Origin of the sequence: Streptomyces sp. NPDC052052 (assembly GCF_040680455.1) — a bacterium.
Classification (GTDB): Bacteria; Actinomycetota; Actinomycetes; order Streptomycetales; family Streptomycetaceae; genus Streptomyces.
The window spans coordinates 1-56,830 of the sequence record NZ_JBFAWU010000036.1 but is presented as its reverse complement, the minus strand read 5'-3'; the positions used below and the strand labels follow the sequence as shown (position 1 = coordinate 56,830).

The 56,830-nt window shown below is 69.1% G+C and carries 46 protein-coding genes, 1 pseudogene and 1 riboswitch; of the genes and pseudogenes, 16 read left to right on the top strand and 31 right to left on the bottom strand.

The features are described 5' to 3' along the window. From AB0L71_RS30910 to AB0L71_RS30885, 6 genes are all read right to left on the bottom strand, one after another. Window positions 1-3,899 (bottom strand): beta-ketoacyl synthase N-terminal-like domain-containing protein (locus tag AB0L71_RS30910; RefSeq protein ID WP_365249402.1); only part of this gene is annotated, 3,899 nt, incomplete at its 3' end. A gap of 329 nt (window positions 3,900-4,228) precedes the next feature. After that, window positions 4,229-4,798, bottom strand: coding sequence for a response regulator transcription factor (locus tag AB0L71_RS30905; RefSeq protein WP_365249399.1), 570 nt, complete (start codon window positions 4,796-4,798; stop codon window positions 4,229-4,231). A 534-nt stretch (window positions 4,799-5,332) separates the two neighbouring features. Continuing rightward, window positions 5,333-6,208 carry a 3-hydroxybutyryl-CoA dehydrogenase gene (locus AB0L71_RS30900; protein WP_365249396.1) on the bottom strand — a complete coding sequence of 292 codons (876 nt, stop codon included), beginning with the start codon at window positions 6,206-6,208 and terminating at the stop codon, window positions 5,333-5,335. Continuing rightward, window positions 6,205-6,450 carry a 3-oxoacyl-[acyl-carrier-protein] synthase III C-terminal domain-containing protein gene (locus AB0L71_RS30895; RefSeq protein WP_365249393.1) on the bottom strand — a complete coding sequence of 82 codons (246 nt, stop codon included), beginning with the start codon at window positions 6,448-6,450 and terminating at the stop codon, window positions 6,205-6,207. Before AB0L71_RS30895 ends, AB0L71_RS30900 begins: the two co-directional genes overlap by 4 nt. A gap of 5 nt (window positions 6,451-6,455) precedes the next feature. Beyond that, window positions 6,456-7,808 (bottom strand): crotonyl-CoA carboxylase/reductase, encoded by a 1,353-nt coding sequence (gene ccrA, locus AB0L71_RS30890; protein WP_365249390.1) that lies wholly within the window; start codon window positions 7,806-7,808, stop codon window positions 6,456-6,458. 230 nt (window positions 7,809-8,038) lie between these two features. Further along, complete coding sequence (locus AB0L71_RS30885) at window positions 8,039-10,912, bottom strand: LuxR family transcriptional regulator (protein WP_365249389.1); 2,874 nt, start codon at window positions 10,910-10,912, stop codon at window positions 8,039-8,041. A gap of 159 nt (window positions 10,913-11,071) precedes the next feature. Here AB0L71_RS30885 and AB0L71_RS30880 point away from each other — a divergent pair, with 159 nt between their 5' ends. Further along, entirely contained in the window at window positions 11,072-13,990 is a 2,919-nt protein-coding gene (locus tag AB0L71_RS30880) for a LuxR family transcriptional regulator (protein WP_365249387.1), read from the top strand. Between the two features lie 63 nt (window positions 13,991-14,053). Here AB0L71_RS30880 and AB0L71_RS30875 read toward each other — a convergent pair whose 3' ends face one another. The 4 genes from AB0L71_RS30875 to AB0L71_RS30860 form a co-directional block, all read right to left on the bottom strand. Beyond that, window positions 14,054-15,079, bottom strand: a complete 1,026-nt coding sequence (locus tag AB0L71_RS30875) for an SMP-30/gluconolactonase/LRE family protein (RefSeq protein ID WP_365249384.1) — start codon at window positions 15,077-15,079, stop codon at window positions 14,054-14,056. 198 nt (window positions 15,080-15,277) lie between these two features. Continuing rightward, on the bottom strand, window positions 15,278-17,482 hold the full coding sequence (locus AB0L71_RS30870; protein ID WP_365249382.1) for an MMPL family transporter: 2,205 nt from the start codon (window positions 17,480-17,482) through the stop codon (window positions 15,278-15,280). Beyond that, complete coding sequence (locus AB0L71_RS30865) at window positions 17,482-18,144, bottom strand: TetR family transcriptional regulator (RefSeq protein WP_365249379.1); 663 nt, start codon at window positions 18,142-18,144, stop codon at window positions 17,482-17,484. Before AB0L71_RS30865 ends, AB0L71_RS30870 begins: the two co-directional genes overlap by 1 nt. A 268-nt stretch (window positions 18,145-18,412) precedes the next feature. Then, window positions 18,413-19,192 (bottom strand): DUF4097 family beta strand repeat-containing protein, encoded by a 780-nt coding sequence (locus tag AB0L71_RS30860; RefSeq protein ID WP_365249376.1) that lies wholly within the window; start codon window positions 19,190-19,192, stop codon window positions 18,413-18,415. 892 nt (window positions 19,193-20,084) lie between these two features. Between AB0L71_RS30860 and AB0L71_RS30855 the strand changes: the two genes are divergently transcribed. Beyond that, entirely contained in the window at window positions 20,085-20,570 is a 486-nt protein-coding gene (locus AB0L71_RS30855) for a Rieske (2Fe-2S) protein (RefSeq protein ID WP_365249410.1), read from the top strand. A gap of 24 nt (window positions 20,571-20,594) precedes the next feature. Here AB0L71_RS30855 and AB0L71_RS30850 read toward each other — a convergent pair whose 3' ends face one another. Next, on the bottom strand, window positions 20,595-21,242 hold the full coding sequence (locus AB0L71_RS30850; protein WP_365249374.1) for a cysteine hydrolase: 648 nt from the start codon (window positions 21,240-21,242) through the stop codon (window positions 20,595-20,597). A 110-nt stretch (window positions 21,243-21,352) separates the two neighbouring features. On the opposite strand from AB0L71_RS30850, the gene AB0L71_RS30845 reads away from it, so the two are divergent. Then, window positions 21,353-21,829, top strand: a complete 477-nt coding sequence (locus AB0L71_RS30845; protein ID WP_365249371.1) for a pyridoxamine 5'-phosphate oxidase family protein — start codon at window positions 21,353-21,355, stop codon at window positions 21,827-21,829. A gap of 17 nt (window positions 21,830-21,846) precedes the next feature. Here the strand turns inward: AB0L71_RS30845 and AB0L71_RS30840 are convergent, their stop codons facing one another. After that, on the bottom strand, window positions 21,847-22,749 hold the full coding sequence (locus tag AB0L71_RS30840; protein ID WP_365249368.1) for a LysR substrate-binding domain-containing protein: 903 nt from the start codon (window positions 22,747-22,749) through the stop codon (window positions 21,847-21,849). A 74-nt stretch (window positions 22,750-22,823) separates the two neighbouring features. Here AB0L71_RS30840 and AB0L71_RS30835 point away from each other — a divergent pair, with 74 nt between their 5' ends. Further along, the gene (locus tag AB0L71_RS30835) at window positions 22,824-23,876 is read left to right on the top strand and encodes a DMT family transporter (protein ID WP_365249365.1); all 1,053 of its coding nucleotides are present in this window, start codon (window positions 22,824-22,826) and stop codon (window positions 23,874-23,876) included. On the opposite strand, the gene AB0L71_RS30830 is transcribed toward AB0L71_RS30835, so the two are convergent. Next, entirely contained in the window at window positions 23,867-25,198 is a 1,332-nt protein-coding gene (locus tag AB0L71_RS30830) for an aminotransferase class I/II-fold pyridoxal phosphate-dependent enzyme (protein ID WP_365249362.1), read from the bottom strand. The two genes, AB0L71_RS30835 and AB0L71_RS30830, sit on opposite strands and share 10 nt — an antisense overlap. A 35-nt stretch (window positions 25,199-25,233) precedes the next feature. On the opposite strand from AB0L71_RS30830, the gene AB0L71_RS30825 reads away from it, so the two are divergent. Next, the gene (locus tag AB0L71_RS30825) at window positions 25,234-25,926 is read left to right on the top strand and encodes a pyridoxamine 5'-phosphate oxidase family protein (RefSeq protein WP_365249359.1); all 693 of its coding nucleotides are present in this window, start codon (window positions 25,234-25,236) and stop codon (window positions 25,924-25,926) included. A gap of 66 nt (window positions 25,927-25,992) precedes the next feature. Here the strand turns inward: AB0L71_RS30825 and AB0L71_RS30820 are convergent, their stop codons facing one another. Then, on the bottom strand, window positions 25,993-26,949 hold the full coding sequence (locus tag AB0L71_RS30820) for an EamA family transporter (protein ID WP_365249356.1): 957 nt from the start codon (window positions 26,947-26,949) through the stop codon (window positions 25,993-25,995). Between the two features lie 349 nt (window positions 26,950-27,298). Next, window positions 27,299-28,327, bottom strand: coding sequence for an EamA family transporter (locus tag AB0L71_RS30815; RefSeq protein WP_365249353.1), 1,029 nt, complete (start codon window positions 28,325-28,327; stop codon window positions 27,299-27,301). A 227-nt stretch (window positions 28,328-28,554) separates the two neighbouring features. On the opposite strand from AB0L71_RS30815, the gene AB0L71_RS30810 reads away from it, so the two are divergent. Continuing rightward, on the top strand, window positions 28,555-28,986 hold the full coding sequence (locus AB0L71_RS30810; protein ID WP_365249350.1) for an SRPBCC family protein: 432 nt from the start codon (window positions 28,555-28,557) through the stop codon (window positions 28,984-28,986). 80 nt (window positions 28,987-29,066) lie between these two features. On the opposite strand, the gene AB0L71_RS30805 is transcribed toward AB0L71_RS30810, so the two are convergent. Together AB0L71_RS30805 and AB0L71_RS30800 are read right to left on the bottom strand one after the other, a co-directional pair. Further along, the gene (locus AB0L71_RS30805; protein WP_365249347.1) at window positions 29,067-29,672 is read right to left on the bottom strand and encodes a PadR family transcriptional regulator; all 606 of its coding nucleotides are present in this window, start codon (window positions 29,670-29,672) and stop codon (window positions 29,067-29,069) included. A 250-nt stretch (window positions 29,673-29,922) separates the two neighbouring features. Further along, window positions 29,923-30,888 carry a WYL domain-containing protein gene (locus tag AB0L71_RS30800; protein ID WP_365249344.1) on the bottom strand — a complete coding sequence of 322 codons (966 nt, stop codon included), beginning with the start codon at window positions 30,886-30,888 and terminating at the stop codon, window positions 29,923-29,925. 92 nt (window positions 30,889-30,980) lie between these two features. Between AB0L71_RS30800 and AB0L71_RS30795 the strand changes: the two genes are divergently transcribed. The 3 genes and pseudogenes from AB0L71_RS30795 to AB0L71_RS30785 all read left to right on the top strand — a co-directional run bounded on the left by AB0L71_RS30795 (window position 30,981) and on the right by AB0L71_RS30785 (window position 32,471). Beyond that, the gene (locus tag AB0L71_RS30795; RefSeq protein ID WP_365249342.1) at window positions 30,981-31,349 is read left to right on the top strand and encodes a VOC family protein; all 369 of its coding nucleotides are present in this window, start codon (window positions 30,981-30,983) and stop codon (window positions 31,347-31,349) included. A gap of 71 nt (window positions 31,350-31,420) precedes the next feature. After that, window positions 31,421-31,528 (top strand): annotated as a pseudogene (locus AB0L71_RS30790) (IS481 family transposase); the annotation flags it as partial. A 508-nt stretch (window positions 31,529-32,036) separates the two neighbouring features. Continuing rightward, window positions 32,037-32,471: a VOC family protein gene (locus AB0L71_RS30785; RefSeq protein WP_365249339.1), complete on the top strand. Its 435-nt coding sequence runs from the start codon at window positions 32,037-32,039 to the stop codon at window positions 32,469-32,471. 324 nt (window positions 32,472-32,795) lie between these two features. On the opposite strand, the gene AB0L71_RS30780 is transcribed toward AB0L71_RS30785, so the two are convergent. Beyond that, window positions 32,796-33,512 carry a TetR/AcrR family transcriptional regulator C-terminal domain-containing protein gene (locus AB0L71_RS30780; protein WP_365249336.1) on the bottom strand — a complete coding sequence of 239 codons (717 nt, stop codon included), beginning with the start codon at window positions 33,510-33,512 and terminating at the stop codon, window positions 32,796-32,798. Window positions 33,513-33,686: 174 nt separating this feature from the next. On the opposite strand from AB0L71_RS30780, the gene AB0L71_RS30775 reads away from it, so the two are divergent. The 3 genes from AB0L71_RS30775 (at window position 33,687) to AB0L71_RS30765 (ending at window position 37,112) form a co-directional block, all read left to right on the top strand. After that, entirely contained in the window at window positions 33,687-35,315 is a 1,629-nt protein-coding gene (locus AB0L71_RS30775; RefSeq protein ID WP_365249333.1) for a CocE/NonD family hydrolase, read from the top strand. 105 nt (window positions 35,316-35,420) lie between these two features. Then, on the top strand, window positions 35,421-36,866 hold the full coding sequence (gene argG / locus AB0L71_RS30770) for an argininosuccinate synthase (RefSeq protein ID WP_365249330.1): 1,446 nt from the start codon (window positions 35,421-35,423) through the stop codon (window positions 36,864-36,866). A gap of 111 nt (window positions 36,867-36,977) precedes the next feature. Beyond that, entirely contained in the window at window positions 36,978-37,112 is a 135-nt protein-coding gene (locus AB0L71_RS30765) for a hypothetical protein (RefSeq protein WP_365249327.1), read from the top strand. A gap of 29 nt (window positions 37,113-37,141) precedes the next feature. On the opposite strand, the gene AB0L71_RS30760 is transcribed toward AB0L71_RS30765, so the two are convergent. Then, window positions 37,142-37,921 (bottom strand): CPBP family intramembrane glutamic endopeptidase, encoded by a 780-nt coding sequence (locus tag AB0L71_RS30760; protein WP_365249407.1) that lies wholly within the window; start codon window positions 37,919-37,921, stop codon window positions 37,142-37,144. 182 nt (window positions 37,922-38,103) lie between these two features. On the opposite strand from AB0L71_RS30760, the gene AB0L71_RS30755 reads away from it, so the two are divergent. Then, window positions 38,104-39,894: a substrate-binding and VWA domain-containing protein gene (locus tag AB0L71_RS30755; protein WP_365249324.1), complete on the top strand. Its 1,791-nt coding sequence runs from the start codon at window positions 38,104-38,106 to the stop codon at window positions 39,892-39,894. A 48-nt stretch (window positions 39,895-39,942) separates the two neighbouring features. Here the strand turns inward: AB0L71_RS30755 and AB0L71_RS30750 are convergent, their stop codons facing one another. After that, the gene (locus AB0L71_RS30750; protein WP_365249321.1) at window positions 39,943-41,448 is read right to left on the bottom strand and encodes a glutamate--cysteine ligase; all 1,506 of its coding nucleotides are present in this window, start codon (window positions 41,446-41,448) and stop codon (window positions 39,943-39,945) included. A gap of 479 nt (window positions 41,449-41,927) precedes the next feature. On the opposite strand from AB0L71_RS30750, the gene AB0L71_RS30745 reads away from it, so the two are divergent. Both AB0L71_RS30745 and AB0L71_RS30740 read left to right on the top strand, forming a co-directional pair. Continuing rightward, complete coding sequence (locus AB0L71_RS30745; protein WP_365249318.1) at window positions 41,928-42,521, top strand: hypothetical protein; 594 nt, start codon at window positions 41,928-41,930, stop codon at window positions 42,519-42,521. Window positions 42,522-42,843: 322 nt separating this feature from the next. Beyond that, on the top strand, window positions 42,844-43,050 hold the full coding sequence (locus AB0L71_RS30740) for a DUF5999 family protein (RefSeq protein WP_365249315.1): 207 nt from the start codon (window positions 42,844-42,846) through the stop codon (window positions 43,048-43,050). An 87-nt stretch (window positions 43,051-43,137) separates the two neighbouring features. Here AB0L71_RS30740 and gcvP read toward each other — a convergent pair whose 3' ends face one another. Next, complete coding sequence (gene gcvP, locus AB0L71_RS30735) at window positions 43,138-46,023, bottom strand: aminomethyl-transferring glycine dehydrogenase (protein ID WP_365249312.1); 2,886 nt, start codon at window positions 46,021-46,023, stop codon at window positions 43,138-43,140. 194 nt (window positions 46,024-46,217) lie between these two features. Continuing rightward, window positions 46,218-46,314, bottom strand: a riboswitch (glycine riboswitch). A gap of 113 nt (window positions 46,315-46,427) precedes the next feature. Between gcvP and AB0L71_RS30730 the strand changes: the two genes are divergently transcribed. Continuing rightward, a complete protein-coding gene (locus AB0L71_RS30730; protein ID WP_365249309.1) occupies window positions 46,428-46,796 on the top strand; it encodes a PRC-barrel domain-containing protein in 369 nt (122 codons plus the stop codon). Here AB0L71_RS30730 and AB0L71_RS30725 read toward each other — a convergent pair. The 10 genes from AB0L71_RS30725 to AB0L71_RS30680 form a co-directional block, all read right to left on the bottom strand. Next, window positions 46,721-48,193, bottom strand: a complete 1,473-nt coding sequence (locus tag AB0L71_RS30725; RefSeq protein ID WP_365249306.1) for a DNA polymerase IV — start codon at window positions 48,191-48,193, stop codon at window positions 46,721-46,723. The two genes, AB0L71_RS30730 and AB0L71_RS30725, sit on opposite strands and share 76 nt — an antisense overlap. Window positions 48,194-48,250: 57 nt before the next feature. Then, on the bottom strand, window positions 48,251-48,868 hold the full coding sequence (locus AB0L71_RS30720) for a MerR family transcriptional regulator (RefSeq protein ID WP_365249303.1): 618 nt from the start codon (window positions 48,866-48,868) through the stop codon (window positions 48,251-48,253). A gap of 170 nt (window positions 48,869-49,038) precedes the next feature. Beyond that, entirely contained in the window at window positions 49,039-49,512 is a 474-nt protein-coding gene (locus tag AB0L71_RS30715; RefSeq protein ID WP_024493232.1) for a bifunctional nuclease family protein, read from the bottom strand. Window positions 49,513-49,565: 53 nt separating this feature from the next. Further along, complete coding sequence (locus AB0L71_RS30710; RefSeq protein ID WP_365249300.1) at window positions 49,566-50,309, bottom strand: MerR family transcriptional regulator; 744 nt, start codon at window positions 50,307-50,309, stop codon at window positions 49,566-49,568. 17 nt (window positions 50,310-50,326) lie between these two features. Further along, a complete protein-coding gene (locus tag AB0L71_RS30705) occupies window positions 50,327-51,112 on the bottom strand; it encodes an FHA domain-containing protein (RefSeq protein WP_365249297.1) in 786 nt (261 codons plus the stop codon). Window positions 51,113-51,302: 190 nt separating this feature from the next. After that, window positions 51,303-52,055: a DUF881 domain-containing protein gene (locus AB0L71_RS30700; RefSeq protein ID WP_365249404.1), complete on the bottom strand. Its 753-nt coding sequence runs from the start codon at window positions 52,053-52,055 to the stop codon at window positions 51,303-51,305. Between the two features lie 41 nt (window positions 52,056-52,096). After that, complete coding sequence (locus AB0L71_RS30695; protein ID WP_003970459.1) at window positions 52,097-52,429, bottom strand: small basic family protein; 333 nt, start codon at window positions 52,427-52,429, stop codon at window positions 52,097-52,099. Beyond that, the gene (locus AB0L71_RS30690) at window positions 52,426-53,349 is read right to left on the bottom strand and encodes a DUF881 domain-containing protein (RefSeq protein ID WP_365249294.1); all 924 of its coding nucleotides are present in this window, start codon (window positions 53,347-53,349) and stop codon (window positions 52,426-52,428) included. The genes AB0L71_RS30695 and AB0L71_RS30690 overlap by 4 nt, the downstream gene beginning before the upstream one ends. 98 nt (window positions 53,350-53,447) lie before the next feature. Next, entirely contained in the window at window positions 53,448-55,943 is a 2,496-nt protein-coding gene (locus AB0L71_RS30685; RefSeq protein ID WP_365249291.1) for a mannose-1-phosphate guanyltransferase, read from the bottom strand. 110 nt (window positions 55,944-56,053) lie between these two features. Then, window positions 56,054-56,662, bottom strand: a complete 609-nt coding sequence (locus AB0L71_RS30680; RefSeq protein ID WP_365249288.1) for a CDP-alcohol phosphatidyltransferase family protein — start codon at window positions 56,660-56,662, stop codon at window positions 56,054-56,056. Window positions 56,663-56,830: the final 168 nt, after the last annotated feature.

The following is a 56,830-nucleotide window of genomic DNA, read 5'->3' as shown; positions in this document are numbered from 1 at the left end:
CCGTTGGGTGCGGTCAGGCCGTTGGAGGCACCGTCCTGGTTGACGGCGCTGCCCCGGACGACGGCCAGGACCCGGTGTCCGTTGCGCCGGGCGTCCGACAGCCGCTCCAGCAGCAGCAGTCCCACGCCCTCGCCCCAGCCCGTGCCGTCGGCGGTGTCCGCGAAGGCCTTGCACCGCCCGTCCGGCGCAAGCCCGCGCTGCCGGCTGAACTCGATGAAGATCCCGGGGGTGGCCATCACGGTGGCACCGCCCGCGAGCGCCATCGAGCACTCGCCCGAACGCAGCGACTGGCACGCCAGATGGATCGCCACCAGCGACGACGAACACGCCGTGTCCACGGTCACCGCGGGCCCTTCGAGCCCCAGGGCGTAGGAGATCCGGCCGGAAGCGACACTGGAGGTGGTGCCGGTCAGGGTGAAGCCGCCACCGGCATCGTCCGGCACCTCGTGCATCCGCGGTCCGTAGTCCTGCGCCATCGCGCCGACGAACACCCCGACCCGGGACCGGCGCAGCGAGCGGGGCTCCATACGCCCCCGCTCGATCGCTTCCCAGGCCACCTCCATCAGGAGTCGCTGCTGGGGGTCCATCGCCTCGGCCTCGCGCGGGGAGATGCCGAAGAAGTCCGCGTCGAAGCCCGCTACGTCGTCCAGGAAGCAGCCCCGGCGGGTGGAGGAGGTGCCGGCGTGTTCCTGGTCCGGGTGAGGGAGCCGGTCCGGTTCCCAGCCGCGGTCCTCCGGGAAGTCGGACAGCCCCTCGCCGCCCGAGGCGATCAGTTCCCAGAGGTCCTCGGGTGTGGTGACCCGGCCCGGGTAGCGGCAGGCCATGGACACGATGGCGATGGGTTCGGCGGTGTCGGGCGTCGGCGTGGTGTCGGGCGCCGCCGCCGGTTCCTCGCTCGGCGCCGGTCCGGCGAGTTCCCCGCGCAGACGGTCGATGACGTGGTCCGGTGTGGGGCAGTCGAAGACCAGACTGGTGGGCAGCCGCAGTCCGGTCGCGGCGCTCAGCCGACGGCCGAACTCGGCACCGGTGACCGAGTCGAAGCCCAGGTCCTTGAAGGTACGGTCCGTTTCGACGTCCTCGGGACGGGTGTGCCCGAGCACGGAGGCGGCCGTGCCCCGTACCAGCCCGGGGAGGGAGGCGATGCGCTCGGCGGCCGGGCTCTCGTCCTCCGGCGGCTCCGCGGGAGGGGGCGCGGCCGCGGTCGCGGAGCCCGGGAAGCCGGCTGCGACATGGGTCGTGTCGAGCCAGTGGCGCCTGCGCTGGAAGGCGTACGTGGGCAGGTCGGCGCGGCGTCCGCCCCGGTCGGCACAGCGGGAGGCCCAGTCGACCGGTGTGCCGTGCGCGTAGGCCTGTGCCGCGGACATGAGCATGCGGTCCCAGCCGCCCTGGTCCCGCTGGAGCGACCCGACCACGGCCCCCGCTCCCTGAAGGGTCTCCTCGATGTCGGACACCAGCACCGGGTGGGGACTGTTCTCGACGAACCGTGTACATCCGCCCGCCGCCAGTGCGCGTGTGGCCTGTTCGAACCTGACCGGGCTGGAGAGGTTCCGGTACCAGTAGTCGGCGTCCAGAGCGTCGGTGGAGTGGCGCTCCCCCGTCACCGTCGAGTAGAAGGGCACGTCGGACGGGCGGGGGGTGATGCCGGCGAGCAGTCCCAGCAGCTCCTCACGTACGGGCTCGACCCGTGGTGTGTGCGAGGCGTAGTCCGCCGCCCGGACCATGCGGGCGCGCACGTCGCGGCCCTGGTAGCGGGAGACCAGTTCCTCCACCGCGGCCCGGGTACCGGCCACGACCGTCCTGCTCGGGCTGTTGATCCCGGCGATGTCGAGGTCCGTGCCGTACTGGGCCAGGTCCTGGCGCACCACATCGGCCGGCAGGGGTATCGACGCCATCGTCCCGCTGCCGGCCAGGGCCCGCACCACGCTGCCGCGTTGCGCCACGACCTTCGCCGCGTCGTCCAGCGACAGCGCCCCGCACACGTAGGCGGCCGCGACCTCGCCCTGCGAGTGCCCCACCACGGCCTCGGGGACGACCCCGAGGGAACGCCACACGGCGGCCAAGGACGCCATCACGGCGAACAGCACGGGCTGGATCACGTCGCTGCGGTCGAGAGCGGGCGAGCCCTGCGCGCCGCGGAGCACGTCCATCAGGGACCAGCCCGTGTGCGGTGCCAGGGCGTCCGCGCACGCCTCCAGTTCGGCCCGGAAGACCGGTGACGACTCCCAGAGGCCCTCGGTCATCCCGGCCCACTGGCCCCCCTGTCCGGGGAAGACGAATGCGGTCGCGCCGTCGCGCGTGCGCCCGGTCGCGGTACGGGCCCCGATGCCACCGCGGGCCAGTTCCCCGAGTTCGGCGAGGAGTTCCGGCCGGTCCTTTCCGAGCAGCACCGCCCGGTGCTCGAACTCCGATCTGGTCGCCGCGAGCGACCAGGCCACGTCCGCCGCCGTGAGGTCCTCGTGGGCGGACACGAAGTCCGCGAGCCGGTCGGCCTGCGCGGTGAGACCCGCCGCCGACCGCGCCGACACCACCCAGGGGAGGAGGCCGTCGCCGGACGCCGTCCGCGGGGCCGCCGGGGCGGGGGCCGCGGACGGCGCCGCGGCCAGCACCAGGTGACAGTTGGTGCCGCCGACGCCGAAGGACGACACGCCCGCGAGGCGCTCGCCGTCGTCCCCGGCCGGCCAGGGTGTGAGGACCCTGGCCATCCTCAGGTTCCAGTCCTCGAAGTGGATCCGTGGGTTGGGCTCCGAGAAGTTCAGACTGGGGGGTATCTCGGCCTCGCTGATCGCCAGGACGGTCTTGAGGAGGCCGACGACGCCCGAGGCGCCCTCCAGGTGCCCGACGTTGGTCTTGGCGGACCCCAGCAGGAGCGGTGCGTCGTCGGCGGTCCGGGGAGCGCCGAGCACGCCGGCGAGCGCGGACGCCTCGATCGGGTCCCCGACCCTGGTTCCGGTGCCGTGCAGTTCGACGTACTGCACCCGGCGCGGATCGACTCCGGCCCGTCGGTAGGCGGACGCCAGCACGGCTTGCTGGGCGTCGGCGTTGGGGGTGGTGAGCGTCGTGCTGGGTCCGTCGTTGTTCACGGCGCCGCCGCGGATCAGGCAGTAGATCCGGTCGCCGTCCTCGACCGCGCGGGACAGGGGCTTGAGGAGGACCATTCCACCGCCCTCGCCGCGCACGAAGCCGTTGGCCCGCGCGTCGAAGGTGTGGCACCGGCCGTCCGGGGACAGGGCGCCCAGCCGAGCCATGGCGAAGGCGCTCTCGGCGACCAGGTTGAGGTTCACTCCCCCGGCCAGGGCAAGGTCGGCCTCACCCTGGCGAAGGCTCTGGCACGCCAGGTGCACGGCCACCAGCGCCGAGGACTGCCCAGAGTCGACCGTGAGGCTGGGCCCCTGGGCGCCGAGCACGTAGGACAGCCGGTTGGCGATGACGCCCCGGTGTACGCCGAGCGCGCTCCGGTGGGCGGCGGTGCCCCGGCTGTGCCGGTCGTGCAGAAGGGCGTAGTCGTCCCAGATGGCGCCCACGAACACCGCGGTCCGTGTCTCGCGGAGAGCCGCGGGGACGTGCCCGGCGTCCTCCAGTGCCTCCCAGCCGAGTTCCAGCACCAGTCGTTGCTGCGGGTCCATCGCGGTCGCCTCACGGGGCGAGATACCGAAGAACCCCGCGTCGAAGCCGTCGACGTCGTCGAGGAACGCGCCCCATCGGGCGTTCTCGGTGCCCCGAGGTGCCCGCGCCGGGTCGAACGGTCCGGTGCCCCATCGGCCCGGAGGGACCTCGGTGACCGCGCTCTCTCCGTTGCGGAGCAGCGTCCAGAACTCCCGCGGACTTCCTGCCCCGGGCAGCCGGCAGGAGAGTCCGACGACGGCAATCGGCTCGTTGTGGGGGACGGGGGTCTGGGGCATCGTGTCTCCAGTCGACTGGTTCGGCTGGTCCCTCCCCCGGGCGCCGGCGCACGGTGCATGGCGGTCCGGAGAAGGTGGGCGGGGTCGGGGCGGAGCCCTCCGGGAGCGTGCGGAATCCCGAATTTCTCAGAACGGATCCGGCCTGCGGTGACCGCTCCATTGCGGCTGCTCTCCGGCGGGCCGGACCGAGATTTCCCTCAGCGAACCATCACCGGCCGGAGCCACACAAACGCGGCGCCCTGCCACTGCCTGTTCGTCCCCCGCTCCTTGCCCATGTGCCCCCGCCCCGGTCCGTGCCGCAGGGCCGAGAGATTCGGCAGCACCGGAACTCATATGACACCCGCCCGTATGGCATAGGACACCAGGTGGGTCCGGTTCTTCAGATTGAGCTGTTTCATGAGCCCGTAAAAGATGTTCTTTATCGTTCGTTCGGAATACGACAGCTCCCGCGAGATCTCGGTGATGCCGTATCCGTCGGCGGCCAGCCGAAGCACATCAATTTCCCTGGAAGAGAAACCGGAGCTGGTGAGCCCACGCGGAGCCAGCACGTCCCGCTGCACCCGGTACACGTGGTCCAGCAGGTCACTTTGCAACGAGGCAGGGAAGTGCGCACCCCCTTCATTCACCAGCCGAATTACCTGCACCAGCTTTGCGCGCGAGAAGTCCGACTGCCACAGCACGGCACGAACCCTGAGGTCAGCGGCTTGCGAGTAGTCAGCATTCCAACTTCGACCAACAATCAGGATGAACCCGCCGACGGGCTTATCCGATTTCCTGAGAAGATCCATCGTCGAGGCGTTCACGGTTTCCGCGAAGACGACGACGACGTCCGCCTGCCCACCCGCACCCCTGGCGAGCGTGAATTGCGATGCCCCTTCTATCGAGCTTGTGAGGCCCATGGAAATTATGGGATCGTCCGCTTGAACCGCCACCCGAATAGCACGCACAGGGTCCCCCCACTGATTGATTGGTTCCCCGACATACGGCGTGAGAGATCATCCTGCTGGACACCACACACCGTCATATTCAACAGCCGTGATCCGTTCCGGACATAGCCGATAATCGCATGCAGCGCACGCGGAACCTGATATTCAGGTCGGCGACCGGCTACTTTTAGGGAAAAGTCACGCGACAGCTCACGAACGGCTCCCGGTCGACAGGAAACGTGACCGTAACATTGACAGCCGAGGGCCGCTCAGGGCCGCGTCCTCTCACGGCCGCAGCCGGAATTGACGCCTTCTTGGCGGCGGACGCATCGAGCGGGTGCCGCGCCGGGGTGCGGTGCACCCTGCGGCATCCGAGCGCGGGCCGCCGGCATCACCGGACCTGCCCGGCCCGTTCATGCCGTACGGGCGACGCCGGTTCCGGCGCCGCCCGTACGGCATGGGTCCTTTGATCCCCGCCGGTTCACGGGGAGGAAGAGATTCCGCGGCTCACGGCACGGGGGACTGCGGGTAGGAGTGGAAACCCTCGCCCGTCTTCCGTCCCAGGAGACCGGCTTCGAGCATGCGGAGCAGCAGGCTCGGCGGGCTGTGCAGGGGTTCCTTGGACTCCTCGTGCAACTCCCGGCTGATGGCCACGACGACGTCCAGACCGATGAGGTCGGCGAGTTCGAGTGGGCCCATGGGGTGGGAGCAGCCGAGTTTCATGCACTGGTCGATCTCCGCGGCGGAGGCCGTGCCGCACTCCAGCATCCTGACCGCCGAGAGCAGATAGGGGATGAGCAGCGCGTTCACGACGAAGCCCGGCCGGTCCTCCGCGTCGATGACCTCTTTGCCCAGGGTGTCCGTGAGAAACGAGCGCGCCCTGCTGAGAGTGGCCTCGCGGGTGCACAGCGACCCGATCAGCTCGACCAGGCGCATCACCGGCACGGGGTGGAACAGGTGCGCCCCCAGCACGCGTCCGGGGTCGCTCGTCACCTGGGCAAGTTTCATGATCGGAAAGGACGAGGTGGTGGTCGCCAGTACTGCCGCGGGGTCGTCCACGACCTCGTCGAGGGTGCGGAAGATCTCCTGCTTGACGGAGAGGCGCTCCACCGCCGCCTCGAGCACGAGGTCCCGGTCCCGCAGCTGTTTGAGGTCGGTGCAGAACTCCACCCGTGCGACCACCGTGTCACGGGCGTCCTCGGTGAGTTTTCCCCTGCGCACCATCCGGTCCAGCGATCGCCGTATCCGCTGCCGTCCCCGGTCGGCCGACGCGGGGCTCGTCACGGTGACGAGCACCTGGAGCCCCGCACGGGCGCAGACCTCGGCGAACCCGGCTCCCACCTGCCCGCAGCCGACGACGCCGACCCGCTCGACGGCGCTCACACCGACCACCGCATCAGGCTGTTCCCGACGGCCATACCGCCGCCGGCACCGGAGAGCAGCACCACGTCTCCTCTGCTGATCCTGCCGGACCGCCCCGCGTCGTCGAGTGCGACCGGTACCGAAGCCCTGCCCGGATTGCCCAACCTGTCCGCGACGAGCGCGGTGTGGGCGAGTGGGGCCAAGTCGTTGGTCCCGACGCGCTCGCCGAGGTACGTCCCCCTGCCCAGGATGCCGATGCCCACGCCGTCTACTCCTCGTCCCCGCCGGGGTGGAAGTCCCTCAGCGCGTTCAGCCGGTCCTCACCGATCCTGGCCCGGGTCCGGGGATCGGCGACGCCGAGTCCGCGCTCCTGTGCCATGCACAGCACGGCTACCTTCCCGACGTGGCGGTTGGTCTGGAGAACCCGGGTCGCCTCGGCCGTCTCCGAGAGCGGGTACACGGCCGACAGTGTGGGGACGACCTGCCCTCGCTCGATGAGCCGGTTGGCCTCCCACTGCTCCTGGAGGTTGGCGATGTGGCTGCCGATCACCCGCTTCAGACGCATCCAGAGGTACCGGTTGTCGAAGGTGTGCTGGTAGCCGGTGCTGGATCCGCACGTCACCACGGTCCCGCCACGCCGTACGACGAACACCGACAGGCCGAACGTCGAACGGCCGACGTGCTCGAAGACGATGTCGGGGTCCGTACCGACCCGGTCCCGGATGATCCGCCCCAGCCGGCGGCCGATGTCGATCGTCTGCCGAGGATCGTCGGCCGCACCGTCGGTGAGCCCGAACTCCCTGCGGTCGATCACCACTTCGCATCCGAGGGCCCGCAGCGCGGCGGCCTTGCGTTCGGAACTGACGACCCCCACCGGGATGCCGCCCCCGTTGCGCACGAACTGGACCGCGTAGCCCCCGAGTCCGCCCGCCGCGCCCCAGATCAGCACCACGTCGCCCTGCTTCATCCGGGCTCCGCGGTCGCCGACGAGCATCCGGTAGGCGGTTCCCGCGCACAGTGGGTTGCTCGCGGCCTCCTCCCAGGTGAGGTGAGCCGGCTTGGGCAGGAGCTGGGTGGCGCGGACCACCGCGTACTCGGCGAGTCCGCCGAAGTTCGTCTCGAAACCCCAGGCGCGCTGTTCCGCGCCCAGCATGCCGTCGGCGTGCGTCGCCGGCTCCTGTTCGTCCACGTAGGCCGGGCTCACCACCACCTGATCGCCCACTCGCCACCGGCGTACGCCGGAGCCGGTGCGTACGACGACCCCTGCGCCGTCGGAGCCCACGACCTGATACGGCAGGTCGTGGCGGGCGGCCCAGCCTCCCTGCCCGGCGAACTGTCTGAGGAACCTGAACGTCGGCACGGGCTCGAACATGGCCGACCAGACCGTGTTGTAGTTGATCGAGCTGGCCATGACGGCCACGAGGACCTCGTCCGGGGCCAGTTCCGGCATCGGGACGAGGCCGACATGCAGTGATTTGCGGACGTCCTTGTCGGTCACGCCGGAGAAGATGTCCTGGTCGTCCTGGCGTACGTAGGCGGCCCGGTATTCCCGGGGGAGCGGAATTCTCTCGATCTCCTCCGGCGGGGCTCCCTGGGACACGGCCTCGGTCAAAGCGCTCACAGCCACCCCTCATTCATGCGTGGTCGCTCGGACTTCTCCGTTCCTCCGGATGGGTCGTCGGTCGTCTCGGAGGAAATCCGGTCACGGAGGAAGGATCACGGTCGGGAACCGGATGTTCGTCAGAGAATCACCGCGCCGAGTGCCGCAGCAACAAGGGCCGGCCACAGGTGCCTGTCCGTACACCGACGCCTGCCCGGATGACGGCGGCCGCTTCCGCACTCCCTTTCCGGTCAGTCCGGCGCGTACCGGCTGAGGCTGCCGTCCAGCCACGCCTTGGCGAGTTCCACCCGGGTACGGCAGCCGGTGCTCTCGAAGATCCTGCCCAGGTAGGCCTCGACGCTCTTCTCGCTGCGCGCGAGGGCTGCCGAGATCTGCCGGTTGGTCCATCCGTCGACGACCATCTCGATCACCTTCAGCTCCAGCCGGTTGAAGGCCGTTCTGTCTCCGCGCCGGCGCGGCAGCGGCAGTCGCAACTCCTGGGCGACATCGACCAGATGCTTGCGGACCCGCCGCGACGACATGCCCTCGCTCCACTTCCACGCCTCGACCAACCACTCCTCCGCACCGGTCGCGCGCAGCAGCCACAGACTCACCGGGTAGGCCGATTCCCGCCCTCCGTACCGGGCGAGAGGGCCGTACGCCTCGAGGGCGCTGTCCACGTCGCCCCGTGCGCGGGCGCGCCCGAACAGTGTCGCCGCGCGGGTCAGCCGCGAGCCGACGCAGGTGTCGAGGTCCTCCAGCGCCTCCAGAGCCACGTGGGCGGCGCGTTCGTCCTGTGCCTGGACCGCGCACCCCAGCACACGGAGCAGCAGCCTCTCCAGCCCCGCGACCCGGCCCTTGGCGCGCAGGGCACGGTAGTCCTGCCATCCCCGCTGCCACGCTTCGACGAGGTCACCGTTGCCCTGGCGAAGCCCGAGGAAGGCCCAGCACGGCAGCGGTCCGCTCTCCGAGCTGTCGGGGACCCGATCCAGCCAGGCGGCCGCCCGTGTCATGTCGCCCTGCCAGCAGCAGATGTCCGAGGCGATGCTGCGGCTGTGGACGTACAGCGGCCCGTCGACGGCTGCGTCCTGGCCCGTCACGAGGGAGCGGGCCAGTCTCAGGGCCACATCCCACGACCCGGTCAGGTACTCCCGGACCAGAACCTGGTAGCTGTGCAGCGGGCTGTCCAGGAAGCGGACACCGTGCTCACCGAGAACCATCTCCCATGAGGTCGCCCAGTCCCCGATGGCCAGTGCGGCCCGTAACGCGTCGGGGTCCGCGGGAGCCGGACCGTCGACCGGCTGCCGCGGCCCGGACAGCACGGCGTCGAGTTCGGTGCGTGTGCCCAGTGCGCCCATCAGCAGCCGGGTCTCCCGCTCGGACGGAACCCGCCCGGTGGCCAGATGTATGACCGGGCCGCTCCCGGCGGCGAGGCCCGGTGCGTCCGGCACCGCGGACGCGAGCGGCACGGCAGGCGGGCCTCCCGGTACCTGCGGTCCGGCACGCAGGCGTGCGGCCAGTTTCAGCAGTGCCGCGGCGGACGGTACGCGCATCGCCGCTCGGGCGGACGGGGTGTCGCAGTCGACGGCGCGGGTCCCCAGCCACTGGTTGTGCAGCGCCGCCAGTGCCCAGGCGGACGCCAGCTCGGCAACGATTCCCCGGGCCTCCACGGCGGGGTCCACGATGCGGGGAAGCAGAATGTCGCCGAGGTCCAGCAGGCCGTCGGCCTCGCCGTGGTGGAGCATGAGCGAGATCGCGGTCCGCAGGATGCCGGGCAGTCTCCCGTCGTCCGGCTGCAGTGTGCGCAGCAGTTCGAGGCAGGCGTGCATCGCACGGCCGGTCTCCTCCGGCGCGCCGCATCGTGCCGCGGTGAGCAGGAGTTCCGTCGACACTCCCGTGGCCAGTTCCGGTCCGGCGGCGAGTGCGTGGTCGGCCAGTCTCGGGGCGAGTCCGCCGGTGCTCCCGTTGGCCCGCTGCCGTGCGTTGAGGACGATCCTGGCATGCAGCCGGGCGATGTCCCTGTCCGTACGGAACGTCAGCAGCTCGGTGCCGATGGCGGGTATGGAGCACTGCAGCCGCTGCCTGTCGTCGACGGCGACCAGGCGCAGGGCGACCAGGGTGTCGAGGACACGTCCCAGGTGCTGCGGGGTACTGCCGAGTTCCCCGGCGAGGTCCAGGAAGTCGTCCACCGTCGTCTCCGCCTGCCTGGTCACCCGGGTGAGCAGCGCCAGTACCTCCCCGGGGAAGCTGTCGTCGACACCGGCCGGCGGGCGCTCGCCCATGGACTCCCAGACCCGCCGCAGTTCGGCGTGGAAACCGGGCAGCGGAACGACGGTGTCCGGGGCGACGGGACATGCGCGCCCATCGACCTCGGCCAGCCGGCCGTGCTCCCGCAGCGCGTCGAGCGCGAGCAGGACGGCGCGTGGGTTGCCGGCCAGCCGCCCGAGGTCACGCCGGAGCACGGACATCAGCTCCGGCCCCGCCGGCAGGCCCAGTCGGCGACCGACGAGCTGGGCGGTCTGCCCCGGGCTGAGCGGCGGCACCGCCAGTACCCGGTCGGCGGCCGCGGCCAGGGCGCTCACCGCGCCCGGCCGCCCGACCGGCATCCATCCGGAGACCACGACGCACGCCCCGTCGGACCTCATTCCGCACAGCAGCGCTCCGAGCGCACCCAGATCCTGGTCGGCGACCAGATGGGCGTTGTCGACCAGGACGACCACGGGGCGCGGAACGGCGGCTTCACGGACGGCTCTCTGCGTCTCCAGCATCAGCGGGAGGTAGTGCTGTCCGTCCCGCGCGGTCTGCGCCTGCTTGCGCCGGACCGCCGTGACCAGGGCCAGGGTGCCGTTGTCGGTCTCCTCCACCAGGGTGTCGCACACCTGGTCCACCACGGCGTCCAGACCGAGATCGCCGTGCGCCGCCGGGCGGAGCCGGATCACCAGCGGCGCGGCTCCCGCGCGCGTCGCCGACCGGAAGGCCGCCTTCACCAGGGTGGTCTTGCCCGCCCCGGGGTCGCCGTGGACGACCAGCAGCCGCCCTTCCGATCCGGCCCTGCCGAGCGCCGTCTCGATCTCCCGGAACTCCTCTTTCCGCCCGACGAGCGTGGCACCTCGCTGGGGCGTCAAAATTGTTACCAATTCACACCTTCGTCAGACCGCGAACTCGGCAACGCGTGCATCCACAACTCTTCGGATCCCGGGCTGGGTGTCAAGCGGGCCGTCTATGATCCGGCTCGAAGACGTGCACGATAAAAGATTTCCCTGCGATTTACCCGAGGATGGTCGATGACCAGGAGATTTTCAGCGAACACAGTGGCTCCCGAAGGGAAACCTTTACCATCCGCCGAGCCCGGCGGTATTGGCCGGAAAAACACCGTCCAGCGCCTGTGGGAAACGGTCACATCCGGCACGGGCCCCGCTATCCAGCTTTTGCACGGGGATGTCGGGGCAGGGCGCACGACCGCACTCCACGCGCTCAGGAAACGTCTGGGGACCGCCGAGATCTCCGTCTACCACGTGACGTGTCTGCCCGGCGACCACCTGACTCCTTTTCTCCTCACTCACCGTCTTGTTCTGGCCCTGACGCGGCCGATGTCCGTCCCGGCTGCCTCCGCCGAGTCCATGGCGGAATCACGTTCGTCTCCGGAGAGGCATCGGCCGCCGGCCGGCCCGTCCGTATCCGGCCCGGACAGTGCCCTCGGACTGCTCGACAAGTCACTGCGTACGCAGGGGCCGGCCGTCGTCCTGGTCGACGACGCGCAGCACGCCGACCCCGAGTCGCTGTCGCTGCTCCGTTCTCTCCTGCCGAAAGTCCCCTCCGCACGACTGGTCATGGGCGTGGCCCCCGTCAGAGGCGGATGGCCGGCCGAGCAGCAGACCGAGCGGGCGGGCCTGACCTCGATGTCCGAGGACGGGGTGGTCGGCGTGGTCGATCTGCCGCCGCTCCCCGCACACGACATAGCCCGTATGCTCGCCGTCCGATTACGCGCCGTGCCCGACGACAGACTGGTGGACGAACTGCACCGGCTCAGCGGCGGGAACCCCGCCGCGGTCGTGGCGGCGACGGAACCGGCCGACGGCCGGGTGATACGGGTTCTCATCGGTCACGCCCACCTGGTCACGGACGCGCCGACCCCGCTGTTGCCGGAAGATGATCGCTTCGTGCGGACCCTTCGGGGACTGGGAGACGTCGTGTGGCGGGTGGCCAAGACCCTGAGCCTCCTGGAGCCGATGGCCGACGACACGGCCAGGCCGGTCGCGACGGCGACCGGGCTGTCCGACAGCGCGGTGAAGGAGGCTCTGCACCGACTGGTGGACCACGGGTTCGTGGCCGGACCGGGCGACCACGACGGGAGCCGTCCGTCCGGCTGGCGCTTCCGCGTCCCCCTGGTGGCCGCCTCGCTACAGGCCCGGCTCGGGCCGTACGAACGCCGTGTGGCGGCAGCCGTCGCGGTACACGCGCTGTGGGAGACGGACGACGGTGAACCGGAGGGCGCACCGGGCGGGACACGGCACGGGGACGCCACGGCGCGACTGGCCTACCTGGCGGACCGCATCGTCGATGCCGGAGCGCTGGTCGACCGGCAGCGGGCCGCGCGGGAGTTGTTCGGCACAGCCGAGCGGCTGCGCACCACTCACCGGATCCGGGCGGCCGGCTGGCTGCGGGCCGCCGTCGATCTGACCGCCGATCCGGCCCAGTGCGCCCCGGCGGTCATCGCCTTCGCGTCGGAGGCGTTGCTGGTGGGAGACCAACCTGCCGCCGAAGAGACCATCGCGGCGCTGGCACGCGCGCACGCACAGGAACTGGACACCGTCACACGGGCCGTACTCGTCGCCGTGGAACTCACCAGGCTGGCCTCGACCGGCGACGTCGACAGATTGTCCGCACGCGGGCAGGTTCTGGCCGCCGACGTGAACCGCGACCTGGCCGTTCCCGCCGCGGTGGCCGCGTCCTTGCTGGGCCGATGGGCCGAGGTGGGGAATCTGGTCGAGCGGAGGGGGCTGGACTCCCACTCCGACCCCTGCATCCGGGCGTTCGGCCGGACGTTCAAGGCGAAGGCCCTGCTGATGCGGGGCGATCCGACGGCCCTCCACCGGATCGTCCGTGCCCCGGACATCGAACTGTCCTCGTCCCTGGGGAACTTCGGGCTCACCGTCCACCAGGCCGAGTCCCTGCTGACGCTGAGCGATCTGAAAGGCGCGGAGTCCTTCCTGCACGCGCGTGGCATCGAGGCGGCCCTCTTGCCGCCGCGAGCCGCCTTTCTGTACCAGTTCCTGAACGGCGCGTGGCACGAGGCGTTGCAGGGCGCCCGTCGGCTGATGATCCATCACCTTCCGACGAGCCACGTACCTCTCGGCGTGCTCGTCCACGCCAAGGCATCGACGATACTGCTCGCCCAGGGCTGGCCCTCCCGTGCGCGGACCGTACTCGACAACGCACGGACGATTCCGGCTCCCATGTCTCACCTGCTGGACTCCGCCGAGGCCGCGATCCACCTGTTCTCCAAAGAACCCGAAGCCGCGCGCGAGACACTGCGGCGCGGGCTGGCCGAGGCTTCGGAGGACGGCTGTGTGCTGGGCACCGGTCCGCTCTGGTCGGCTCTGGCAATCCTCGCGGCCACCCAGGGGCAGGCCGATCAAGCGCTGTCCTGCCTGGACGAACTGCACCGCACCGCCACCAGGGGCGACGTCCACGCCCGTCTGCTGTGGCTGCGTTCCCGCGTCGAGGCCGTACGACTCTGCCCCGTCCTGCGTGCCCGGCTGCCCGACAGCACCTCGGACGCGCACGGCGCCCTCGCCCTCGTGCGCTCGTTGGGCCAGCCGTACGAAACGGCTCTCACCCTGCTGGCGGTCGCCAGGGCCGACCCGTCGGCGCCTTCCAGCGAAGCACTGCTGTGGGAGGCCTACGAACTGTTCGGGCACCTCGATGCGCTGCTGTGGCGACACCGGGTCCGGACGGTTCTACGGGAGGCCGGGCTCCGGCCCCCCGAACGCCGGGGCGCCGCACGGGAGATGGATCTGTTGCTGGCACGGCTGGTCGCCGAAGGGCTCTCGAACCGTCGGCTGGCGGCGGCCCTCTCGGTGAGTGAGACAAGTGTCTCCAGCCGACTCAACCGGCTGTTCCGCAGCACCGGCCTGCGGTCCCGCGTGGAGCTGGCCACCGCCGTCGCCACCGGGGACCCCCTGTTCAACCTCCACGGGTGACGCCGGGGCGCAGCGTCCGCCCTGCGGCCCTGCCGGGCAGGGGCGGTCGCGGCGCCCCTCGTGTCAGGACCCGACCACGGGTTCGGACGTCTCGGAGTTCATCTGCCACCTGATCGCAGCCACCGAGAGCTCCATGTCCCGTGCAGGCCTCGACCGTGCGCCCACGCTCTGGCCGCCGATGCGTGGCGCTCCGGTGACGGCCACCAGCAGGGAGTAGAGGCTGGAGGCGGAGGAGACGAAGAGACGGTTGTTCTTCGGCCCTCCGAAGGTGAAGTTGGAAACCGGTGTGGGGAAGAGAATCCGACCGATCAGGGTGCCGTCGGGGTCGTAGCAGTGCAGCCCGCTGCGCCCCGCGGCCGTCCACAGCCGTCCTTCGTCGTCGAACTTGACGCCGTCGAACTGGGCTTCGGACAAGGGCGATTCGGTGAATGTGCTGCCGTCGGAGAGGGTTCCGTCCTGTCGTACGTCGAAGGCCCGGACCTGCCCCGCCAGAGTGTCGGACACGAAGAGCTGTGTCTCGTCGGGGGAGAAACTCAGACCGTTGGGAGTACCGAAACCGTCGGCCACGATCCGGACCTCGCCGCACTCCGGATCCACCCGGTAGACGTTACTGGCGCCGATCTCGCTCTCGCCGCGCTCTCCTTCGTAGTTGCTGATGATGCCGAAGACCGGATCCGTGAACCAGATCGAACCGTCGGAGCGTACGACCACGTCGTTCGGACCGTTGAAGCGGTGGCCCTTGAACGTGTCGGCCAGGACCGTGATGGAGCCGTCGTGTTCGGTCCGCGTGACACGACGCCTCCCTTGCTCGCAGCTGATCAACCGGCCCTCGCGGTCGAGGGTGTTGGCGTTGATGTATCCGGCCGGAGCACGAAGGACACCGACCGCGCCGGTCGTTTCGTCCCAACGCATCAGACGGTCGTTCGGGATGTCGCTGAAGATGACCTGCCGCCACGCCGGCAGGTAGATCGGCCCCTCCGTCCACCGGGAGCCGTCGAAGAGTAACTCCAGCCTCTTGTCCCCGTTCGCGGGGATCAGGAACCGGTCGTCCAGCACCTCATAAATACTGGATCGCGCTTTGAAGGACATACTTCCCCCGTTCAGAACCACTATCAGGTGGGATATGTACCTCGACAGATTTACCGGACACCCCTTCGACCCCACAAGGCATTCCGGGAAACCTCCACAACCGAAGTTTCCTCACGTGATCACACGCCCCGCCATTCCCCTGTCACCAGGAGAATGACGGGTCCCGTGTCCGGTGGAAACATCCTCGGGGCGGACGACTCAGCGCACGCTTTGCGCCAGTTCCCGATCCTCGTGCGGCTTCGGGGAATCCAGTTCGGCTCCCTCGACATCGAGGTCGGGAAGCAATCGGTCGAGCCAGCGGGGCAGCCACCAGGCGCCCTTGCCCACCAGCGCCAGGAGAGCCGGCACCAGGGCCATCCTGACCAGGAAGGCGTCGACGACGATACCGACGGCAAGACCCAGGGCGATCGGTTTGAGGGTGAGGTCTTCGGCGGTCACGAAGCTCGCGAATACGGAGAACATGATCAGCGCCGCGGCGGTGACTACTCGTGAGGCGTACCGTGACCCCGCGATCACGGATTCACCGTGACGGCCGGTGCGGACGTATTCCTCACGCATCCGCGACACGAGGAAGACCTCGTAGTCCATGGCCAGCCCGAACAGAACCGCCATCAGGACGATCGGCATGAAGCTGAAGACGGGCCCTGTCGTCGGAACACCGAACCGGTCCGCGAGCCAGCCCCATTGGAAGACCGCGACGACCGCGCCGAACGCCGCCCCCACGGAGAGCAGGAATCCGACGGCCGCCTTGACGGGAACCACGATCGAACGGAAGACGAACAACAGCAGCAACAGCGCCAGCCCGACCACGATCGCAGCGAACGGGATCAGTGAATCGCTCAGCCGGTCGGACACGTCGATCGCAGCGGCGGTGGAGCCGGTGACCAGCACCTCGGCCTCCGCCTTCTCCCCCAGCCCCGGGGTGACGGCGCGGATGTCGCGGACCAGTTGCACCGTCTCCTCGGCCCGTGGGCCGGCCTTCGGCACGACGGTCACGATCGCCGTCCTGCCGTCCGTGCCGGCCTGCGGGGAACTGACGGACAGGACCTCGGGCAGATCGAGCCGATCGATCCCGGCCGCCACCTGGCGGGCGGCCGCCTCGGGGTCCGTGCGCTCGGTCCGGACGAGGACGATGAGCCGCCCGTTGCGGCCGGGACCGAAAGCATCGGAGATCAGGTCGTATGCCTTGCGCTGTGTCGACTCGGGGGCCGCCGTGCCGTTGTCGGGCATGGCCAGGGTGAGCTGGGAGGCCGGCAGCGCCATCGCGCCGAGGCCGAGGACGACGGCCACCACTGTCACCAGCGGACGGCGGGTGACGATCCGGGCCCACCGCTCGCCCATGGACCGGCCCGCGGAGTCGGCCGTGTCGCGCTCCCGCCGGGCGGCGCGCGATCCGGGTCTGGGCTTCAGCCGCGTTCCCGCGAACCCGAAGAGGGCGGGAAGCAGGGTGATCGCCACCAGCACCGCCATCAGCACGGTGCCGGCGGCGGCCAGACCCATGACGCTCAGGAACGGGATGCCGACGACGGTCAGTCCCGAGAGCGCGATGATCACGGTCAGACCCGCGAAGACCACGGCGCTGCCCGCGGTGCCGGTGGCCCGTGCCGCCGACTCCTGGGCGTCCATCCCGTTCGCGAGCTGGGTGCGATGCCTGGACAGGATGAGCAGCGCGTAGTCGATGCCGACGGCGAGCCCGACCATCAGGGCCAGGCTCGGCGCCGTGGACGAGACCGTGGCGACGTTCGAGACCAGCAGGAGCCCTACCAGTCCGACGACGAGTCCGACCAGCGCCGACAGCAGCGGCAGCCCCGCCGCCGGCAGTGATCCGAAGGTGATGACGAGGACCAGGACGGCGACGACCAGGCCGATCACCTCGCCGGTCCCGACCTCCAGACCGGCCGTGCTGTAGATGGTGCCGCCGACCTCGGCCCGCAGCCCGCTGGACCGGGCGTCGAAGGCGATCTTCTCCAGCGCTGCGACGCTGGAGTCCTCCAACGCGTCACGCTTGATCGGATAGAGCACCTGCGCGAGTGCGGTGCGCCGGTCGGCGGAGACGGACTGGACCTCGAAGGGGTCGACCGCCGTCTCGACCTGTGGGGCCTTGCCCGCGGCCGCGACCGTCTTCTCGATGACGGTGCGGTGGTCGGGATCGTCGACCGTCGAGCCCTTCGGGGCGACGAAGACGATCTGTGCCGTGACTCCGGTGGAGGACGGAAGCGACTTCTCCAGTACGTCGATGCCCTTCTGGGACTGGGAGCCGGGGATGGTGGCCTCGCTGTCGAGCTGCGAGCCGAACATGACCAGTCCCCCGCCCACCAGTGCGATGAGCAGTAGCCAGCCGGCGAGGAACCGGCCGCGGTGGCGGAAGGCCGCCCGGCCGAGGGAGTAGAGCAGGGTTGCCATCACGTGGTCCTTAAGCTGTCGGTGGGGCCGAGAAGCATCGTGAGCACCGCGGACAGGGCGTCCTCCACGGTGTCGGCATCGATCGCTGCCGGGTCGGCGATGCGTTCGTTCGAGAGGCCGTTGCACAGGCAGTGCAGGATCAGCGCGGCCAGCTCGGGGTTGACGGCCGTCCTGACCCCACTGCGTTCGGCGACCTCGGTGATCGACCGGCTCGCGGCCGCCCGCTGAGCGCGACGCAACTGGGTCAGGATGTCCCGCGTCCTGTCGTCACGGGCGGCGCGCGCGGCGAACTCCAGGCCGAGCTGCCCGCGTTCGGCGTCGTCGACGATCCGCCGGGCGACCGTCCGCGCGGCCAGGCCGATCGCCTCGGCCGGGTCGTCGGCGTCGCGGATCTCCGTCATCACCAGGTTGAACTCGGTGTCCGCGCCCGCCCCGAGGATGGCGCCGAAGAGCTCCGGCTTGCCGGAGAAGTTCGAGTAGACGGCGCCCTTGGTGAATCCGGCGGCGTTGGCGATGTCCTCCAGTCTGCTGTCGTCGTACCCGCGTTCGGCGAACGACTTCGCGGCCGCGGCCAGCAACCGGCGGCGCACCTCGTCACGCGGCACGCGTGGGATCGGTCCGTCGTGACGGCCCTGCGCTTCATCGGCCGTGTTCGAGCGCATCCAGGGTGAGTACTCGTGGTTTCCGATACCCGGAGTACCGTCGTTCGGCGTTGCGTCGCGCCTGGACGGGAACTGCATCATCGGTTCCTTGTCGTGTGAGGGTCGCGCTTCCAGGGTCTTTCGTTCGGATCGGGCCGGATCAGGGAGCGGAGTCCGGTGCCGCGCAATCGCAGGGCGGAGGAGGAGGTCATGGCGGAGCCGTGCGACCGACGAAGGGCAAGGTGCGGCGCCGGGGCATGCGAGCCCGGCGTGATCCGAACGCGAGGCCCTAGCCCGCGGTACGCAGGGTGATCGCGCCGTTCTCGGTCCGCGCCGAGATCGTGCGGTCACTGGACGCGTCCGTGGGCACGTTGGCCTCGACGTCCCCGTTTTCCGTCCTGGTCGTGACCTTGTACGCGGCGTCCGGCACCTCGACCGTCACTCCGCCGTTCTCCGTCCGCACGTCCACGCGGTCGGGCGTGGAGACAAAGGCGAGGTACACCTTCCCGTTGGCGGACCTGGCCTCGACCCGGCCGGAGTCGATGCCGGTGGCCCGGAGTTCCCCGCTTCCGCTGTGCAGCGTGAGGCTGCCGGAGGCGTCGGAGACATGGACCGACCCGTTGTCCGAGCGGATCCGCAGTGCCGTGTCGAAGCCGGTGGCGGTGGTCTCGCCGTTGTCACCCTCGACGGTCAGGGCGAGGTTCTTCGGGACGAGCACCTCGTAGCGGGCGGAACAGCTGCTGATGACGAATCCGCAGTCGGTGCCCAACGTGAGCTTGTCGCCCACGAGGTCCCAGGACGCCTTGGGCTTCCCGAAGACCGACCATCCGGAGAACCACCGCTTCACCTCGACCTCGTCGACGTCGGCGGGCCGCACGTCGAGGTCACCGTTGCTCCGGGAGATGGTGAGCCGGTCACCGCCCACCTCGAAGGTGCGCTGCACCGGGGCGCTCTTGTCGTCGACCGAGCCCCAGAACCCGACGACGGCCCCAGCCCCCACTGCCGCCAGTACGACCAGCACAGCGCCGGCTAAGAGAATGACCGGGATCCTGCTTTTGCGTGTGGACACGATTTCCTCCCGTTCGGGACGTTCTCGACGTGTGGTTCAACAGGTCAATGACGCTACGCAGCGATCGATCCGTCAGCGATCCGGTGCGCCCCCTGAATGATGGGGGGATACCCCCACCCCAGTCCGCGCCATGGCCCCCTGTGAGTACATTCAGGCAGAAATTGACGGAAAACCGGGCCGCACCGGGCGACGTCGGCATCGAGGCACCGGTCACGCGCCGGGCCGTCCGGGGTCCGGTCCGGACGGTGTTCCGGCGTCGGGGGGTCCGGACCCCGACCGCCGCGAACGGCCCGATCGATGACGTCGAAGCTCCTCGGTGTCATGCGGATCAGCCTGGCAGACGCCTCTGACACTCCCGCTCTGTGCGGCCGCCGCGCCAGAGCCCCGTGCGAGGGCGGTACGGCGAACGCGGAGGTCTCGCGCACCGGGTGCGGCTTTTCAGGGCGGGATCCGCGGTCCGGCTGCCCGCCGCCGCCCGCGAGCGCCGTCCCACCGTTCCGGCCGGGCGCCACCCGTGAGGAGGAACAGCCCGTCCGCCATCCGAATGCACTTCCACACATGTGCAGCCGCGGATTGCCGCCCCGGGAGCGGCCGGGCCGGCACACCCGCTCATGCCGGTGCGCGGACCTGCCGATGACCATGGGGCCGTCTCCTTCCTGGTACGGGTCTCCGCCACGCAGTCGGGCGGACCACCCGGCCACAGGGAAGGAGGCGACGATCCATCTGCCGCCGCCGGAGCGGGACTTCCTCGAGAGGCCCCTGGGCTGCCGGACACGGAAGTCCCACTCCGCATCACCCCATGGAAGCCGTGAACACAGAAATCGTGGACATCGAAGTCGTGAACACCGAAGTGAACACCCCGATCGAGAGCAGCATGGAAGGGAAGGCCGGCATGACCGCATCGCAGGAGCACGAGGACGGTCCCGGGCGCCGATCCGTTGTCGCAGCGATCGGAGCCGTATCGGCGGCTGCCGTACTCACCGCGTGCGGCAGTCAGAAGGACTCGGACGGTACGGATGCGATCCGGCCTGCCATGGGCGGCCGGAGCGCGGCCCGGCCGACCGATGGCGGATCGACGGAGGCAGCCGGAGAGTCCCTGGCGAAGACCTCCGACATCCCGGAGGGCGGCGGAACGGTATTCGCCGACCGGGGCGTCGTGGTGACGCAGCCGAAGGCCGGTGAGTTCAAGGCGTTCTCGGCGGACTGCCCCCACCAGGGATGCGCGGTGTCGAGCGTGTCGAACGGAGTCATCAACTGCCCCTGCCACGGGAGCAAGTTCGACGTGGCGACGGGTGAGGTGAAGAGAGGCCCGGCCACCCGTCCGCTGGCCGCCCGGTCGATCAGGGTCAGCGGCGACTCGATCACGCTCGCGCCCTGAGAGCTGTCCTGCCCCGCCCGCCGGTCAGCCCCTGGCCCGCCTGCGGCTCGGCCAGCAGCCGAGCACCTCGTCGGTGGTCGTGACGGTGGCGACGAGCGCGAGTGTGTGACGGATCACCGCGGGGGTGTATTCCGCCGGCACTCCCGCGATGGCGTCTGACGGCACCACTGCCGTGTATCCGAGATTCACCGCGTCGAACACCGCGTTGGGAACGGCGACATTGGCCGAGACCCCGGTGACAACGAGCGTCCGGCAGCCGAGGTTGCGCAGCAGCGCGTCCACGTCCGTACCGGCGATGGGCGAGAGGCCGTGCAGTCTCCGGACGATCAGGTCCTCGTCCGCCACCTCGATGGGCGGGGCGATCCGTACCGCCGTGGTGCCCGAGAGCTGTTGTACGGGTAACCGGCCCGCGGCCCGGAAGAGGCGGGCGTTGCTGTTGGCACCCCGCCCGTCGGGCCGTCGCTCGGCCACCGCGTGGAGCACCTGGACCCCGGCCTCGTGAGCCGCTGCCACCAACCGGGCGATCCGGCGCAGCGCGCCGGACGACCGGGCCTCCTCGGCCAGTTCGGGCAGCGCGCTCGCGGGGCCCACGACTCCTTGCTGGCATTCGACCGTCAGCAGCACGCAGGAGCCAGGATCGAGCTGCTCGGCAAGTTGTTCCTTCGACGGCACGGTTGCCCCCTTCTACGGCGGATCGGCGCGCGAGGGTAACGGCCATTGCATGACGAGGGAAGAGACCCCATGATTTCTGACAGGTAGTCAGTTACGTCGAAGGGGATTCCATGCCCGCCAGTCAGCGACGAGGCCGTCGGATCATGATGACGGACGAGGAACGCGACGCCTATCTCGCCGAGCAGCGCACCTGCCGGGTCGCGACCGTCTCCGCGGACGGCCGCCCACACGTCGGCGCCCTCTGGTTCGCCTGGGACGGCACGTCCCTCTGGCTGTACTCGATCACCCGTAGCCTGCGCTGGTCCCAGCTGCGCGACGACCCGAGGATCGCGGTGGTCGTGGACGACGGGGTGGAGTACACGGACCTGCGCGGCGTCGAGCTCTCCGGCACCGCCGTCCCGGTGGCGGAGGCGCCCCGAACCGGCGAGCCCTGTCCCGAACTCGACCTGCCGGAAAGGCTTTTCGCGGCGAAGTACTTCGGTATGCAGACCATGCCGCACGACGGTCGGCACGCCTGGCTGCGTCTCACCCCGGAGACCATCACCTCCTGGGACTTCCGGAAGATCGCAGAGGTGTCCGCCACCTGAGCCCCTGCCGCCATTCCCTATGCCGCGGCCCGGCCGGCCGCCCGGAGCGCGGCCACCGCCGCCCTGATCGACGGACGCCGGTCCGCGTCCGTGCGCCACACCGCATGGACGTGCCGCAGCATCCTCTGCCGTACGGGGACGAGCCGCACCCCCTCGGGCACCGGCCCCCGGCCCAGCCGGGGCGCCACACAGACACCCATCCCTGCGGCGACCAGGGCGAGTTGGGTGTGGTGCTCACCTGCCAGGTGCGCGATGCACGGTTCGATACCCTTGGAGCGCAGGGTGAACATCAGCCAGTCGTAACAGAATTCTCCCTCGGGCCAGGAGATCCAGTCGTCGTCGGCGAACTCCTCCAGGTCCACCTCCACCCGGTCCGCGAGGCGATGACCGGCCGGCATCGCGACGTCCGGGGCATCGTCCAGAATGCCGACCCTGGCCAGGCCGCCGGGCACCGGCAGTCGCTTGTTGCTCCAGTCCAGCACCACCGCGAGGTCGACGTCGCCCCTGAGCACCGCGCGGATCCCGGCCTCGGGCTCCAGTTCGCTCGTCCGGACCCGCAGCTCGGGGTGGTCCGCGCGCAGCGCGAGAAGGGTCGCGGGGAAGAGTCCTCGCGCCGCGGTCGGAAAGGCGGAGAGCAGGATCTCACCCACCACCTCCCCGCGTTGCGCCTCGATGTCGGACTGGGCCAGCTCGACCTGGGACAGGATGCGGGCCGCGTGGTCGGCGAGCAGTCGACCGGCGTCGGTGAGCCGGACACCTCGGCCGTTCCTGGCGAGGAGCTGCTGGCCCACTTCCCGTTCCAGCTTCGACATCTGCTGGGAAATCGCCGAGGTGGTCACATGCAGCCCCTCAGCCGCACCACCGACCGATCCGTGCCGCGCGACGGCGTCCAGGGTACGCAGGCGCTCCAGGTTCAACATGTAAGCAATGCTACGCGAATGCGCGTACAGAATCTCGCTTGTTCTACGCAATGGCCTCGGCCATGGTTGACCCCATGAGCGCCCTCACCGCACCGAGCAGCCCCCCTCCCGCCGAGCTCTCCGCCCCTGCCCTGCCGACCGGTCGGACGGCAGGGGCTCCGGTCCCGGCGTCTGCGGCACGCCGGCCGACGGACTGGCGCATACGATTCGGCGCCCTCTCGCTCATCTGGGGTTTCAGCTTTCTCCTGATCAAGGTCGGCACCCAGGGGTACGCGCCGTTCCAGGTCACCCTCGGCCGCCTCCTGTCAGGCACGGCGGTGCTGGCCGTCGCCATGGCGGTACGACGCGAGCGGCTGCCGCGCGGGGCCCGCACCTGGGGACATCTGGCCGTCGCCGCGTTCTTCCTGAACGCCCTGCCGTTCTCGCTCTTCGCGTACGCCGAACTGAGCATCCCGTCGACGCTGGCCGGAATCTGCAACGCGACCTCGCCGCTGTGGGGCATGGCGCTCTCGCTCGTCGCGCTCTCCGAGGACCGGCCGACCCGCCGCCGGGTCGCCGGACTCGGGCTCGGATTCCTCGGTGTGCTGACCGTGCTGGGCGCCTGGCAGGGTTTCAACGGGCTGGACATCAGCGGTACGGCCATGGCCCTGCTCGCCTCGCTCAGCTACCCGATCGGCTGGATCTACGTCCGCAGGACGCTCGCCGGAAGTGGTTCGTCCACGCTCGCCCTGACCGGCAGTCAGCTCTTCCTCGGCACGCTCCAGCTCGCCGTGGTGACCCCGCTGTTCACCTCGGCTCCCGATGGGTTCCCCCTGCTTCCGACCCTTGCCGTGGTCGCTCTGGGGGCGCTCGGCACAGGTCTCGCGGTGCTGATCCAGTACGGGCTGGTGGAGGAGGTCGGGCCGACGACCGCACAGATGGTCACCTACTTCATCCCGGTGATCGCCACCGCTGCCGGTGTCGTCGTCCTGGGCGAGGGCCTGAGCTGGAACACCCCCCTCGGGGCGCTCGTGGTCCTGGCCGGAGCCGCGCTCACCCAGAGCAGGGCGCGTGGCAGCGGGCCCGGGACCAGGGGTCGGACACCCCGGAACGGGGGCCGGCCGCCCGGGACCGGGACTCAGCCGTAGGTCAGCGGTTTCACCGGCCCCACCGCAGCGGCCACCGCGTCGGCCAGCGGACCGATGTCGGCATCGGCGAGCGGCGAGACGGTGAGCCGGATCCCCTGCGGCGCGGCCATCCGGAACCGCGCGCCGGGCGCGACGGCCCAGCCCGCGTGCAGCAGCCGCGCCACCGCACCGGTCTCGTCGGCGACCGGCACCCACACGTTCATGCCGCTGCGCCCGTGCGCCTCCACGCCTCGCTCCGCCAGCGCCCGCACGAGTGCGTCCCGCCGCTGTCCGTAGGCCCGGGCCACCGCACCGGGGTCGACCGTGCCCGAGGTCCACAGGTGCACCACGGTCCGTTGCAGCAGTCGGCTGACCCAGCCGGGCCCCAGCCGCTGCCGGCCCGACACCCGGTCCGTGGTGACCGGATCGCCGGTCAGCACGGCGACCCGGAGATCCGGCCCGTACGCCTTGGCGACCGACCGCACGAAGGCCCACCGGTCCGTGGCACCCGCCAGCGGGTACAGCGGAAGATCGACGATGGCGTGCCCGTGGTCGTCCTCGATCAGGAGGACATCGCGGTGTCCGGCGAGGACGTCCCGCAGTGCGCGGGCGCGCTCGGCGCCGATCGCGGCACCGGTCGGATTCTGGGCCCGATCGGTGATCACGAGCGCGCGGACACCGGCATCGAGCGCGTGCGCGACGGCATCGGGCAGCGGACCCTCGTCGTCGAGTGCCACGGGCACGGGACGCAGCCCCAGGGCCGGTACGAGATCCAGCATGCTGCCCCACCCCGGGTCCTCGACGGCCACCGCGTCACCGGGCTTGAGATGCGCCATCAGCACACGCTCGATCGCGTCCAGCGATCCCGAGGCCGCGACGACCGGCCCCGGAGGCACTCCGTCGGCATCCAGCGCGGCACGGGCGTTCGCGGCGAACTCCGGGTCCACCGACGCCTGTCCGTACATCCCGGGCTCCCGCGCGTACTCGCCCGCCGTCGCCGCGAACGCCTCACCCAGCGGGGGCAGCAGCGCCGGGTCGGGGTTCCCCGCGCCCAGATCCCGCACTCCGGGCGGCGCCTCGACCCGGAGCGAACCGCGCGCCGTACTCGCGGGGCGAGGCCGGACCCGACTGCCCCGGCGCCCTGCCGTCTCGATCACCCCGCGCTCGCGCAGCGTGCGGTAGGCGGCCGCCACCGTATTGGGATTCACCCCCAGGACCGCCGCCAACTCCCGCATCGGCGGCAGCAGTTGTCCAGGCGCCAGGTCCCCCGACCCGACACCTCGCTCCACACTGGCGGCAATTTCCGATGCACGCCGTCCGACGATCCGATACTCTCCTAGCACAACAGCGATTATGCACTAGTGCAATGGAGTACGCAATGTCGGAGAGCGCACCGCCGCAGTCCACGAGCGAGACCGCAGCCGTATACCGGCCGACCGAGCGCACCGTCCCGACCCGTTCCCGCGACCGCGCGGCGTACGACAGGGAACTGGTGCACGCGATACTCGACGAGGCCTACGTGTGCCATCTCGGCTTCGTCCGCGACGGTGCGCCGGTCGTCCTGCCGACGCTCTTCGGCCGGATCGGCGAGCGGCTCTACGTACACGGCTCGACCGGCTCCAGGCCGCTGCGGGAGACCGGTCGGACCGATCCGGGCCTGCCCATCTGTCTGACGGTGACGCATGTCGACGGGCTGGTGCTGGCCCGCTCCGCCTTCCATCACTCGATCAACTACCGCTCCGTCGTGGTCCACGGCATCGCTCGCACGGTGACCGACCCGCAGGAGCGACGGACCGCCCTCGACGCGATCGTCGACCATGTGGTGCCGGGCCGGTCCGCCGACTCCCGGCCCGCCGACGAGAAGGAGCTCGCCGCCACAGCCGTGATCCGGCTGGACCTCCAGGAGGTCTCCGCCAAGATCCGCACCGGCGGCCCCAACGACGAGCCCCGCGATCTGGAACTCCCCCACTGGGCGGGCGTCGTCCCGCTCGCCCACGGCTATGCGGCACCGATCCCCTCGGACGACCTGGACCCCGCGGTCGGGGTACCCGACTACCTCACCGCCCTCTGACCCCTCCCGGCCGCTCCGGCCGGAGGGGCCCACCCGGCTGACAGGTGGGCCCTCCGCCGGATGCGGTCAGGCCGGCACGGCCGCTCGGCGACGGGCGTGCGCGGCGCCGCGCGCCTCGGCGAATGCCAGTCCCACCACAGCCGCGAGCAGCATCAGCGTCCCGAGGACCGTGGTCGCGGTGAGCCGCTCACGAAACACCACCACGGCGATGACCGCCGCACTGACCGGTTCGAGCAGCATGATCACGGACACCGTCGCGGCACGCACCACCGCGGCGCCGGCGAAGTAGAGCCCATAGGCCAGCGCGGTCGGTATCGCGGCCACATAGACCAGCAGCGCCACCACCTGCACGGTCTGAACGGTGTGCGGTACGAACCCTTCGGCTGCCGCCATCGGCAGCAGCCCGACGGCTCCGATCCCGAACGCCCAGGCACTGGTGGCGAGCGGGTCGGTGGCACCGCCGTCGCGGCCGAGCCACCGGGTCAGCAGGGTGATCGTCGCGTAGCCCGCCGCGGAGAGCAGCGCCAGCGCGACTCCGGCGGGCCGCACGGTGGCAGCGTCGCCGCCGAGGACCAGTACGGCGAGACCGGCCAGGGACGCCGCCACCGCGACGAGTCCACCGCGCCCCAGCCGCTCCCCCATGGTCAGCCGCGCACCCACCGCGATGAGCACGGGGCCCGCCCCGAGGGTGACGACGGTCCCGACCGCGAGTCCTGTCGCCTCCACGGCAGCGAAGTAGGCGCCCTGGAAGACGGTGAGACCGACGCCGTTCCCGACGATGCGCAGCAGCCGACGACCGCGCGGTTCGGCGGGGACGGCCGGACGCCGGGGCCGGAGCGCCAGCACGACGAGCAGCAGCGCGAGGCCTCCCAGGCAGCGCCAGAACGACAGGGCGAGCGGGCCCAGGTCGCTGACCTCGAAGATCAGCGAAGCGGCAGCCCCGGCGGTGCCCCAGGCAACACCGGCGACGATCAGATAGATGAGGCTCCGCCCGATGGGCAGGCCGGAAGCAGGGTTCGACACGTGGCTTCTCCGAAGGAAGACTGGACGGTGGTCGCTCGAATGCGCACACGGGCAGCGACGAACCGCCCGGGAACGGCCCGAGCCGGTCTTCGTCAGGAGTGCCGCGCGCGCCAGGGCCCTTCGTCCGGCTCAGGCTGGATCGGGGAGCGGTGCCGTGCATCGCAAGGCGGCGGAGGGAGCCGGATGGGGTCTCCCCTGCTCGAGCGGAACCGAGAGCTCCGGGAAGGAGTTTCGGTGCCGACGACAACGCGGCGAGATGCGGCAACGGGGCACGCGAGCCTGGCCTGAGCCGAACGAAAGTCCCTAGGCGGCAGGCGGCGGAAGCACGGTCGAATGCATGGCTGTCACGTTACGTCGCGGCACGTCCCCCGGACAACTCCTGCTCGGCAGCCGGACGTCCTCGGTCCGCATCCGCGGCACGGCCCTCGCCCGGTCCGGATGCGACAGGGCCGGAGGCCGTCCTCGGCGTTGCCGACTGGGCGATGAAGGCCCCGATCAGCACCAGGGCGCCGCCCCCGAGCTGCGGCGCCGAAAGGTGCTCGCCGAGCAGCACCCAGGCGAACACCGTCGCGATGACCGCCTCGAGACAGGCGACGACACCGGCCACCGCGGGCGAGAGCAGCCGTACCGAGACCACCCCGGTGATGTAGGCGACCACCGTGGCCATCAGTACGATCCAGCCGAGCAGCAGCCAGGCGGGTATGTCCGCGCCGTTCATGTCTGCCGAACCGGCCAGAACCGGCCAGTCCATCCCCCAGGGCCGTGCGACCGCGGTGAGGACGGCCGCGCCGATCAGCAGCCCGTACGCGATGACACCGAGCGGATGCGGCGGTTCGACCCCTTGGGCTCCGTCCGCGCTGCCCTGGTCCGACAGGACGAAGTAGGCCACCTGGCAGCAGGCGGCACCGAGTGCGAGCAGCAGCCCGATCAGGTCGAAGCCGAGCCCGGACCAGACCTCGACCACACAGGCGAGCCCTCCGGCGGCGAGCACCACTCCGATCGCGGCGCGCCGGGTGACCGTCCGGCGCTGCACGAAGCGGACCCAGCCGAGGACGAGCGCGGGGGACAGATACTCGACGAGGAGCGCGACACCGACGGGGATACGGGAGATCGCGGCGAAGTAACAGGCCTGCACCCCGGCCACGGCGAACAGCCCGAACCCCAGGAGCAGGGCGGGCCGGTTACGTACGAGGGCCCGGTGGCGCCAGACGACCGGCAGCATGACCAGGGCGGCGCCCGCCACCCTCAGCCACACCACGTGGAGCGGATCGAGCCCCGCCTCGATCAGCGGCTTGGCCGCCACCCCGGAACCACCGAATGCGAACGCCGAGGCCAGGGCTGTGCCCAGGCCGGCGCTTCTCCCCTGAGGCGCGTACATCGGCACATCATGACAGCTGCGGTCAGGAGCGTCACCCCTGTCACCCCTGACACTTCCTCTCCAGGCGCCCGCACCCGCACGCCCGCGAGCACGTCGATGCGGCACCGATCCGACGGGCGGACCCGGAAGGGTCGAACGCGCAAACCTGACGGTTCATCAGTATTGAATGTTCCCGCCACTCCGGCTACGTTCCGCGACACCGTAACCCGCCGAGAAGGGGTGGTCGCATGGCCGAAGTCAGTGCAGAAGCACGCATCGAAGCACCGGCCGAGAAGGTCTGGGCCCAGCTGACGGACTTCACCGCGTACGACCAGTGGAACGCCACCCACACAAGCTTCCCCAAGGGCGGTCCGGCAACGCTCGAACTCGCGGCCACCTACGAGGAGAACCTGAAACTGATGGGCTTCCCTGCCGAGGTGACCTGGACGGTGACGGAGCTGGAGACCGCCCGCCTGCTGGCCACCCAGGGCAAGGGACCGATGGGCGTCAACCTGGCCATGCGCTACTCACTGACCCCGGACGGGGACGCGACCTCGGTACGCATCGACGGGGAGTTCACCGGCGCCGCGGTCTCACTGATGGCGGGCAAGCTGAGGGACTCGGCCACCACCGCGCTCGTCGAGTCGCTGCGCAAACTGGGCGGACTGGTCACGGCCTGACGGTCACGGGGACGTCAGGGGGGAGGGCCTCGCGGCCGACCGCGAGGCCCTCGTCGCACTCAATGCTCGATCCTCCGGACTCACTGCTCTTCGGCGAGGATCAGATAGAGCCTCTTACGGGCGTCATTGACGACCGCGAGCGCCTTCTCACGCTGATCGGCCGAGCCGGTCTTCCAGACCTGGCCGAAGGCCTCCATCAACCCGAAGCCGGCCTGCCGGATCTCCCTGGCACCCTCCCAGTCGACCCCGCGCCCGACTTCCTCCCAGGGTGCGTCGGAACCGGACTCCGCCTCGGCGCGGCCACTGTCGGTGAGCGTGAACAGCTTCTTGCCGCCCTCGCTCGCACTGACGATGAGGCCCTCGTCCTCCAGCAGCTGCAGGGTCGGATAGACCGAACCCGGACTGGGCCGCCAGGTCCCGCCGCTGCGCTCACCGATCTCCTGGATCATCTCGTACCCGTGCATCGGGCGGTCCTTCAGCAGCGCCAGGATCGACGCGCGCACGTCACCGCGCCGCGCCCTCCCCCGTCCACCGCCCCGACCGCGCCCACCGAACGGACCACCCCCGAAGGGGCCTCCACCGAACGGCGGACCGAACTGGCCGAAGGCCGCCCGCCGCCCCTCGAAATCGCCTTGCCTCTGATGACCGGGCCCACGACGCCCGTATTCGTGTCCATGCGAACGCATCGTTACGTTCCTTTCGTTGATTGTCTGTCGCGATACCTCAACGATATATCGGAATAGCTCGCGCAGCAACCCCCGAACCCCGACCCGCGCTGACCTGTCGCAGTGAAGGTTGATGCGATCTCAAGCAAGCTGCACTGATTCGCTTTCGTCTCAGCCGAGATTGGTGCTGGCCCGTTCGTCTCAGTGAAGGTTGATTGCCTCAGTGCCGGCCGTCTGTGACCGTGATCGATCGCCTGTTAGTTGTTGCGGGTCAGGACGTCACTGACGGCGCATAGTGGTGGGCAAGATTGGTGGCGAGGTCGCGGAGGTGAGCCCTGGCTTCGGTGGGGCCGTGCACAGTGATGGCGCTCCCGAACGGCAGTAGTGCTCGCACGTCCTCCAGATGCAGGAAGCGGATCGTCACCTTGTGGCCGGTGGCGGATTCCTCATGGTCATCCCGGACGAGTCGTAGGCCAAAGATCCGTTGCGCTCGCTCGATTTGGGTCTGGTCGATGGTGGCGGTGACCTCTATCGCGTGGTTGTGTTCCCACTGAGCAACGAGCGCTGCAGCGACGGTGGCGAGGGTCTGGCTCTCGCGGATCCGTCGTGGCTGGTCGACTTCTTTCCACGTCGTGATCCGTTCGAGTCGGTACATCCGTGGCACTCGGGCACGGTCGGCGACGAGGTACCAGGTGCCGGCCTTGGCGAGCAGCCCGTAGGGATCCACGACCAGGTCGCGTGGGCATGACTCGCGTGGGCTCTCGTACCCGATCCGTAGCCGGCGACCTCGCCGCACTGGGCCGATCAGCGAAGCCGGAGTCGTGCCGGACATATGTGCCTGGAGCCAGGGACGGCTGTCCACGTGCACTACGTCGGTGAGCGGCAGGAGTTCATGAACTCGCCGTGACTGTGCAGCGCCGATCTTGGAGAGCGCGCGCCGGCTTTCGACGGATGCGTTGAGCTCCGCACGTTGCTTCTCATCCAGCCCGGTGAGCGACAGATGATCACGCTCGCCCGGCGTAAGTCGCGTGAGGTCGAGCCCGGACCCGGGCAGCATGGTCACGCCTCCGAGGCGGCCCCGTTGTGCGGTCACCGGGAGACCGGCGTCGCGGAGCCAGTTCAGGTCCCGGGTGATGGTTCGAAGGGACACCCCGAGCGCCGAGGCAAGTTCCTGTGTGGTCACGGCATCCCTTGATGCGAGGAGCAGCATCAGGGTGAAGAAGCGGTCTGGGGTCACCTACCAAGGTTTTCAGGAATTGCGACACGATGCGGCGCATATCCCGGTCAGGCTGATGGATGCGTACCAACGACCTGCGAGAAGGAACAACCATGACCACATCCGTTCTGTCCATCGTCTACGTGAACGACGCTCCCGCCGCAGCTCGTTTCTACGGCGACCTCCTCGGCATGAGCCCCTCGTTCGAGACTCCGGGATACATCACCTTCGACCTCGGGCCCAGCGCTGACCTTGCTCTGTGGTCTGGCCAGTTCGAGGATCTGTCACCGGACGTCCCGCGCACCAGTGAGGTGTGCCTGGCCATCCACGGGGGTGGGCCCGACGAGATCAACGCGATCTTCAAGCAGTGGCAGTCCAAGGGCGTCACGATCCTGCGCGAGCCTCATGATCTGGGGTTCGGGCTGACCTTCCTCGCAGCCGATCCTGACGGGAACCGTATCCGCGTGGCACCGCGGGGCTGAAAGGCCACAATGCGGCAGGCGCGCACGATAGGTGTCGCGCCTGCCGTCGTCTGACTTCGAGAGGACGACGAGTGCCCCACGCGAATGCGCCCCTGAGCGTCGAGGGCCGTAGGCGGCTCGTGAAGCGGTACCAGACATCTCCCATCGCCCACGTCGCCGCTGAGATGGGTATCTCTCGCGCATGCGCCGGATGCGACTCCAGCATGGGTCATCGCGCAGATCGAGTCCTGGCGCCGCGAGCACAAGTGGGCCGCGCAACGGATCACCGACGAACTAAAGCCGCCAGCGGCACGCCTCCGCGAGAGCGTCACCAACTTCGCATGTCTCCGAGCAGGTGCGCTCGACGATTTGGGAGGTCGGCGGCATGGGGCCTTCGCAAGCGACGCAGTCGCGGGATAGCTGCCGGTCAGGGGTGCCCTCCTCGCGGGAACGACGTTCGATGTAGGCCACTCTGCGGCAGGCGGAGGAACAAAGTCGATGACGTTGACCGAACTGGATCTTCATCGGCTGCCGGCAGATTCGGCAGGGTTCCCTCCTTGATGGCCTGGCGCATCGCGTCGACCACCCGGGGATCCACCGTCCCGAACTCCGGCCTTTTGCGAGCCGCTCGGCCATCGGCCAGCCCGGTCAGCGCGGCGATGACCCTGCAGGTCTCCGGTGACCAGCGCCCGCCACTAGGGTGGCCCGATGACGCCGATCAAGCAGTTCCAAGTCACCTTCGACTGCGCGGAACCTGAGCGTGTCGCTCGTTTCTGGTGCGAGGTGTTGGGGTATGTCGTGCCGCCACCACCGGAGGGGTTTGCTACGTGGAACGATTTCGATCGCTCACTGCCGCCTGAGCGTCAGGGGTCGGCGTTCGCGTGCGTCGATCCCTCAGGAGTGGGCCCGCGACTGTTCTTCCAGCGCGTTCCCGAAGGGAAGGCCGCCAAGAACCGGGTGCATCTCGACGTGCGGGTCGGCACCGGGCTCGTCGGTGCAGAGCGCCTGGCCGCACTGGAGGCCGAATGCGCACGACTGGTCGCTCTCGGCGCGGTACACGTGCGAACGCTGCTTGCCGATGACGACAACGAGTCGTGCATCCCGATGCAGGACATCGAGGGCAACGAGTTCTGTATCGACTGAGGGGCCGGAACGTGTCACCGTTCCACCATTCTCCCCATGAGCCAGGACGCAGTTCCCGGCATGGCGCTGCCGCGCCGTGGACTCTTCCCGTACCGGGTGCGGCAGGCACCGTTGGGGCGAGCGTGACGCACTACCGCTCATGCGACCGGGCCGGGCGTCAGGTCGACGACAGCGGTCTTCTGGCAGCGCCTCGCCCAACACCCGGCTTCCAGAAGGCTTCCGCGAACGGCGAACCCGGTGAGACATACCCACTCACCGGACGATCGCAGAACTCTCGCATCTGTTCGTTCACAAGAACGGACAGATGCGCAAGGCGGCGAGGAATCATTCGGTGTCGAGACCGTCGATCAGGCGGCCGAGGAACCGGGTGAAGGTGGCTTCGGGGGCGAGGGGGCGGCCAGGGGCCGAGAGAGCTTCGGCGAGTTCCGGGTGGTGGCCGTCTGCGGCGACAGCGGCGAGGTAACGGGCCTCGGATGCGGCTCGGTCCTGTGACTGCGCGGCTGCGGCCTGCGCGATCTCGTGGGCGACGTGCCCGGCCACGAATGCCGTGAGCTGGGCGAAGATCTCCAGCTTCGCCGCACCGTCCAGTCCGGTGGGCCGCAGGGCGGCAAGCGCGCGTTCCAGGAAGGCCAGGGTGTTGGGTCCGGGGATGCGGTGGGTGGACAGGGCGGCAGGCAGCCAGGGGTGTCGCAGCATGAGGGCGCGCTGGAGGTGGGCGACGGCTTTCAGGTCGGCGCGCCACTCGCCGGTGAGCGGGTCCGTGGTCGGCAGTTCGCCGCTGACGCGGTCGACCATCAGGTTCAGCAACGTCTCCTTGTCGGGGGCGTAGCTGTAGAGCGACATGACGCCGGCTCCTACGCGCGCGGCGACTTTGCGCATGGTGACCGCTTCGAGCCCCTCCGCGTCCGCCAGGGCGACGGCCGCCGCCGTGATGGCCTCTCGGCTGTAGGCGGGCTTGCGGCCCCTGCGGGGCTGGGCGGAGCCCAGCCAGAGTTGCTGAGGGTCGACGCCCGGGGCGCCGGTCCCTCCCTCACGGGACATGGTCCACGTTCCTCTCCTCGCCCGGGGATCTTGCGGGCCTCAGTCAAGCATCCTTTATTCTCGTACACCGTACGGATATGGAGGAGGGGAACGATGACATCACCCACGCACGACCCTGCGCCGAGGCCGACCTGGACACCGCCCTCTGGGAAACCATCACGTGCCGCACGGGCGATGAGGGCGACATGGCGCCGTCTCCCCGCCAAACTGCACGATGTCGGGTGGGAGCCGGGGCTGGTGGTACCGGCCGCCGACGGCAGCCCTCTGATCACGGACCACTACTTCCCGCGCGCCGAGGGCGACTTTCCCACCCTTCTGGTGCGCTCGCCGTACGGCCGGGGTCTGCCGTGGTCCCCCATGTATGGCCTGCTCTTCGCCGAACAGGGCTTTCACGTGGTCCTGCAGAGCTGCCGCGGTACCGGCGGTTCGGGGGGCGCGTTCGATCTGTGGCGCAACGAGGCCGGCGACGGCCGGGCCACGGTGTCCTGGCTGCGCGAGCAGCCCTGGTTCAACGGGACACTCGGGACCGTCGGCCCCAGCTATCTGGGCTACGTGCAATGGGCCCTGGCCCTGGACCCACCGCCGGAGCTGAAGGCCATGGTGGTGCAGGTGGGCCTGCACGATCCCTACGCGCTGTTCCACACGGACGGTGCGCTGCACCTGGAGACCGCCCTCGTCGTCGGCGCAGGGATGACCTACCAGCACCAGGGCATGGCACCGTTCCTGAGGGCGACACTGCGCCTGCAGCGCCGACTGCGCGAGGTCACCACCGCACAGCCACTGCGCGGGGCATACGCGCCGGCCCTCGGGGGCCCCATACCCTGGCTGGACAACGCGATGGCACACCCGGACGCCGAAGACCCGCACTGGCACGGCGCATCGCTGGCCACGGCGGCGTCACGGCTCCGCGTGCCCACGAGCCTGATCACCGGCTGGCAGGACGCACTGGTCGACCAGACCTTCGCGCAGTACGACCGGCTGCGCCGGGCCGGATGCGAGACCTCCCTGCTCGTCGGCCCGTGGACCCACACCTCCGCCCTGCAACAGGGATGGCCCGAGGTGTTCACCGAGAGTCTTGCCTGGCTGCGCGCCCACCTGTACGCCGACCGATCCGGCCTCCGTCCCACAAGGGTGCGCGTGCACATCGGCAGCGAAAACGCCTGGCGGAACCTCGACGACTGGCCGCCGGTCACGACCGTCGGCCAGTGGTTTCCCACCATTCAGGGGCATCTCATCCAGCAGGAACCCAGGGACCGTGCACCACTGAAGTCGTTCCGCCACGACCCGGAGGACCCCACCCCGTCCCTCGGTGGCCCCCTGCTCTCCCGCACCGCCGGCCCTCGCGACAACAGCAGACTGGAGGCCCGGGAGGACGTACTGACGTTCACCAGTCCCCCGCTGACCGAACCGGTGGACGTCCTCGGACCCGTGTCCGCGCGGCTGAGCGTCTCCACGGACACCGGTCATGCCGACGTCTTCACCCGCCTGTGCGACGTGGACACCCGAGGCCGCTCCGTCAACGTCTGTGACGGACTGGGCCGGCTGCGCGCGGAAGGGCAGGAGCCGGTGCAGATCACGGTGCCGATGAGCTCCACCGCTCACCGCTTCGCCGTCGGCCACCGCATCCGCTGGCAGATCAGCGGCGGCGCCCATCCGCGCTATGCCCGCAATCCCGGCAACGGGGAGTCGCCGGTGGACGCCACCACCTTCGCACCGGTACACATCACGCTCCACACGGACTCGGCGCTGATGCTTGCGATGCGGGCCCACGATCCGGGGCCCGCCCCTGAAGGGAACGACTGAGCAGCCGGAACCGACGGCCCGGCTCACCCCTCGGCGCCGCGTTCGCGCGCCCTGGCCGGACACAAGGATTTTGCATGATCATGCATTGTGATGCATACTCTTCCCATGTCTAAGGTCCTCACCTCGCTTCCCGCCGACGAGCGCGTCGGCATCGCCTTCTCGGGCGGTCTCGACACCTCGGTCGCCGTCGCATGGATGCGCGACAAGGGCGCCATCCCGTGCACCTACACCGCTGACATCGGCCAGTACGACGAGCCCGACATCGCCTCGGTGCCCGGACGCGCGAAGACCTACGGCGCCGAGATCGCACGCCTGGTCGACTGCCGCGCCGCGCTGGTCGAGGAGGGCCTGGCCGCGCTCACCTGCGGGGCGTTCCACATCCGCTCGGGCGGGCGCGCGTACTTCAACACCACCCCGCTCGGCCGCGCCGTCACGGGCACCCTGCTGGTCCGGGCGATGCTTGAGGACAACGTACAGATCTGGGGCGACGGCTCGACCTTCAAGGGCAACGACATCGAGCGGTTCTACCGGTACGGCCTGCTCGCCAACCCGCAGCTGCGGATCTACAAGCCCTGGCTGGACGCGGACTTCGTGACCGAGCTCGGCGGCCGCAAGGAGATGTCGGAGTGGCTGCTCGCCCACGACCTCCCTTACCGCGACAGCACCGAGAAGGCCTACTCCACCGACGCCAACATCTGGGGCGCCACCCACGAGGCCAAGACCCTGGAGCACCTCGACACCGGCGTCGAGACCGTGGACCCGATCATGGGCGTGCGGTTCTGGGACCCCTCGGTCGAGATCGTCACCGAGGACGTGACGATCGGCTTCGACCAGGGCCGCCCCGTGACGATCAACGGCAAGGAGTTCGCCTCCGCCGTCGACCTGGTGATGGAGGCCAACGCCATCGGCGGCCGCCACGGCATGGGCATGTCGGACCAGATCGAGAACCGGATCATCGAGGCCAAGAGCCGCGGCATCTACGAGGCGCCCGGTATGGCCCTGCTGCACGCCGCGTACGAGCGCCTGGTCAACGCGATCCACAACGAGGACACTCTCGCCCAGTACCACAACGAGGGACGGCGTCTCGGCAGGCTGATGTACGAGGGCCGCTGGCTCGACCCGCAGGCGCTGATGGTGCGCGAGTCGCTCCAGCGCTGGGTCGGCGCGGCCGTCACCGGCGAGGTGACGCTGCGGCTGCGGCGCGGCGAGGACTACTCGATCCTCGACACCACCGGCCCGGCGTTCAGCTACCACCCGGACAAGCTGTCCATGGAGCGCACCGAGAACTCGGCGTTCGGCCCGGTGGACCGGATCGGCCAGCTCACCATGCGCAACCTCGACATCGCCGACTCCCGCGCCAAGCTGGAGCAGTACGCCGGCATCGGCCTGATCGGCACCGCCAACCCCGCCATCGGCGCCGCCCAGGCAGCCGCGACCGGGCTGATCGGCAGCATGCCGGAAGGCGGCGCGGAGGCCATCGCGTCCCGCGGCAAGGTCTCCGAGGACGACACCATGCTGGACCGCGCCGCGATGGAGTCCGGCACGGACTGACCGGCCCGTCGGGCCCAGGACCCGGCGCCCCGGGGAGGAAGACCACCGCACAGGCCGGCCCGGCATCGGGCCGGCCTGTGGCGTTCCCGAAGGTCGGTCGGCAATGGATCCGTGGCGTACGACGCCGTGGCAGTACGGCGTGCGATCGCCCAGCTCGTCGACCGTGACGCCCTGGTGGAGGCACCCGGTCGAGCGGCGAGGAGAGGAATCGCCACCTTCCCGGCCCGGAAGCCCGAAGGGCCGTGAGCGCAACGGGATGTACACCGGCAGACCGCTCACGGTGTGGGCAGCCACCCCACCTTCCCCGCCAACAGCGCGTACCCGACGAACGCCCCGATGTCGATCAGCGCATGTGCCGCGACGAGCGGACCGACCCGCCCCCAGCGCCGGTACAGCAGCACGAAGACGACGCCCATCACCATGTTGCCGATGAAACCGCCGATCCCCTGATACAGGTGGTACGAACCCCGCAGCACCGAACTCGCCGCCAGGGCGGCCATCGGCGTCCAGCCCAACTGCCCGAGCCTGCGCAACAGATACCCGACGACGATCACTTCCTCCACTACGGAGTTCTGAAGCGCGGACAGGATCAGCACGGGGAATTTCCACCACACACCGGGCAGCGACTCCGGGACCACGGTGAGGTTGAAGCCGGCTTCCCTCGCCACCAGGTAGAAGGCGAGCCCGGCGCTTCCGATGCCTGCCGCGACCAGCACACCGCGCCCCAGGTCGGGCCACGGCCTGGTCCGGTCGAAACCGATGGCGCGCAGGCCCGAGCCCTCCCTCATCAGCAGATGCGCGACAAGGGCGACGGGCACCAGGGCCGATGCGATACCGAAGAGCTGCCAGGCGAGATCCAGCCATGGACGCCCCGGCGCGTACGAGCCGTTGAGCGTCGCGGCCTGCTCCTTCAGCCCTCCAGGCTTCGTCAGTGAGCCAACAAAACTGATCAGGGCGGACACACCGCTGGCACCCAAGGAGAGAGCCAGTACCAGCACTGTCTCAGACCGCAGGATCCGTCGCGACCCAGTCTTTTCGGAGAAAGATTCAGCCACGTACTCGGTCTCCACCTGTACACCTGCCTTCAGTTGTGCATTCACGTCCCATCCCGCTCCTCGCCCGGCTAAGGTCTCGAATGCAGGTACGAAGATCATGCGTGACAGGCCGGGGGACGATCACCATGGGACATGGTGCTGCCCCCGTTTCCTTATTGATGCTCTAGGGGGGCACCACCGTCATGGGACGTCACAGCTTGCCCGACGACCACGCGACCGGCAGCAGCGGGGACGGTCCGCCGCCGCGCCGGCGTCGAACCATAGCGATCGCGACCGTGCTCGTCCTCGCAGTGGCAGCGGGAACAGCGGTCGCGGCGCAGGGCGGATTGCTGTCGTTCTCGAAGCCCTGCGCGGACTCCGCCGTTCACCTGTCCATGGTGACTTCCCCGGACATCGCCCCGGCCGTACGTGCCGTCGCCGACAAGGCACGCGCGGACCAGGTGAAGTCGGACGGCCACTGTCTGGACGTGCGGGTGGTGGCCCGTGATTCCTACAAGGTCGCCATGGCCCTCACCTCCGGCAACCGGACCCCGGACTACCAGATCTGGCTGCCCGACTCGGACCTGTGGATCGACCGGGCCAAAGGCTCCGGTGAAGGCATTCCACTCACCCCGGGCGATTCCATCGCCTCCTCCCCCGTCACCCTGGCCGTGGTGCCGTCCGTGGCCAAAGGGCTGGGCTGGCCGAAGAAGAAGTACTCCTGGGCCGAACTGACGGCCGCGGCCACGGACTCGGACGAGGTGCGCCTCGGCGCGGCCGACCCGGCGCGCAGTGCCACCGGGCTGCTCGCCCTCTCCAGCATCGGCGCCTCCTCCGGGCAACAGGGCGGCGACAGCGACACCCGGGTCGCGGCGACCGCCAAACTCCTCGCGCAGCGCATGTCGGACAGTGACGCCCAGGTGCTCGAAACCCTGGCCCAGGACGATTCCGCTGCCGAGCAGGGCAATCCGGAGCGCAACCAGGCCGTCCTGCTCTCCGAACAGGCCGCGTTCGCCCACAACACGGAGTCGACCGGTGGCGGCACACTCGATCTCTTCTATCCCAGGGACGGCACTCCGCTCCTGGACTATCCGTACACACTGGTCGACGAGACGAGGATGAGCACCTCCGAGGGCCGGGCGGCCCTGCGGTTCATGAGACTGCTGAGCGAGCCGGGCGCACAGGCCATTCTGGAGAAGCACGGCTTCAGGAACGCCGACGCGACCGTCGGGGAGTCGGTGGTCGCATCGGCGGGCGGCAGGAAACCCCAGCCGTATGCCACCACAGCCGCCGCGGCACCCACCACGGAGGTGCTCCAGCAGACGCTCGGGATGTGGACCATCACGGTGCAGAGCGCGCGGCTGACGACGGTCGTCGATGCCTCGGGTTCGATGGCCACGATCGAGCCGGGCGGCAACCAGTCCAGGATGGACATCACCAAGGCGTCCTTGATCCGGGCCCTCAACCAGTTCACCCAGAACGACGAGATCGGGCTCTGGGAGTTCGCCACCACGCTCGACGGCAACAAGGACTACCGCAGGCTGGTGCCTACGGCCCGACTCGGCGGCCCGGCGAAGGACGGCGGTACCCAGCGGGAGAGGCTCGCGGCGGCGTTCTCCGCGCTCGAGCCCGTTCCGAACGGGGCGACCGGTCTGTACGACACCGCTCTCGCCGCGTACAAGGACGCCCAGGCGACGTACGTGAAGGGCAAGTTCAACGCCGTGGTGATCCTCACCGACGGATCCAACCAGGACGATCGCTCCATCTCCCGCAGCGCCCTGATCGCGGAACTGAAGCGCATCGCCGACCCGGAGCGGCGGGTGCCGCTCCTCGCCATCGCGGTCGGCCCCGAGGGCGACCGCGATGAGTTGAACGAGATCGCGAAGGTGACCGGCGGCGGGGGCTACCAGGTCACCGACCCTGCCGACATCCAGGCCGTGATCCTGCAGGCCGTCATGACGGCCGGACAGAACAACTACGCCGCCCGGGAGTAGTGCGCGGGACGGCCGGAGGCAGCGGCGGCCCGCCCCGGCGACGACGCGTCACGGGGCGGGGACACCCGTCGGCCAGCTGTGGACGGGTTCGCCGCTGTGCATCAGTTCGGCGTACCGGCGCGTGGTCGCGGCCAGTGCGGCATGCCGTTCGAGTCCGGCCTCCCGTGCCCGGTGGTAGGTGTCCACCTGCCAGGACGCCCCGTTCACCCGCCGCTTGCAGCGTTCCTCGATGACCCCGAGGTAGCGTTCGCGGTCCGCTCGCTCGATGTTCCAGGCATCGAGCCCGGCAGCGGCCAGCGGCAGCAGTTCGTCCCGTACGAGCTTGACGGCCGGCACCCGGGTCAGCGCGCCCGAACGCCCTGGGCGGGGCCAGATCAGCTCGGCGTCGATGCCGTGGCGGCAGGCGGTGTCGAAGTTCTCGGCCGCGGCGGTGAACGGGAGCCTGGTCCACACCGGACGGGGTTCCTCGGCAAGTGCCCGCACGAGCCCGTAGTACAGGGCGGCATTGGCGATCACATCGGTGACGGTGGGGCCCGCGGGAAGGACCCGGTTCTCCACCCGCAGATGGGGTACGCCGTCGGCCAGCCCGTAGACGGGCCGGTTCCAGCGGTAGACCGTTCCGTTGTGCAGCACGAGCTCCCACAGCCCCGGCACCCCGCCCTCGTCGAGTACCCGCAGCGGGTCCTCCTCGTCACAGATCGGCAGCAGCGGGGGGAAGTAGCGCAGGTTCTCCTCGAAGAGCTCGTACGCCGAACCGGCCCATCCGTCGCCGAACCAGGTCCTGGGCCGCACTCCCTGGTTCCGGAGTTCCGGCGCCCTGGTGTCCGTGGCCTGTTCGAAGAGCGGTGGCCGCGATTCCCGCCACAGCTCCTTGCCGAACAGGAAGGGAGAGTTGGCGCCGAGTGCGATCTGGACGCCGGCGACGGCCTGCGCCGCGTTCCACACGGCCGCGAAGCGCCCCGGCGTCACCTGCAGATGCAACTGGAGCGAGGTGCAGGCGGCCTCCGGAGTGATCGAGGAAGAGGTGGAGACCAAGTGCTCCACCCCTTGTATATCGAAGGAGAAATCCTCGCCCCGGGCCGCCACCATTCGATCGTTCAGCAGTGTGTAGCGGTCCACGTCCGAGAGGTTCGCAGCAACGAGGTCCTGGCGGCCCAGGGTGGGCAGAATTCCGATCATCACGATCCCGGCATCGGCCTCGCCTGCCTTCCGATGAGCATATCCCAGACCGGTCCGGATCTCTTCGGCCAGCTGATCGAAAACACGCCCGTCCAGACGGTGCGGGGCTATGTTCACCTCCACATTGAACATCCCGAGCTCGGTCTGGAAATCACTGCTCGCGATGCGGCGGAGCACCTCCCCATTTCTCATCTTCGGCATGCCGTCGACCCCTGCCAGATTCAGCTCGATCTCCATACCCATGAGGTTGCGCGGGCGGTCGAACCTCTGTTCTGCCAGGAGCCTCTCCAACCCCTCCAGGCACTGGTGGAGCTTGCTCCGGTACCTCGGCGGATCGGACAGACCAAAGGCGCCGGCCGCGACCTTCTCCCCCATCGAAGCGTCCCTCCCTCAGGTGTGCGGCCCGCAACCCAGCCGCTCGCGTCACGATCGATAATGCCCAGGCCGGTGATCCATAACGCCCCGCGAACACCGCCGAGGCAGTAATGTGAGGGCGACTGTCCGGCGGCACATTCCCTCGGCATGAAGCAGTGCCGGTTTTCGCCGGACGACGGGCGATGAATACACCGGCACGTTTCGGCCGACCGCGTCCTGGGAGAAATCCCTGACGACAGCCGTGCCGCTGACGACGAATCATCAGAATCTCCGCATAATAAAGTCCTGAACCTGCCTTGTCAGCAATAGCTGCACTGCCAGTGGAATCACCGCGTGAACACGTGTCGTATAAACTTCGCGGACGAGGCAGAGAGTTGACGCACCGGCTCGGTCACCGGCCCCTCTGGCCCCACATGCCGACAGCGCCGTCTGCACCCGCCCACGCACCACCGTGTCTCCGAAGCGAGAGGCGACCCACTATGCCGCTGCATGTTCCTCCGGCTCCCGCACCCGCTCTGCGCAGTGTCCTCACGGCGCTCGGTTCACCCACCGCAGTCCGTGAGGCCCGCACACCGGCTCTCCGAGCCGCCCAGGGACCACTGAGCCCCGAACTCCCGCTCCCCGTCCATGCGCTGGACCGGATCGGCCCCGACGGGCTCGCGCCCGCCACCCGGCTCACCGCGTGGCGCTTCCTGATCCGCGACTCGGATCGTGCCGTCGCCGCGGCGGACACCATGCTCACTCCGGACGGCTGGGCCTTCTCGCGCTTCTTCGAGGGGCCGTACCTCGCCTCGACCGAACTCGCCGTGCGCCAGGCCGAGACGTTGACGCCGCACTACCAACCACGACTGCTGTCCATTCCGGGGCTCTACATGCTGGCGCTCTGGTTGCACGGCGATACCGAGGCCGATGCGTCCGGCGGGGCCCTCGGGCCCGACGATCTCCTGGTACCGCTGGCTCCCGCGCCACCGGGTATCGCCGCGCATCGCCCGCACCGGGTCGCCGATCTGCTCCGCATGATGACGCTGCGCATCCCTCCTGGTCCCGGCCCGCTGCTCGGATCGCCTGCCTGACCGCCGCCGCGTCCCGCCTTGCTGCCGATGCCCCGCCGCCGTTCCCGGTCACGGGGCACGGCGCTGCCCTGCACGCACCCGGCCCATCCGGACTAGTCCGGTCCGACCACCCCGAACCCCCCGAACTGGCAGTGCAGTTGCCCCGAACCGTCCGGCCGGGTGATGCGTCCTGCGAGCAAGGAGGAGCGCTGCTGCGAAATCCCTGCGGAACGTCGTCTGTGGCGCAACACTGGGGCTGGACCGATCGATACGGGGGGAGGCGGCCATGAACACCTCATCGAGCCGCAGGACCTTCACCACAACGCAGCGAAAGAACCCATCCATGTGTCAACATCAGCCACCCTGCCCGACCGCCGACTCCGCCGACCGGGAGGCCGCCCGTCTGACGGCGCACCACCCGGAACAGGGCTGGAGCCTGCTGTGCAACGGCGTCCTCCTCTTCGAGGACACCGGTGAGCTGCTCCCGGACGGGCAGGTCATCGCCCCGCATCGCCCCCTGGGGGCCGACCGGGTGGTGAAGGCCGCCTGACCCCGGCCGGGACGAACGGGGGCCGGCCCGGAGAAGTCTCCGCACCGGCCCCGACGCAGGTCCGCGTCACACCCTGACGCTCACACCTCAGCTGTCGTACTCGTCCAGCGGCGGGCAGGAGCAGACCAGGTTGCGGTCACCGAAAGCACCGTCGATCCGGCGCACCGGAGGCCAGTACTTGTCGGCGGCCGAGACCCCTGCCGGGAAGACGGCAGTCTCCCGGCTGTAGCCGTGGTCCCACTCCTGACCGAGCATCGCCGCAGTGTGCGGGGCGTTGCGGAGCGGGTTGTCGTCCGCCCTCCACTCACCGGATGCCACCTTCTCGATCTCGCCACGAATAGCGATCATCGTGTCGCAGAATCGGTCGAGTTCCGCGAGATCCTCGCTCTCGGTGGGTTCGATCATCAGCGTTCCGGCAACCGGGAACGACATGGTCGGCGAGTGGAATCCGTAGTCGATCAGGCGCTTGGCGATGTCGTCGACACTGACACCGGTGTCCTTGGAGATCGGCCGCAGGTCCACGATGCACTCGTGCGCGACGAGCCCGGCAGGGCCGTTGTACAGGATCGGGTAGTGCGGTTCGAGACGCTTGGCGATGTAGTTGGCGGCGAGAACGGCAACCTGTGTCGCACGCTTCAGCCCCTCGCCGCCCATCAGACGTACGTACGCCCAGGAGATGGGCAGAATGCCCGCCGAGCCCCACGGAGCGGCCGAGATCGGTCCGACACCGGTCTCGGGCCCAGCCGCCGACTGGAGCGGGTGGTTCGGCAGATACGGTGCGAGGTGCGCGCGCACACCGACCGGTCCGACGCCCGGACCACCGCCGCCGTGCGGGATGCAGAAGGTCTTGTGCAGGTTCAGGTGCGAGACATCTCCACCGAACCGGCCCGGCTTGGCCAGTCCGACCAGCGCGTTGAGGTTGGCGCCGTCGACGTACACCTGACCGCCGGCGTCATGGACCTCGGCGCAGAGGTCGGCGACGTGCTCCTCGAAGACCCCGTGCGTCGACGGGTACGTGATCATGAGCACCGCAAGCTCCTCGCGGTGCTTCTCGATCTTGGCCCGGAGGTCCTCGATGTCGACCTCGCCGTCATCGGTGGTCTTCACGACGACGACCTTCATGCCGGCCATCACGGCGCTGGCGGCATTGGTGCCGTGCGCGGAGGAGGGGATGAGGCAGACGGTCCGCTGGTCGTCACCGTTGGCACGGTGGTACGCCCGCACGGCGAGGAGACCGGCGAACTCGCCCTGCGAACCGGCGTTCGGCTGGATCGAGACCGCGTCGTACCCGGTGACTTCGGCGAGGCGCTCCTCCAGCTCCCTGATGAGCGTGAGGAAACCCGCTGCCTGCTCGGTCGGCGCGAAGGGGTGCAGTGCACCGAACTCGGGCCAGGTGATCGGCTCCATCTCGGTGGTCGCGTTCAGCTTCATGGTGCAGGAGCCGAGCGGGATCATCCCACGGTCCAGGGCGTAGTCCCGGTCGGCGAGCCTGCGCAGGTAGCGGAGCATCGCGGTCTCGGAACGGTGCTGATGGAAGACCGGGTGGGTGAGGATCGTGTCGGTGCGCAGCAGGTCCTCGGGCAGTGCGTCGGCCGCCACGGCGTCCAGCGCCTCGATGTCCCCCGCAGTGCCGAAGGCGGCCCAGACGGCGGCGATCTGCTTACGGGTGGTGGTCTCGTCGCAGGCGAGGGAGACCAGGTCGGCATCGACGAGTCGCAGGTTGACACCGCGTTCGCGGGCGCCCGCGACGACCTCCGCGGCCTTCCCCGGAACGCGCACGGTCAGGGTGTCGAAGTAGGCGCCGCTCACGACGTCCACGCCACCGGCGCGCAGGCCCTCGGCCAGGATCGCCGCGTAGCGGTGGGTGCGCCGGGCGATCGTCCGCAGCCCCTCCGGGCCGTGGTACACCGCATACATTCCGGCCATGACGGCCAGCAGCACCTGTGCGGTACAGATGTTGCTGGTGGCCTTCTCGCGGCGAATGTGCTGCTCGCGAGTCTGCAGGGCAAGCCGGTAGGCCTTCTTTCCGTCCGCGTCGACGGACACACCGACGAGGCGGCCCGGAAGGCTGCGGGCGAACTTCTCGCGTACGGCCATGAAGCCGGCGTGCGGCCCGCCGAAGCCCATCGGTACACCGAAACGCTGCGTGGTGCCGACCGCGATGTCCGCGCCCAGGTCGCCCGGCGACCTGAGCAGGGTCAGGGCCAGCAGATCGGCGGCGACCGTGACGACCGCCCCGAGTTCGTGGGCCTGCTCGATCACGGGCTCGATGTTCCGAACCTCCCCGGAGGCGCCCGGGTACTGCAGCAGGACACCGAAGACACCGCGCTCCGCGATCTCTGCCGGGATGCCGTCGGAGAGGTCGGCGACGACTACCTCGACACCGGTCGGCTCGGCGCGGGTCTCTATGACGGCGATCGTCTGCGGCAGGGCGTCGGCGTCGACCAGGAAGACACCGTTCCTGACCTTGCCGACGCGCCGCGCGAGCGCCATGGCCTCGGCGGCCGCGGTGCCCTCGTCGAGCAGGGAGGCGCCGGAGGTGGGCAGACCGGTCAGCTCCGCGACCATCGTCTGGAAATTGAGGAGCGCCTCCAGCCTGCCCTGCGAGATCTCCGGCTGGTACGGCGTGTAGGCCGTGTACCAGGCGGGGTTCTCCATGACGTTCCGGAGGATCACGGGAGGGGTGAAGGTGCCGTAGTAGCCGAGCCCGATCATCGGGGCCAGCACCTGGTTGCGGTCGGCGAGTGCGCGCAGCTCGGCGAGGACCTCGGCCTCGGTGCGGGCGGCCGGCAGCCGGAGTGCCTCCGCGCTCTTGATGACATCGGGCACCGCTGCGGCGGTCAGCTCGTCCAGCGAGGCGTAACCGACCTGGGCGAGCATCTTGGACTGCGCCTCGTCATCGGGGCCGATGTGGCGCTGCGCGAACGGAATGCCCTGCTCCAGCTGGGAGAGCGGAGCGCGACGGGGGGTCATTGTGGAGGCCTCCTGGTCTGTCAGGACCTGCGAGGGGCACCACGGCGCGGGTGCCCGAACGGCCTCCCCCTCTGTCATCTCAACCTGAGAGCTTCACCGGCGCGCCCTGGGGCGTACCGGCTTTCACCGTCGGTGAGGGAGGGAACCGCACTGGCACTCGGCCGCACGGAGCCCGCCCTGCTTTCCAGAGTGACCTCGTCCGCGCGGTACGGGGGCCTGAGAGATTCCGGGGAGGATTTGCTCCTTCGGCGCCTTCGGAATCGCTCCGAAGGACTCTCCCGCACGGGGTCAGCAGCCGTGACAAGCCTACCAGCGGGCTTCGCCACGGAATTCTCGAGTGGCCAACCCTCCGGATCTGCATTTCTGTAGTGCTAGTGGAGTAGCCGCGACCAGTGGGAGGGACCGTGCAGACCGACATCGATCCGCGTCGCCTGATCGGCCGCAAGGTGTTCGACCGCAAAGGCACCAAGATCGGCACCGTGGACGAGGTGTACCTCGACGACGCGACCGGTGTGCCCGAGTGGGCCGCCGTACGAACCGGACTCTTCAGCCGGGACGCGTTCGTCCCCCTGGAGCCCAGCGAATTCCTGGAGGATGTGCTCCGCGTCCCCTTCGACCGGGCCTTGATCAAGGACGCGCCCGACTTCGGTGTCGGTCGCCACCTCTCACCGGAGCAGGAACTCCAGCTCTACCGCCACTACGGTCTGGACTCCCCGCCCGGGGAGACCGCCCCGGACAGGGACTTCGGCAGACTGGCCGGCCAGGACGAGTAGTCCACCGGGTCCCGCACCAGCGGCAGCGGATCGGCCGGCTGCAGTTCCGGATCGTCGGTCCGGAACGTACGCACCCGGCCGGGCTCCGATCCTGGTTCCTCGAACCGCACCGTCACCCGGCCGAGGCCGCTGCCCTGTACCCAGCCGTGTCCGTAGCAGTCATGCCGCACATCGTGACCGGCGCTCCAGCACCGTGCGGCGAGCAGCTCGGCGGCCGTCCGGGCATCCTCCGGTTCGCCGTGCCCCGACGCGTCCCGCTCACCCACCGCCGCGACCTCCCCCTCGGCTGTCTCCTCGGCCTTCTCCTCGGCCGCGGCCCGTTCACCGGCGGCCTGGGCGAAGAGGTCTTCCTGCGTGTAGTCGGCAAGGCCCGTGACGCCCACTCCCAGGAGTCGCACGCCTCCGGTGGTGTCCACGGCCTCCAGGAGCCGTGCGGCGGCTTCTCGGACCACGGAGAGGTCGTCCGTGGGTCCTCGCAGCGTCTCGGACCTCGTGAGCGTGGAGAAGTCGTACCGGCGAACCTTCAGCACCACGGTGCGTCCGGACCGCCCCGCACCCCTCAGTCGCTGGACGCATCGGTCGGCCAGCCGGTCCACCTCGAGCCTGATGCGCACCCTGTCGTGCAGGTCGGTGTCGAAGGTGTCCTCGACCGAGACCGATTTCGCGTCCCGCTCCGCGACCACGGGCCGGTCGTCGTATCCGAACGCCATGCGGTGGAGGGAGCCGCCGTGTGCCTTCCCCAGGAGACGCACGAGTTCCGCCTCACCGGCCTCGGCCAGGTCGTTGACCGTCGTCATCCCCGCTCGGCGCAGATGGTCCGCCGTCGCCGGGCCGACGCCGGGCAGGGTCCGTACCGGCATGGGCGCGAGAAGCTCGCGCTCCGTCCCGGGCTCTATGAGGAACAGGCCGTCCGGTTTCGCCTGCTCCGAAGCGATCTTGGCCAGCATCTTGGAACCGGCGAGCCCGACCGAGCCGGTGAGCCCGGTGACCGCCTTGATGGCCGCACGCAGCTGCTCACCGATCTCCAGGGCGGAAGCACGGTCATCGGCCGTCCCACCGGCTTCCAAATCGACGAAGGCCTCGTCCAGGCTGAGCGGCTCCACCAGTGGAGAGAGCCGCCCCAGCAACTCCATGACCTGATCACTGACCATCCGGTACAGCGAGAAACGGGGAGCCAGATACGCCGCATTGGGGGCCAGCCGTCTGGCCTGAGCCGTGGGCATCGCGGAATGCACCCCGAAACGCCGTGCCTCGTACGACGCGGTGGCGACGACCCCGCGTGGCCCGAGCCCGCCCACCACGACCGGCTTGCCGCGCAGGCTGGGCTTCGCCGCCTGCTCGGCAGAGGCGTAGAAGGCATCCATGTCCAGATGCAGGATGGTGGGAGCAGCTCTCACATCAATCGATGTTGCCGCACAGCACTGACATGTGCTGCCCCCGATTCGACTGCCGGGTCACCCGGCGCGGTTGCGCCGCCGCGCCAGCTCATCGGTGGGGTTGTTCCCGATCAGGGTCTCGCCGGTGTCCACGCGCTCGCCGTGCAGCTGGGACAGGGCCGCATCGACGTCCTGCCACACCACGCCCACGGCGATACCGAAGACTCCCTGGCCGCCCTGGAGCAGGTCCACGACCTCGTCGGGCGAGGAGCACTCGTAGACCGTCGCTCCGTCGCTCATCAAGGTCATGCGCTCGAGATCCTGAAAACCCCGGGCCTGGAGGTGCTGGACCGTGGTGCGGATGTTCTGGAGCGCGACACCCGTGTCCAGGAAGCGTTTGACGATCTTCAGCAGTACGACGTCCCGAAAGCTGTAGAGCCGTTGTGTGCCCGAGCCGTACGCCGGACGTACGCTCGGCTCCACCAGCCCCGTACGCGCCCAGTAGTCGAGCTGCCGATAGGTGATCCCCGCGGCCGCGCAGGCCGTCGGCCCTCGATAGCCGATGTCGCTGGCCGATGCCATCCCGTCCCCCGCCACCGCCGCCGGATCAACCGGTTGCCTGATGGTGCGGCCGGCTGTATGTCCCTGCTGCGAGTACGGCCCACCCGCCACCGTACCGTCGCCGCTGCTTCTCACGCCGACCTCCGTCCTTGACCTGCCCTCTCGAAGGTAGGCAGTCACTCGGGGTGCGTCAACGATCGCCACACTCGCCACGCCGAGTGATAATCACCCTGAGGGTGGTTTCTCGTGCCGTGCGAGCGGGAAAGGCTTATCGAATGCGCCGGCTCCGCCCCCGCACAGAACGGTCACTGACTGTTGGTACCGAAATCCTCCGGTGAGATCTGGTCGAGGAACTCGCGGAACTTCTCCACCTCGTCCTCCTGCTCGTCCGGGATGGCGATCCCCGCGTCGTCGAGCACCCCGTCACTGCCGTAGATCGGCGTTCCGGTGCGCAACGCGAGCGCTATGGCGTCGGACGGCCGCGCACTCACCTCGACTCCGCTGGCAAAGACCAGCTCCGCGTAGAAGACCCCTTCCCGCAGATCCGTGATGCGGACCTCGGTGAGCTCCTGGCCGACGGCCTCGAGCACATCCTTGAAGAGATCATGGGTCAGCGGCCTGGCCGGAGCCATGCCCTGCTGAGCAAAGGCGATCGCAGTCGCCTCACCAGGACCGATCCAGATGGGGAGGAACCGGTCGCCTCCCACTTCACGCAGGAGCACGATCGGTTGGTTGGAGGGCATTTCCACCCGGACACCCACAACGTCGAGCTCGTTCACACAGCAACCCTAGGACGTGCTCGGCAGGTTTGGGTAGTCGGGCACCCACGCGATCAGTGGAGCCGGACCCCCAGAGCGGTCTGCACAAGCGCGGAATGAAGCCGCACGGAGAGCTCCGCGAGCTCGTTGGCGGTGGCCTCCGCATGCGCCCTGGTCTGCGGATTCCGGTGCCGACGCAGAGGTGCCACCACCTGCTCGATGAGTCCCGCCTCACGGTCCGCGGCCGATCGGATGGCACGCAGGTGACGTGGTTCCAGACCGAAACGGCCGAGATCCGCCACAAGCTTGGCCACGGTGACCATATCGGCGTCGTATCCGCCCCCCGCCGCCGGAACGACCAGGCCGTACGACTCCCACTCGTCCAGGTCGCTCTCGGTGACCTCTGCCGCGGCGAGCAGTTCGGCACGCCCGACACGGGGCGCGGTGGCCCGTACGGAGCCGCCGTCCCACCCGCCGTCGGTCCGGTCCCGCGGGGCCTCCCCGGACGGCAGGGCGGACCGCTCACCGCGTGCGAGGGCATCCAGGTGCTCGCGGATGACCTTCAGCGGGAGGTAGTGGTCCCGCTGCATCCGAAGCACCTGGGCCAACCGCTCCACGTCGGCCCCACGGAACTTGCGATAGCCGGACGGGGTCCGCTGAGGATCGACGAGCCCTTCGGCCTCCAGGAAGCGAATCTTGGAGATCGTGACTTCGGGAAACTCGTCCCGCAGTCGCAGAAGCACGGTGCCGATGCTCATCGGGCGGTCGTCGGCGGTGGCGGTGCCGTGACCGGCACCGCCCGTCGGTGTTCTCAGCATGGACCTTTCCTGACGAGTCAGATGCCCCGCTGGCTCGCGTAGAAGACCAGCCGGTACTTGCCGATCTGCACTTCGTCGCCGTTGGACAGAGCCACGGAGTCGATGCGCTCACGGTTGACGTAGGTGCCGTTCAGGCTGCCCACGTCCTCGACCGTGAAGTTGCCGGCGCTCCTGCGGAACTCCACATGCCGCCGCGACACCGTCACGTCATCGAGAAAGATGTCGCTCTGCGGATGACGGCCTGCTGTGGTCAGCTCCCCGTCCAGCAGGAACCGGCTGCCGGAGTTCGGACCACGCCGCACCACCAGGAGCGCCGAGCCGAGCGGAAGCGCGTCGACCGCTGCCTGCGCCTCGGGCGACAGGGACGGCAGGGGCGTCTGCCCGGTGGCCTCCGCGTCGTACGCCTCAAGACCGGAGATGGAGATGGTCGAGGTCGTCTCCGAGGCACGCTCGGGGATCCCACCCCTCAGCGGCGTACCGCAGTTGGAGCAGAAACGGCTGGCCTCGGCATTGCGATGCCCGCACCTCGCACAGACCGGCATGGACGAACCCTCCTCCCTCGGGGTGAACCCTCCACCCGTACTCGAGGTTGACGGTTCCGGAAAACCTATGCGTCCGGCACCAGCAGGGTCAACAGACGACGCGCCGGAAGCGCCCGAATTATCACTGCCCGAACCGGACATCTGATCGCGGAAGAGCGGGCGTTCCGAACCCTGTCCCTCCGCCTGACTGTGGCGCGGTGCGCGATGGCGGGCAGCCTCATCGCGAGCGCTCTTGCCGAACAACTTCCCAAACAACTTCACGGGCGATTCCCCTTGACCGAAATAGACCCGCCCGTGGGGCAGGACGAACCCTGAACGAACACACCTGCCGACCCGGACATCTTCACAACGCCCGTATCCACTCGACAGTTTCCACCACGCACCACTATTACGATGCGGCGACCCCCCGCAACCTCCTGCCCGTGTCCTTCGATCCCTCCGCGCGACGACCTCACGAGGACGACGACCGAGCGTAGTCAGGCCGCTCCGCCGGTCGCAAGACATCCACGACGATGTCGTCGACCTGCTCCACATGCACGGTGGCCTGCTCCTTCTCCAGTGTCTGTACCACACCGCCCGGAATGTTCAGCGCCGGCTCCAGATCCTGGGGTTTGCCGATCACCTTGAACACGTACGGCGTCGTGATCTTACGACCGTCAACCTTGACGTTGCCGCCGTCGCCGGAGAAGAACGTACTGGCCACCACCCTTACTCCGTTGACCTCGATCGCCTCGGCACCCGCTGCACGCAGTTCCTGCAGCGCGTCGAGCAGCATGTCCGCTTTGACACCGTTTCCGGGATCATCGACGGTGAGCGTGATCCCGGGACCGTGTGCCGCCACGGTGCCCGCGAGAATACCGAGTTGCCGCTCCTTCTCGACCGTCTGCTTACGTGCCTCCTCGGCCTGGTCCGAGCTGTTCTCCAGCTCCGTGCGCTGAGCGTCGAGGCGCTGCTTCTCGTCCTCCAGACGCTGCGTCCGGTCGTCCAGCTCGTCGAGGATGCGGACCAGGTCCTCCTGGCGGGCGCCCCGCAGCGCGCTGTTGTCACTGTTCGAGCGCACCTGGATGGCCAGTCCGAGCCCCAGGACGAACAGCAGCAGCGCGACGATGAGTTGGGCGCGCGTCACCCGCGGCGGCCAGAGTCCCGCGATCAGTCGCTGACGCCCGGTGAGATCCCTGGCCGCACCGTCCGGCTGGTGGTCCATGTGCCCGTTCCCGCCGGGCAGCTCTTCGTTGCTCATCGGCCTCAGGCCCGGAAGACGTGCCGACGGATGGCCGCGGCGTTGGAGAAGATCCGGATCCCGAGCACGACCACCACACCGGTGGAGAGCTGAGCTCCGACTCCCAGTTTGTCGCCCAGGAACACGATCAGTGCGGCCACCACGACGTTCGACAGGAACGAGACGACGAATACCTTGTCGACGAAGATTCCGTCGAGCATGGCCCGCAGACCGCCGAAGACTGCATCGAGGGCAGCCACGACGGCAATCGGAAGATAGGGCTCGACAACCGCCGGAACCTCGGGTCGGACCAACAGTCCGACCACGACTCCCACGACGAGGCCCAGTACGGCGATCACGATGTGCCCTTCCCTGTGTCTGCCGCACCGCTGCCGGTGTCTGCGGCTTTGTGAGGCTCTGCTGTCCGTACGATCAGGCTCGGCGCAACCGGAAGTTTCACCTTCTCCTGTACGGACAAGCTCGTCCGGATGTCAAAGGTGTCCTTGAGCGCCTGCAGGTACTGGCCGTCGGCACTGTCCTGGAATGCGGTGCCGAACTTCTTCCCGTTCCCCACCGCCAGCAGCGTGTAGGGCGGCACCAGCGGTCTGTTGTCGACCAGTATGGCGTCGCCGGCCGCCCGGATCGCCGACAGGGCTGTCAACCGCTGCCCGTTGATCGCGATCGCTTCGGCACCGGACTGCCAGAGTCCGTTGACGACCCGCTGCAGGTCCCGGTCGCGGACCCGTCCGGTGTCGGTGAATCCGCTGGTCTCCCTCGGCCCGCCGCCGCTCTGGCCGGTCTCCTTGGCGTCGTCGACGACGAGCTTCACCCCGGGCCCCTCCACCGATGTCGCTCCGGCGAGCAGTGCCACCAGCTCCCCCTGGTCCCCGCCGTGCTCCTCCAACGCCTTGCGCTGGCGTCTGCCCACGTCGTCCCGGAGCTTGTCGACCTGTGACTCGAGGGCGTCGGCCGCCGCAGTCTCCCCGTCGATGCGGTCGATCAGTTCCTCGCGCTCCTTGGCAAGGACCGGCGCGGAGACGCGAGCCTGCGCAGCCCCCAGAGTGACCACGAGTGCGGCAAGCACCAGACATGCGGCGAGACCGAGCTTCGACTTGAGCGTGCGGGGCATGCCCGCACTCCCGTCGGCCTTCCGACGCGCCGACGCCTCGGCGTATCCGTCGTCAAGACTGTGGTCCATCACGTTGGTCAGCAGCGACATGGACGCGTCGGGACGCCCAGGGCGTGAGGCGGTACTCCGATCGGGCGACTGCTGCGACATGCCGCACATCGTCGCACGTCGACACTGCTACCGCCGAATGGCCCCTCCGATGTGCCCGACGGCGCCGCGCAACGCCGCTGGGCACACCGGTGAAGACGTCACTGACCCGCGCTCTCCACGACCGTCGCCCATTCGTCCAGCAGTGCCTGTGCCGACGCGTCGTCCGGGCCCTCGGCCCACAAGTGGGTGACGGCTTCGGCCGGGTCCGGCAGTACCAACACCCACCGCCCGTCGGCCTCGACGACTCGCACACCGTCCGTCGTGTCGACACTGCGATCGTCTGCGGCCTCCACGACCCGGCGCATGACCAGCCCCTTGACGGCCCAGGGCGTCGCCAGGTCACGGCGAAGGACATGGGCCCTGGGAATCCGGGCGTCGATCTGGCTGAGGGTGAGCTGAGTCCTCGCGACCAGCCCGATGAGCCGGACGAAGGCGGCCGATCCGTCGAAGACGCTGCTGAATTCGGGAACGATGAAGCCACCACGGCCGTCTCCACCGAAGATGGTGCCTTCCTCGCGTCCCACGCGTGTCAGGTCGTCGGGCGAGGTCGTCGTCCATTCGACCTGTGTGCCGTGGTACGCCGCGACCTGTTCGGCGACCCGCGTCGTGGTGACCGGCAGGGCCACCCGCCCACTGCGACGCTCGGCGGCCACGAGGTCGAGCATCACCAGGAGCGCCCGGTCGTCCTCCACGATCCTGCCCTGCTCGTCGACCAGGGAGAGCCTCTCGCCGACCGGATCGAACCGCACTCCGAACGCGGCCCGGGCCGAGGAGACGATCTCCCCCAACCGCACAAGGCCGGAGCGCCTTGCCTCGGCGGATTCCGTGGGCCGTGATTCGTCGAGGCCGGGATTGATGGTCAACGCGTCCACGCCGAGGCGTCCCAGCAGGCTCGGGAGGACAAGCCCGGCGCTGCCGTTCGAAGCGTCGACGACCACCTTGAGACCCGCGTCGGCAATGCCTGAGGTGTCCACGTTCCTCAGCAGAGCCCCGGTGTACGAGTCGAAGACGCTGGACGGGAAGTACAGGTCTCCGATCTCCCCCGGGAAGGCACGCCGGTATTCCTGCCGCGCGTAGACCCGGTCCAGCTTCCGCTGCCGTGCTTGGGAAAGGTCGGCGCCCCGCTCGTCGAAGAACATGATGTCCACCGAGTCGGGCACACCGGGAGACGTACGGATCATGATGCCGCCGGCGCTGCCCCGCGCGGTCTGCTGGCGTGCGACAGGCAGCGGAACGTTCTCCAGGTCCCGCACATCGATGGCGCTGGCCTGCAGTGCTGAGATCACCGCTCTCTTCAGCGCGCGGGCACCACGCGAGTGGTCACGGGCGGTGGTGACCGTCGAGCCCTTCTTCAGGGTCGTCGCGTAGGCTCCAGCGAGCCTGACCGCCAGCTCGGGCGTGATCTCGACGTTCAGGATCCCGGACACTCCGCGGGCCCCGAAGAGATGGGCCTGGCCGCGCGATTCCCAGATGACGGACGTGTTGACGAAGGCGCCGGCCTCGATGGTCTTGAACGGATAGACGCGGACGTTGCCCTGGATGATCGATTCCTCACCGATCAGACACTCGTCGCCGATGACCGCACCGTCCTCGATCCGGGCGGCCCGCATGACGTCCGTGTTCTTGCCGATCACGCATCCACGCAGATTGCTCTGCTGACCGATGTAGACATTGTCGTGAATCACGGCCCTGTGAAGGAATGCGCCGCTCTTGACCACGACGTTCGACCCGATGACCGTGTGCTCGCGGACCTCCGCACCGGCTTCGACTTTCGCGTAGTCACCGATATAGAGCGGCCCCCTCAGCTCGGCGTCAGGATGTACTTCCGCACCTTCCGCAACCCAGACGCCGGGGGAGATCTCGAAACCGTCGATCTCGACGTCGACCTTTCGTTCAAGGACGTCCGCCTGGGCCTTCACGTAGCTCTCATGGGTACCGACGTCTTCCCAGTAGCCCTCGGCAACGTAGCCATAGATGGGCTTTCCTTCCTTCATGAGCTGTGGAAAGACGTCACCGGACCAGTCCACGGAGACATCGGCCTCGACATAGTCGAACACCTCGGGCTCCATGACGTAGATGCCCGTGTTGACGGTGTCGGAGAAGACCTGACCCCAGGTGGGCTTCTCCAGGAAACGCTCGACCTGACCCCCCTCGTCCACAATGGTGATACCGAATTCCAGAGGATTCGGCACACGGGTCAGGCACACCGTCACCAGACCACCTTTTTCCTTGTGGAAGGCGATGAGGTCGGTGAGATCGAAATCGGTGAGGGCGTCGCCGGAAATGACGAGGAAGGTGTCGTCCTTCAACGCCTCTTCGGCATTCTTGACACTTCCGGCAGTACCGAGCGGCTTCTCTTCGTTGGCATAGCTGAGCTCCATCCCGAGCTCTTCGCCGTCCCCGAAGTAGTTCTTGACCAATGAGGCGAGGAACTGGACCGTCACGACAGTCTCATTGAGCCCATGCCGCTTGAGCAGTCGAAGCACATGCTCCATGATCGGCCGATTGGCGACGGGCAGAAGCGGCTTGGGCATGCTCGAGGTCATCGGGCGAAGACGAGTGCCTTCGCCACCAGCCATCACAACGGCCTTCATGTCGGAAACGTCCTCCTTGCAGAGACGACGGTCTAGCCGACTGGGCCCGTCAAGGCATCCGGGTGTTCAACGGCGGGCCGGCCACATTGCGCGGCACCGCCTCAACGCGCTCAATCGGCTACTACATCCGCCTTGACCAGTCGGCGGACCTGAACCACGTAGAGGATCCCTGCCCACCAATAGAGCGTTGTACCCCACCCTGCGAACGCCCATCCGAAAACAGCGGCCAGAGATGCAAGCCAACCACTATCGTCGCTGAGCAGCAACAAGGGGAACGCGTACATCAAGTTGAACGTGGCAGCCTTCCCGAGGAAGTTCACCTGGGGCGGCGGATAGCCATGGCGGCGAAGGATCCCCACCATCACGAGAAGCATCAGTTCACGGGCCAGAAGCACCGCGGTGAGCCAGAGCGGCAGGATCTCGCGCCAGGTCAGCCCGACAAGGGTCGAAAGGATGTAGAGACGGTCCGCAGCAGGGTCAAGAAGGCGCCCAAGGCTGCTGATCTGGTTCCACCGACGGGCCAGCTTCCCATCGAGGTAGTCACTGACCCCGCTGAGCGCCAGAACCAGCAGGGCCCATCCATCGCTCTTGGGTCCACCGAACTCGGGGCGAAGAATCAGCCACAGGAAGAGCGGTACCCCGACAAGGCGAGCCATGCTGAGGATGTTGGGGATGGTGAGTACCCGGTCCGTCTGGACCCGAGTCTCCTGGACCTCCACCCGGGGGCCTCCTGTGTGAAGAACGTGCCAATGATGCCCACTGACCTTACCCTCAGCCACCGCCGGCCGGTACACAGGGGTGACGCAATGGTGCAGTAAACGCGGAAAAGCCCCGTGCCACAAGGGCACGGGGCTTCCCGTAAAAGAAGTTCGGCGGCGTCCTACTCT

Excerpts from the sequence above, each read along its gene's own strand:
- AB0L71_RS30865 (WP_365249379.1), bottom strand. The coding sequence starts at position 18,144 with ATGCGCTCGAACACGGCCGATGAAGCGCAGGGCCGTCACGACGGACCG.
- AB0L71_RS30870 (WP_365249382.1), bottom strand. The coding sequence starts at position 17,482 with ATGGCAACCCTGCTCTACTCCCTCGGCCGGGCGGCCTTCCGCCACCGC.
- AB0L71_RS30815 (WP_365249353.1), bottom strand. The coding sequence starts at position 28,327 with ATGTACGCGCCTCAGGGGAGAAGCGCCGGCCTGGGCACAGCCCTGGCC.
- AB0L71_RS30750 (WP_365249321.1), bottom strand. The coding sequence starts at position 41,448 with ATGGGGGAGAAGGTCGCGGCCGGCGCCTTTGGTCTGTCCGATCCGCCG.
- AB0L71_RS30835 (WP_365249365.1), top strand. The coding sequence starts at position 22,824 with ATGAGCGCCCTCACCGCACCGAGCAGCCCCCCTCCCGCCGAGCTCTCC.
- AB0L71_RS30875 (WP_365249384.1), bottom strand. The coding sequence starts at position 15,079 with ATGTCCTTCAAAGCGCGATCCAGTATTTATGAGGTGCTGGACGACCGG.
- AB0L71_RS30825 (WP_365249359.1), top strand. The coding sequence starts at position 25,234 with ATGTCGGAGAGCGCACCGCCGCAGTCCACGAGCGAGACCGCAGCCGTA.
- AB0L71_RS30905 (WP_365249399.1), bottom strand. The coding sequence starts at position 4,798 with ATGGGCCTCACAAGCTCGATAGAAGGGGCATCGCAATTCACGCTCGCC.
- AB0L71_RS30745 (WP_365249318.1), top strand. The coding sequence starts at position 41,928 with ATGCCGCTGCATGTTCCTCCGGCTCCCGCACCCGCTCTGCGCAGTGTC.
- argG (WP_365249330.1), top strand. The coding sequence starts at position 35,421 with ATGTCTAAGGTCCTCACCTCGCTTCCCGCCGACGAGCGCGTCGGCATC.
- AB0L71_RS30785 (WP_365249339.1), top strand. The coding sequence starts at position 32,037 with ATGACGCCGATCAAGCAGTTCCAAGTCACCTTCGACTGCGCGGAACCT.
- AB0L71_RS30740 (WP_365249315.1), top strand. The coding sequence starts at position 42,844 with ATGTGTCAACATCAGCCACCCTGCCCGACCGCCGACTCCGCCGACCGG.
- gcvP (WP_365249312.1), bottom strand. The coding sequence starts at position 46,023 with ATGACCCCCCGTCGCGCTCCGCTCTCCCAGCTGGAGCAGGGCATTCCG.
- AB0L71_RS30840 (WP_365249368.1), bottom strand. The coding sequence starts at position 22,749 with ATGTTGAACCTGGAGCGCCTGCGTACCCTGGACGCCGTCGCGCGGCAC.
- AB0L71_RS30805 (WP_365249347.1), bottom strand. The coding sequence starts at position 29,672 with ATGCGTTCGCATGGACACGAATACGGGCGTCGTGGGCCCGGTCATCAG.
- AB0L71_RS30780 (WP_365249336.1), bottom strand. The coding sequence starts at position 33,512 with ATGTCCCGTGAGGGAGGGACCGGCGCCCCGGGCGTCGACCCTCAGCAA.
- AB0L71_RS30775 (WP_365249333.1), top strand. The coding sequence starts at position 33,687 with ATGAGGGCGACATGGCGCCGTCTCCCCGCCAAACTGCACGATGTCGGG.
- AB0L71_RS30755 (WP_365249324.1), top strand. The coding sequence starts at position 38,104 with ATGGGACGTCACAGCTTGCCCGACGACCACGCGACCGGCAGCAGCGGG.
- AB0L71_RS30685 (WP_365249291.1), bottom strand. The coding sequence starts at position 55,943 with ATGAAGGCCGTTGTGATGGCTGGTGGCGAAGGCACTCGTCTTCGCCCG.
- AB0L71_RS30880 (WP_365249387.1), top strand. The coding sequence starts at position 11,072 with ATGACCAGGAGATTTTCAGCGAACACAGTGGCTCCCGAAGGGAAACCT.
- AB0L71_RS30795 (WP_365249342.1), top strand. The coding sequence starts at position 30,981 with ATGACCACATCCGTTCTGTCCATCGTCTACGTGAACGACGCTCCCGCC.
- AB0L71_RS30810 (WP_365249350.1), top strand. The coding sequence starts at position 28,555 with ATGGCCGAAGTCAGTGCAGAAGCACGCATCGAAGCACCGGCCGAGAAG.
- AB0L71_RS30710 (WP_365249300.1), bottom strand. The coding sequence starts at position 50,309 with ATGCTGAGAACACCGACGGGCGGTGCCGGTCACGGCACCGCCACCGCC.
- AB0L71_RS30855 (WP_365249410.1), top strand. The coding sequence starts at position 20,085 with ATGACCGCATCGCAGGAGCACGAGGACGGTCCCGGGCGCCGATCCGTT.
- AB0L71_RS30700 (WP_365249404.1), bottom strand. The coding sequence starts at position 52,055 with ATGGACCACCAGCCGGACGGTGCGGCCAGGGATCTCACCGGGCGTCAG.
- AB0L71_RS30845 (WP_365249371.1), top strand. The coding sequence starts at position 21,353 with ATGCCCGCCAGTCAGCGACGAGGCCGTCGGATCATGATGACGGACGAG.
- AB0L71_RS30690 (WP_365249294.1), bottom strand. The coding sequence starts at position 53,349 with ATGTCGCAGCAGTCGCCCGATCGGAGTACCGCCTCACGCCCTGGGCGT.